Genomic DNA, 56941 nt, shown 5'->3' with positions numbered 1-56941 from the left:
AGGCCGAGCCGGGCGGCCTCCTCGTACACCGCGCGGAACTTCGCCGGCGGGTGCCCGGCCTCGGCCGAGTCGAGGCCGACGCCGGTGATCCGGTGGAGGTGGGGCTTCGCGGCCTCCAGGGTGGCGAGCGCCGACTCGGCGGACTCGTCGCGCAGGAAGCACAGGATGAGCCGGGTGGAGATCCCGTACCGCTCCTCGGCACGGTCGAGGGAGGCGGACAGGCCCTCGATCACCGCGCCGAGGGGGACGCCGCGGGCGGTGTGGGCCTGCGGGTCGAAGAAGATCTCGGCGTGCCGGACGCCCTGGGCGGCGGCCCGCTCCAGGTAGGCGTCGGCGAGGTCGGTGAAGTCCTCGGGGGTGCGCAGGACCGCCATGAGGGCGTAGTAGAGGTCCAGGAAGGACTGGAGGTCGCCGAAGCGGTAGGCGGCGCGCAGTTCCCCGGCGTCCGCGTAGGGCAGGGTGACGCCGTTGCGGGCGGCGAGGGCGAAGGCCAGCTCGGGTTCGAGGGTGCCTTCGATGTGGAGGTGCAGTTCGGCCTTGGGGACGGGCATGTTCACGTTCGTTTCGGTACGGGGACCCTCATGAGGTCCTGGGCAATGCTCAGTTCGCCCTCGAATCCGGCGGCCCTGGCCTGCCGTTCGAATTCCGACGGGTCGGAGTAGCGCTGCGAGAAGTGGGTGAGGACGAGGTGGCGGACGCCCGCGTCGCGGGCGACGGCGGCGGCCTGTCCGGCGGTCAGGTGGCCGTGGTCCTCGGCGAGCCGGACGTCCGCGTCGAGGAAGGTCGACTCGATGACGAGCATGTCGGCGCCCTCCGCGAGGGCGTGGACGCCGTCGCAGAGCCGGGTGTCCATGACGAAGGCGAAGCGCTGGCCGTGCCGGACCTCGCTCACCTCCTCCAGGGTGACGCCGCCGAGGGCGCCCTCGCGCTGGATCCGGCCCGCGTCGGGGCCCTTGATGCCGTGCGCGGCGAGGCGTTCGGGCAGCAGCCGGCGTCCGTCGGGCTCGGTCAGCCGGTAGCCGAAGGACTCGACGGGGTGGGAGAGCCGGCGGGCCTCCAGGGTGAAGGCGTCGGTGACGGCGAGGGTGCCGTCCTCCGCGACCGGCGCCTCGGTCAGCCGCACGGTCTCGCGGTAGGCGGTGGCGTACCGCAGCCGCTCGAAGAAGTGCTGCCCGCTCGCCGGGTAGTGGGCGGTGACGGGGTGCGGGACCTGGTCGAGGTTGATCCGCTGGATCACCCCGGCCAGGCCCAGCGAGTGGTCGCCGTGGAAGTGCGTGACGCAGATCCGGTCCAGGTCGTGCGCGGCGACCCCGGCCCGCAGCATCTGCCGCTGGGTGCCCTCCCCGGGGTCGAAGAGGAGGCCGTGGCCGTCCCAGCGGAGCAGGTACCCGTTGTGGTTGCGGTGGCGGGTCGGGACCTGGCTGGCGGTGCCGAGGACGACCAGTTCGCGGACGGACACGTGGCTATCCGGGGGGCCAGTTGAGACCGCGGCCGCCCAGCACGTGCGCGTGCGCGTGGAAGACGGTCTGGCCGGCGCCGGCGCCGGTGTTGAGCACGATCCGGTAGCCGCTGCCGTCGATCTTCTCCTGCTCGGCGACCTCGCCGGCCTCGCGCAGCACGTCGGCGGCGACGCTCGGCGCGGCGGCGGCGAGCGAGGCGGCGTCCGGGTAGTGGAGGCGCGGGATGACGAGCACGTGGGTGGGCGCCTGCGGGTTGATGTCGCGGAAGGCCAGCGTGGTCTCGGTCTCGCGGACGAGCGTCGCCGGCACCTCCCCCGCCACGATCTTGCAGAACAGGCAGTCGCTCTGCGGCTCTCCGGCCATGCTCCGGGCCTCCTCGCCCTCGGGTGGTCAGTACCTGCGCATGCTATCCGGCGGCCCCGGTCAGTCCTTGGGCATCCGCCGGTTGAGGACCGTGCGGCTCACCCAGTACGTGATGATCACGGCCCAGAAGAGCGCCGTGCCGAGGGCCGCGACCACCCCGGAGTCGAGGGACCACAGCGCCATGGTGGCGACCGAGTGCAGCCCGAGCAGGGCGACGGCGGCGGCCATCGCGAGGACCGGCCGGCAGGTCCGGGCGACGAGGAGCAGCGGGCGGCGCAGCCGGGGCGGCACCCGGCGTCCCATCCACACGGCCCAGCCGGCCCAGGAGCCGACGACCACGGCCGCGCCGAGGGCGAAGGGCACGACGGCGTCGGCTCCGGTCGCCCCGGTGCGGGCGGGGGCGGAGCCGACGGCGGAGGCGATGAAGCCGAGCAGGGCGACCCAGCGGGCGCCGGCGGCGGTTCCCCAGGCCATCGCCTCCAGGTTGAAGCGGGCCTTGCGGTCGGTGAGGTCGAGCGCGGCGGAGGCGACGAAGCCCTCGGCGGCCTGGGTCCAGGCCCCGCGCCGCAGCCATCGGCGGCGCAGCCGGATCAGGGAGAGGTTGTTGTGGGCCTCGCTGCTCTGCGGGTTGAGCCGCAGGGTCGTCTCGTAGGCCTGCCGGGCGGTGGCGTGGTCGCCCCGCCGCTGGGCGGTGAGGCCGACGAGGAAGTGGGCGGCGTCCTCCTCGGGGCCGAGGGCGACGGCGGTGCGGGCGGCCTCGTAGGCGGCGGCGGTCCTGGCCCGGTCGCGGCCGCGGCCCGCCTCGGCAGTGGTGGCGAGCGCGGTGCCCAGCGCGTAGTGGGTGCCCCAGAAGTGCGGGGCCAGCTCGACGGCGCGGTGGGCGGCGGCCTCGGCGTCCCCGTACCGCTTGAGGGCGAGCAGGATCTGGGTGCGCATCAGGTGCGCCATGACCAGCTCGGGCTCGGAGCGCAGGGCCTGCTCGACGGCGACGAGGGCGGTGGCGTGGTCGCCCGCCCGGTGCCGGCAGCGGGCGAGCAGGGTGAGGGCGTCGGCGTCCTCGGGGTCGCCGGCGAGGTGCCGGGCGGCGAGCTCCCCGGCCTGCTCGTACCGGCCGGCCTCGTAGAGCGCCTCGGCCCTGGCCAGTGCGGTGGGCGTGGTCACAGCTTGCGCTTCCGCTTCAGGTAGGCGAGGAGGTCGTCGTAGAGACCGCCCTCGTTGGCGAACATGGCGACGTTCCGGGCGGCGGCGAACCAGGGTTCGGTGGAGGGCCGGAGCTGCCGGGCGGCGCCGAGCAGGTCCTTGGTGGTGATGAGCCGGACGGAGCCGGTGCGGGCGGAGTCGAGGAGGGCGGTCTCGGCGGCGGTCTCGCACAGGTGGGCGAGGTCGGCGCCGGAGAAGTCCTCGGTGACCTTGACGAGCTTGCCGAGGTCGACGGCCTCGATGGGCCTCTCGCGCAGGTGGTAGCGGAGGATCGCCTCGCGGGCGGGCGCGTCCGGCGGCAGCACGAGCAGGGTGCGGTCGAGCCGGCCGGGGCGGCGGAGGGCGATGTCGACGTCCCAGGGGACGTTGGTGGCGGCGAGGACGAAGATCCCCTCGTTGCCGGCGCCGGAGGCGATGCCGTCGAGCTCGGTGAGGAGCTGGTTGACGACGTTGCGGAGCCCGTTGCTGTGGGTGCGGGAGCGCTTGCCGCCGAGGGCGTCCAGCTCGTCGAGGAAGACGACGCAGGGGGCCTGCCGGCGGGCGGTCTCGAAGATGTCGTGGATGTTCTTCTCGGAGGCCCCGATCCACATGTCGAGGACGTCGGAGAGCGAGACGGTGAGGAAGTTCGCGCCGAGTTCGCCGGCGACGGCCCGGGCGATGAAGGTCTTGCCGCAGCCGGGAGGGCCGTAGAGGAGGAGGCCGCCGCGGAGCGACTTGCCGTAGAGCCGGCGGAGTTCGGGGTTGCGCATGGGCGCGAGGAAGGCGGCCTCCAGGCGCTCCTTGACGTCCGTCATGCCGCCGACGTCGGCGAGGCGTACGGCTCCGGGGGCGTCCACGTCCCAGGCCGCGGCGTCCCCGGCGGGGCCGTCCCCGCCGTCGGCCTGCGGTTCGTCCAGGAAGCGCGGCCCGACCAGGTCCGACACCTGCTCCTCGGCGGCGGCCCAGTCGAACGGGTCCTTCGCCCCGGACCGTACGGGGGCGGGCGCGGGCGGCTCCGCGGCGGCCGGCGGCTCCGGCGCGGGGGCGGGCGGCTCCGGCGCGGGAGCGGGCGCAGGGGCGGGCGGGACCGGCGGCATCCCCATGGCGCGGACCATCAGGGCCCGGGCGTCCGCGTCCCCCGGCGCGTGCTGGAGGGCGGCGGCGGCCTCCGCGACGGCCTCGTCGTTCCGCCCCTGCGCGAGGAGGAGTTCGGCGAAGTGGAGGCGGAGGGGAACGTCGCCGGGCGCGGCGGCGACCGCGGCGCGCAGACTGCGGATCAGGGGGGACTCGTCGGCCATGGGGGTCAGCCTAGAAAAGCCTCCCGGTGCTCGGACAGCGGGTCCCCTCGTTCGCTCCCTCCCCCGGACGGGGGCCGGCCCGGAAGAGCCGCCCGGCGCTCGGACGGCGGGTCCCCCGCTCGTTCCCCTCCCCCGGGCGGGGTCAGCTCCAGCGGCCGGTGCGGGCGAGGACGAGCGCGGCGGCCGCCGTGCCGGCCGTGGAGGTGCGCAGGACGCTCCGGCCGAGCCGGTACGGCTTCGCGCCCGCCGCCTCGAAGACGGCCAGCTCCTCCGGGGAGACCCCGCCCTCGGGGCCGACGACCAGCACGATCGAGCCGGCGGCCGGGAGTCCGGCGGTGGCGAGGGCGCCGCTGGGGTGGTCGCGGTCCTCGTGCAGCACGGCCGCGAAGTCGGCGGTGGCGAGGAGGGCGGCCGCCTGCTTGGTGGTCACGAGCTCGGCGACCTCCGGGAAGCGGGTGCGGCGGGACTGCTTGCCGGCCTCGCGGGCGGTGGCGCGCCACTTGGCGAGCGCCTTGAGGCCGCGGTCGCCGCGCCACTGGGTGATGCAGCGGGAGGCGGCCCAGGGCACGATCGCGTCGACGCCGGTCTCGGTCATGGTCTCGACGGCGAGCTCGCCCCGGTCGCCCTTGGGCAGTGCCTGGACGACGGTGATCCGGGGCTCCTCCGCGGGGTCCTCGTGGTCGGCGGTCACCTCGACGGTCAGCCGGTCCTTGCCCTCGGCGGCCCGCACCACGCACTCCGCCCAGCGGCCCCGGCCGTCGGCGAGGACGAGCTCCTCGCCGGCCTGGAGCCGCTTCACGGAGACGGCGTGCCGCCCCTCGGGCCCCTCCAGGACGAAGGTGCCGGCGCCGGGGACGGCGTCGACGACGAAGACGGGGGCGGTCATGAGGCACTCCTGGGAGCCGGATCGGCGAGGTCGGTGAGGGCGGTGTCGAGTTCGGCGGCGAGCAGCGCGACGAGCTCCCCCGCGGGGAGCCCGCGGGCCAGACGGTGGCCCTGGCCCGCCCACAGGGCCATGCCCTGGGCGTCGCCCGCGTCGGCGGCGGCCTTCCGCAGCGGGGCGGTGAGGTGGTGGATCTCGGGGTAGCCGGCGGGGGCGTACGGCCCGTGCTCGCGCATGAAGCGGTTGACGAGCCCGCGGGCCGGGCGGCCGGAGAAGGCCCGGGTGAGGGCGGTGCGGGTGAAGAGCGGATCGGTCAGGGCCCGCTTGTGCAGGGGGTGGGCGCCGGACTCGGGGCAGCCGAGGAAGGCGGTGCCGAGCTGGGCGGCGGCGGCCCCGGCGGCGAGCACGGCGGCGATCTGCGCGCCGCGCATGAGGCCGCCGGCGGCGACCAGCGGCAGTCCGGTGGTCTCCCGCACCACGCCCAGCAGGGCGAGGAGGCCGGTGCCGGGCTGCTCGTCGGCCGGGTCGTCGCGGTGGGAACCCTGGTGGCCGCCCGCCTCGACCCCCTGCACGCAGAGCGCGTCGGCCCCGGCTGCCAGGGCGGTGCGGGCCTCCTCGGCGGAGGTGACGGTGACGATCGTGTACGTGCCGGCGCGGGCGAAGGCCTCGAAGGTCTCGGGTTTCGGGCAGCCGAAGGTGAAGGAGACGACGGGGACCGGGTCCTCCAGGAGGATCGCCAGCTTGGACTCGTACCCGTCGTCGCGGCCGTCGTCGGTCTCGCCGAGCGCGGTGTCGTACCAGCCGGCCTCCCCGGCGAGCTGGTGGCGGTAGACCTCGATGGCCGCCGGGTCGGCGCCGGGGCCGGTCCCGGGCATGAAGACGTTGACGCCGAAGGGCCGTCCGGTCAGCCCGCGGACCTGTTTGATCTCCTGGTACAGGCTGCCCGCCGTCTTGTACCCGGCCGCGAGGAAGCCGAGCGCGCCCGCCGCGGCGACGGCGCCGACGAGCGCGGGAGTGGAAGCGCCACCCGCCATGGGGGCCTGCACGATCGGGTACCGGAAGAGATCGTTCAGCGCGGTGGTGGACATATGGGCATCGTGTCATGCCCCCTCCCCGGCACGGGAAAGGGGCGGCACTCAGAGTGCCGCCCCTCTCACGCACCGGTCATGCGCGGGCTCGTGCGTCCGTCACGCGGTCCCGTCCGCTCAGCGCCCGTTGAAGGCGTCCTTCAGCCGGGAGAACAGCCCCTGCTGCCCCGGCTGGAACTGACCCGTGGGCCGCTCCTCGCCGCGCAGCTTGGCCAGTTCGCGCAGCAGGCGCTCCTGCTCGGGGTCGAGCTTGGTCGGGGTCTGGACCTCGACGTGGACGATCAGGTCGCCGCGCCCGTTGCCCCGCAGGTGGGTGATGCCGCGGCCGTGCAGCGGGACCGACTGGCCCGACTGCGTGCCCGGACGGATGTCGATCTCCTCCAGCCCGTCGAGCGTCTGCAGCTGCACCTTGGTGCCGAGCGCCGCCGCCGTCATCGGGAGGGTCACGGTGCAGTGCAGGTCGTCGCCGCGCCGCTGGAAGACCTCGTGCGGGGTCTCCTGGATCTCGACGTACAGGTCGCCGGCGGGGCCGCCGCCGGGGCCGACCTCGCCCTCGCCCGCGAGCTGGATCCGGGTGCCGTTGTCGACACCGGCCGGGATCTTGACCGTCAGGGTGCGGCGCGACCGGACCCGCCCGTCGCCCGCGCACTCGGGGCACGGGGTCGGGACGACGGTGCCGAAGCCCTGGCACTGGGGGCAGGGCCGGGAGGTCATGACCTGGCCGAGGAACGACCGGGTGACCTGCGAGACCTCGCCGCGGCCGCGGCACATGTCACAGGTCTGCGCGGAGGTGCCCGGCGCGGCGCCCTCACCCGAACAGGTGGTGCAGACGACGGCCGTGTCGACCTGGATGTCCTTGGTGGTGCCGAAGGCCGCCTCGTTGAGGTCGATCTCCAGACGGATCATGGCGTCCTGGCCGCGGCGGGTCCGCGAGCGCGGTCCGCGCTGCGAGGCCTGCCCGAAGAAGGCGTCCATGATGTCGGAGAAGTTGCCGAAGCCACCGGCCCCGAAGCCGCCCGCGCCACCGCCGCCGGAGGCGGAGAGGGGGTCGCCGCCGAGGTCGTAGACCTGCTTCTTCTGCGGGTCCGACAGCACCTCGTAGGCGGCGTTGATCTCCTTGAACCGCTCCTGCGTCTTCGGGTCCGGATTGACGTCCGGGTGAAGCTCACGGGCGAGGCGCCGGAAGGCCTTCTTGATCTCGTCCTGGGAAGCGTCGCGGCGCACGCCGAGCACGGCGTAGTAGTCCGTGGCCACTTACGACTCCGCCAGGATCTGTCCGACGTAACGTGCCACTGCGCGTACCGCTCCCATCGTTCCGGGGTAGTCCATGCGGGTCGGTCCGACCACGCCGAGTTTGGCGACTGCCTCGCCGCCCGAACCGTAGCCGACCGAGACGACGGACGTGGAGTTCAGCCCCTCGTAGGCGTTCTCGTGCCCGATGCGTACGGTCATGCCCGATTCCTTGACCTCGCCGAGCAGCTTGAGGAGCACGACCTGCTCCTCCAGAGCTTCCAGGACGGGCCTGATCGTCAGCGGGAAGTCGTGTCCGAAGCGGGTGAGATTGGCGGTGCCGCCGATCATCAGCCGCTCCTCATGCTCCTCCACGAGCGTTTCGAGGAGGGTCGCGAGCACGGTCGTGACCGTGGCGCGGTCCTCGGGCTCCTCGAAGGACTCGGGGAGGTCCTGCACCAGCTGCGGCACGTCGGCGAAGCGACGGCCGCCGACCCGGCCGTTGAGCCGGGCCCGCAGGTCGGCGAGGGAGGTCTCGCCGAAGGGCGCGGGGCAGTCGATCACCCGCTGCTCGACCCGTCCGGTGTCCGTGATGAGGACGAGCATCAGCCGGGCCGGGGCCAGCGACAGCAGCTCGACGTGACGGATGGAGGAGCGGGTGAGCGAGGGGTACTGGACGACGGCGACCTGACGGGTCAGCTGCGCGAGCAGCCGCACCGTCCGGCCCACGACGTCGTCCAGGTCGACGGCACCGTCGAGGAAGTTGTGGATGGCGCGCCGCTCCGGGGTCGACAGCGGCTTGACGCCGGCCAGCCGGTCCACGAAGAGGCGGTAGCCCTTGTCGGTGGGGATCCGCCCGGCGCTGGTGTGGGGCTGGGCGATGTACCCCTCCTCCTCCAGCACCGCCATGTCGTTGCGCACGGTGGCGGGCGACACGCCGAGCTTGTGGCGCTCGGTGAGCGCCTTGGAGCCGACCGGCTCCTCCGTCCCGACGTAGTCCTGGACGATGGCGCGCAGCACCTCGAGTCTGCGTTCGCTCAGCACGCGCACACCTCCCGCTCCAGCCGTTCCGGTTGCTCCGCTTTTGGCACTCGCCCTGCCCGAGTGCCAGGAAACCCCCGGCCAGTGTACGGCCGGGCCGGTCGCTCCTGGCAAGGAGGCGGACCCGCTAGCGTCGGGCACATGGACATCGAACAGGCGGTCTGGGCGGCTCAGGGGTGGGAACGACTGGCGGACGGGGTGGGCCGGCGACGGCTCCCCGGCTGGGACGCGACCACGGGACTGGTCGTGGGGGACAAGGCCGTTCTGCTCTACGACACCGGCGCCACGCTCGCCGAGGGAGCCGAGATCCGCGCCCAGGCGGAGGCGATCACCGGCGGCCGGCGCGTGACGCACATCGCACTCGGCCACCCCCACTTCGACCACGTCCTCGGCACCGCCGCCTTCGCGGGCGCGGAGGTCTTCGGCGCGGTCGGCATGGACGAGCTGCTCGCCTCCCCCCGGACCCGCGAGGAGCTCTGCACGGACGCGGTACGGCAGGGGGTGGAGGAGCGGGCGGCGGCCGAGGCAGCGGAGGCGCTGGTGGCCCCGCGCCACACCGTGACCGGCGAGCGGACCCTCGACCTGGGCGGCCGGCAGGTCCTCCTCGCCAACGTCGGCCCCGGCCACACCGGCCACGACCTGGTGCTCCTGGTGCCGGGCGAGCGCGAGACCGTCTTCTGCGGCGACCTGGTCGAGGAGTCCGGCGAGCCCCAGGCGGGACCCGACGCGATCGGCACCCGCTGGCCCGACGCCCTCGACCGCCTCCTCGCCCTCGGCGGCGAGGACGCCCTGTACGTCCCGGGCCACGGCGCCGTCGTCGACGCGGCTTTCGTCCGACGCCAGCGCGATGAACTGGCACGCCGCTTCCGGGTGTCGTAGCGTCCCCGGAATGCGCAGCTACAACCCGGACCTGACGCCGCCCTGGAAGAAGCAGGCCGCCGCCCCCGAGGTCCCGGCCGAGCCGGAGCTGGTCGTCGAGGAGGTCACGACGGGCTTCTGCGGGGCGGTGATCCGCTGCGAGGCCGGCACGGTGACCCTGGAGGACCGCTTCGGCAAGCACCGGGTCTTCCCGATGGAACCCCGCGGCTTCCTCCTGGAGGGGCGCGTGGTGACGCTGGTGCGCCCCGCCTCCGGCGGACCGGCCCGCCCGGCCCGTACGGCCTCCGGCTCGGTCGCCGTCCCCGGCGCGCGGGCCCGGGTGGCACGGGCGAGCCGCATCTACGTGGAGGGCCGGCACGACGCCGAGCTGGTCGAGCGGGTCTGGGGCGACGACCTGCGCGTCGAGGGCGTGGTGGTGGAGTACCTGGAGGGCGTCGACCACCTGCCGGAGATCGTCGCCGGCTTCGCCCCGGGCCCGGACGCCCGCCTCGGCGTCCTCGTCGACCACCTGGTCCCGGGCTCCAAGGAGTCCCGCATCGCCGCCGGGATCGCCTCCCCCGACGTCCTGGTGGTCGGCCACCCCTACATCGACGTCTGGCAGGCGGTGAAGCCGTCCGTCCTCGGCATCCCCGCCTGGCCGGAGGTCCCCCGCGGCCAGGACTGGAAGACCGGCACCTGCCGGGCCCTCGGCTGGCCCGCCGACAACACGGGCGCGGTCTGGCAGGCCATCCTGAAGCGCGTCACGTCCTACCGGGACCTGGAGCCGGAGCTGCTGGGCCGCGTGGAGGAGCTCATCGACTTCGTGACGGCGGGCCCGCCCCACTAGGCGGCTCCCTGCCGCCCGCCGGGCGGTGCCCCACCGGTCGGGCCGGGCGGCGTCCCGTCACCCGCCGGGCGGTGACCCGCCGGCCGGGCCGGGGTCGGCCGGCGGAACGGGGCACCGCCGGTCCCCTAGTCCACCAGGTCCCGCACCACCGCGTCGGCCAGCAGCCGCCCGCGCAGCGTCAGCACGGCCCGCCCGGCGGCGTACGGCTCCGCGTCGAGCAGCCCGTCGGCCAGCGCCTTCCGCGACGCGTCGAGCCCCGCGGGCTTCAGCAGCGCCAGCTCGACCCCTTCCCGGAGCCGCAGCTCCAGCAGGATCCGCTCGACCCTCCGGTCCTCCTCGGACAGCACCTCACGGCCGGCGCCCGGCGACTTCCCGGCCCCGAGCGCGGCGGCGTACGCACCGGGGTGCTTGACGTTCCACCACCGCACCCCGCCCACGTGCGAGTGGGCGCCGGGTCCGGCGCCCCACCAGTCGGCGCCGCGCCAGTACAGCTCGTTGTGCAGGCAGCGCCCGGCCTCGGAGGTGGCCCAGTTCGACACCTCGTACCAGGCGTACCCGGCCTTCTCGAAGGCCTCGTCGGCGATGAGGTACCGGTCGGCGTGCACGTCGTCGTCGGTCATCGGGACCTCGCCCCGGCGGATCCGCCGGGCGAGCTGCGTCCCCTCCTCGACGATCAGGGCGTAGGCGCTGACGTGGTCGGGACCGGCGCCGATGGCCGCGTCGAGGGAGGCCCGCCAGTCGTCGTCGGACTCGCCGGGGGTGCCGTAGATCAGGTCCAGGTTGACGTGGTCGAAGCCGGCGGCACGCGCCTCCTCGACGCACGCCTCGGGGCGGCCGGGGGTGTGGGTCCGGTCGAGGATCCGCAGCACGTGCGGCCGGGCGCTCTGCATCCCGAAGGAGATCCGGTTGAACCCGCCGGCCCGCAGCTCCTCCAGGTAGGCGGGGTCCACGGACTCCGGGTTCGCCTCGGTCGTCACCTCGGCGTCGTCGGCGAGCCCGAACTCGTCCCGGATCGCCCCCAGCATCCGGACGAGGTCGCCGGCGGCCAGCAGCGTCGGCGTGCCGCCGCCCACGAAGACGGTCCGCACCGGCCTCGGGTCGTCGCCGAGCACCTTGCGGGCGAGCCGGATCTCCTCGGCGACCTGCCCCGCGTAGTTGTCCCGCGAGGCGAGCACGCCGCCGGCACCGCGCAGCTCGCTCGCGGTGTACGTGTTGAAGTCGCAGTAGCCGCACCGCGTGGCGCAGTACGGCACGTGCAGATAGAACCCGAGCGGCCGGTCCCCGGCCCCCTCCAGGGCGCGCGCGGGCAGCGCCCCGTCCTCGGGCACGGGCTCACCATCGGGCAGTACGGAAGGCATGGGGTCCATTGTCCCGTACCGCCCGAGGTGTCGGGGGCCGCGCCCGGTCAGGCCTCGCGGGAGCCCGCGTACATCTCCTCGATGAGCTCCTTGTACTCGCGCTCCACGACCGGCCGCTTGAGCTTGAGCGAGGGGGTGAGCTCGCCGTGCTCGATGTCCAGGTCGCGGGGGAGCAGGCGGAACTTCTTGATCGTCTGCCAGCGCTGGAGGCCCTCGTTGAGCCGGTCCACGTAGCCCTGGATCAGCTTCTGGGTCTGCGGGGCGGCGACGACCTCGGCGTACGACTTGCCGGCGAGCTCGTGATCGGCGGCCCAGCCGAGGAGGGTGGGCTCGTCGAGGGCGATCAGCGCGGTGCAGTAGTTCCGGTCGGCGCCGTGGACCAGGATGTTGGAGACGAACGGGCAGACGGCCTTGAACTGGCCCTCGACCTCGGCCGGCGCGATGTACTTGCCGCCGGAGGTCTTGATCAGGTCCTTCTTGCGGTCCGTGATCTTGAGGTAGCCGTCGGCGGAGAGCTCGCCGATGTCGCCGGTGTGGAACCAGCCGTCCGCCTCCAGGACCTCGGCGGTCTTCTCGGGGAGGCCGTGGTAGCCCTGCATGATGCCGGGGCCGCGGAGCAGGATCTCGCCGTCGTCGGCGATGCGGACCTCGGTGCCGGGGAGCGGCTTGCCGACGGTGCCGGTGCGGTAGGCCTCGCCGGGGTTGACGAAGGAGGCGGCGGAGGACTCGGTGAGGCCGTACCCCTCCAGGATGTGGATGCCGGCGCCGGCGAAGAAGTAGCCGATCTCGGGGGCGAGGGCGGCGGAGCCGGAGATGCAGGCGCGCAGCCGGCCGCCGAAGGCCTCGCGGATCTTGGCGAAGACGAGGGTGTCGGCGATCTTGTGCTTGGCGGTGAGGCCGAAGGGCGCGGAGGCGGTGCCGGTGCGGCGGAAGTTGTCCTGGGTGGTCTTGGCGTACTCGCGGCCGACGCCGGCGGCCCACTGGAAGATCTTGTACTTGGCGCCGCCGCCGGCCCGGGCCTTGGCGGCGACCCCGTTGTAGACCTTCTCGAAGATGCGGGGGACGGCCGCCATGTAGGTCGGCTGGACCACCGGCAGGTTCTCGATGATCTTGTCGACGCGGCCGTCGACGGCGGTGACGTGGCCGACCTCGATCTGGCCGGAGGTGAGGACCTTGCCGAAGACGTGGGCGAGCGGCAGCCACAGGTACTGCACGTCGTCCCGGGTGACGAGGCCGGTGGCGGCGATCGCCTTGGCCATGTACGACCAGTTGTCGTGCGGCAGGCGGACGCCCTTGGGACGGCCGGTGGTGCCGGAGGTGTAGATGAGGGTGGCGAGCTGCTCCGCGGTGATCGCGGAGACCCGCTCCTTGACCGCCTCGGGGTGCTTCTCCAGGTACGCCGCTCCGCGCGCCTCCAGGTCGGCGAGGGTGAGGACCCACTCGTCGGAGGTGTCGGCGCCCTCGGCGTCGATGACGACGACGTGGTGGAGGCCGGGCAGGTCGGCGCGGCGCTCGACCGCCTTGGCCAGCTGGGCGGCGTCCTCCGCGATGAGGACCTTCGACTCGGAGTCCGAGAGGATGAAGGCGGACTCCTCGGCGTTGGTCTGCGGGTAGACCGTGGTGGTGGCGGCGCCGGCGCACATGACGCCGAGGTCGGCGAGGATCCACTCGACCCGGGTGGCGGAGGCGAGGGCGATCCGCTCCTCCGGCCGGACGCCGAGGTCGACGAGGCCGGCGGCGATGGCGAAGACCCGCTGTGCGGCCTGACCCCAGCTGAGCGACTTCCAGTCGTCCGGCCCGGTGCCGGAGGCGGCGGGGACCGGATAGCGGTACGCCTCGGCGTCGGGGGTGCGCTCGACCCGTTCGAGGAAGAGCGCCGCGACGGAGGGCGGCCGGTTGTCGATCTGGGTCTGGTTGTCGCTCACGTCGTCCTCCGGGCGGCGGCGGTGCCTGTTGGCGGTGCAACTACGGATGCGGGACGCACTCACGCGGGAATGCGTAACTAACTCACGAGTAACCTTCGGGGGGCTTCAGATTAGAGCGCCGACGTCCGGTACGTAAGGGCCTGTGGATAACGAACGGGTCCGCGCGCCGGTGGCACGCGGACCCGTTCGTGTCGGCCGGGACGGCTACTTCTTGCTCTTGCCGCCCGACTCGTCGCTCGACAGGACGGCGATGAAGGCCTCCTGCGGGACCTCCACCGAGCCGACCATCTTCATGCGCTTCTTGCCTTCCTTCTGCTTCTCCAGCAGCTTCCGCTTCCGGGAGATGTCACCGCCGTAGCACTTGGCGAGGACGTCCTTGCGGATGGCGCGGATGGTCTCGCGGGCGATGACCCGGGAGCCGATGGCGGCCTGGATCGGCACCTCGAAGGCCTGGCGCGGGATGAGCTCGCGCAGCTTGGCGACGAGCCGGACGCCGTAGGCGTAGGCGGCGTCCTTGTGGGTGACGGCGGAGAAGGCGTCGACCTTGTCGCCGTGCAGCAGGATGTCGACCTTGACCAGGCTGGAGGCCTGCTCGCCGGTGGGCTCGTAGTCGAGCGAGGCGTAGCCGCGCGTCTTCGACTTCAGCTGGTCGAAGAAGTCGAAGACGATCTCGGCCAGCGGCAGGGTGTAGCGGATCTCGACCCGGTCCTCGGAGAGGTAGTCCATGCCGATGAGCGTGCCGCGACGGGTCTGGCAGAGCTCCATGATGGCGCCGATGAACTCGCTGGGGGCGAGGATCGTGGCGCGCACGACGGGCTCGTACACGTCGTCGATCTTGCCCTCGGGGAACTCGCTCGGGTTGGTGACCGTGTGCTCGCTGCCGTCCTCCATGACCACGCGGTAGACCACGTTGGGGGCGGTGGCGATCAGGTCGAGTCCGAACTCGCGCTCCAGGCGCTCCCGGATCACGTCCAGGTGGAGCAGGCCGAGGAAGCCGACGCGGAAGCCGAAGCCGAGGGCGGCGGAGGTCTCCGGCTCGTAGACGAGCGCGGCGTCGTTGAGCTGGAGCTTGTCCAGGGCCTCGCGGAGGTCGGGGTACTCCGAGCCGTCCAGCGGGTAGAGGCCCGAGAAGACCATCGGCTTCGGGTCCTTGTAGCCGCCCAGCGCCTCGGTGGCGCCCTTGGACTGCGAGGTGATCGTGTCACCGACCTTGGACTGGCGGACGTCCTTCACGCCGGTGATGAGGTAGCCCACCTCGCCGACGCCGAGACCGTCGGACGACGTCATCTCGGGGGACGAGACGCCGATCTCCAGCAGCTCGTGGGTGGCGCCGGTCGACATCATCTTGATGCGCTCGCGCTTGTTGAGCTGCCCGTCGACCACACGGACGTAGGTCACGACGCCCCGGTACGAGTCGTACACGGAGTCGAAGATCATCGCGCGGGCGGGCGCGTCGGCGACGCCGACCGGCGCCGGCACGTCCTTGACGACCCGGTCGAGCAGCGCCTCGACGCCCAGGCCCGTCTTGGCGGAGACCTTGAGCACGTCCTCCGGCTGGCAGCCGATGAGGTTGGCCAGCTCCTCGGCGAACTTCTCCGGCTGCGCGGCCGGGAGGTCGATCTTGTTGAGGACCGGGACGATGGTGAGGTCGTTCTCCATCGCCAGGTAGAGGTTGGCGAGGGTCTGCGCCTCGATGCCCTGGGCGGCGTCGACCAGCAGGATCGTGCCCTCGCAGGCGGCCAGCGACCGGGAGACCTCGTAGGTGAAGTCGACGTGCCCGGGGGTGTCGATCATGTTGAGGATGTGCGTGCGCCCCTGCTCCGGCCCCTCGGTGGGGGCCCAGGGCAGCCGGACCGCCTGGGACTTGATCGTGATGCCGCGCTCACGCTCGATGTCCATCCGGTCGAGGTACTGGGCGCGCATCTGCCGCTGGTCGACCACACCGGTGAGCTGGAGCATCCGGTCGGCGAGCGTGGACTTGCCGTGGTCGATGTGCGCGATGATGCAGAAGTTGCGGATCAGAGCCGGGTCGGTACGGCTCGGCTCGGGCACGTTGGTAGGAGTCGCGGGCACGCAGGGTTCTCGTCTCGGGCGGTGTTCGGAACGGGTACGTAGCCCCCATCGTCCCATGCCCGCCGCCGGGCGTCCGGTTTCGGGCGGTCCCCGCCCCCGTTTGGGCCGCCACGAGGGCGCCTGATACCGTGGACAGCTGTGTCTCGTGTGCCCTCTCAGCTGCGTGGCACATACCTGAGGAAACATCGAACCTGTAAAGGCTCTTTCAGTGGCGAACATCAAGTCCCAGATCAAGCGGAACAAGACCAACGAGAAGGCGCGCCTGCGCAACAAGGCCGTCAAGTCGTCGCTCAAGACCGCGATCCGCAAGGCCCGTGAGGCTGTCGCCGCCGGCGACCTCGAGAAGGCCACCGTGGCCACCCGTGCCGCCTCGCGTCAGCTCGACAAGGCCGTCTCGAAGGGCGTCATCCACAAGAACGCCGCCGCCAACAAGAAGTCGGCGCTGGCGATCAAGGTTGCCTCCCTCCAGGGCTGAGTCCGGATCTCCTGATCTCAGGCCGTATCCGGCCGTACGGGACCCAGCGGACCCTCTCTACCGCTCCCGCCCGGCCACCCGGTCCGTACGCGAGACGCGTTCGCCACGCGTGTACGGGACCACAGAGCAGTGACGTCGAAGGCCCCGGCCGCTCCTTCCCCAGGAGCGGCCGGGGCCTTCGGCACACCCCCCACCGGACGCGCGGAACCCGTGCCCCGCCCGCCACCGAGCGTCCGGCGCCCCGTGCGGGGCCCCGCCCGAAGGCGGACGCCCGGCGGACGGCGGCCGGCGGATGGCAGGCGGCAGGCGGCAGGCGGCAGGCGGCAGGCGGCAGGCGGCGGAGACTTCGGGCCACGTCACCGTGCCCGGCGCCGGACGCCCGGTGGCGGGCAGGGCCGTGGCGCGCACGGCGTCCGGCGCGTCGGCCGATGCCTGTCCCACGCCGGAGGCGCCCGGCCTCGGCCGGCGCCCCGTGCCGGGCCTAGGATCACCGGCATGGCCGAGTTCCTGCCGCTGCTCGTGATGGGCGCCGCGATCGCCGGGGTCCTGGCGCTGCTGACCCGACTGGCCGTGGTGGCGCGCCGCCGCGGCGGCGCCGGTGCGGCCATGGCGGCGGCGATGGCCGCCCACGACGAGGCGTTCCGCGTCACCGCCCACGAGTCCTACGTGGAGATCCAGGCGCAGGTCACCCGCAAGGCGCCGCTCCTCTCCCCCGAGGGCGCCTGGCGCTCCCCGTACCCGGCCGGTCCTCGCCGCGACCGCACGGCCGTGCCCCGGACCCGCCGCCGCGGCTCCGGGCTCCGCTCGCTGCGGCGCCTGCGCCGAAGGCGCTGACGCGGCGCGCGGACCGACCCGGGATCGGTGACGAGGAGGGCCGCCCCGCACCGGCCGCCCCGACGGGAACGCCCGCGCGGGCCCCCGACCGCGACCCGCGCGTCCGGACCGCCCCGCGGGGGCGCGTCGTCAGTTCCGCCGCAGCCTCGCGGCCCGCGCCACGGCGACGACCGCCTTCTCCAGGGCGTACTCGGGGTCGTCCCCGCCGCCCTTCACCCCCGCGTCCGCCTCCGCGACGGCCCGCAGGGCCAGGGCGACGCCGTCCGGGGTCCAGCCCCGCATCTGCTGCCGCACCCGGTCGATCTTCCACGGCGGCATGCCCAGCTCGCGCGCGAGGTCGGCGGGCCGGCCGCCGCGCGCGGACGAGAGCTTGCCGATGGCCCGTACGCCCTGGGCGAGGGCGCTGGTGATGAGGACGGGCGCGACCCCGGTCGACAGCGACCAGCGGAGCGCCTCCAGCGCCTCCGCCGCCCGCCCCTCGACAGCCCGGTCGGCCACGTTGAAGGACGAGGCCTCGGCCCGCCCGGTGTAGTAGCGCCCGACGACCGCCTCGTCGATGGTCCCGTCGACGTCCGCCGTCAGCTGCGTCACCGCGGAGGCCAGCTCCCGCAGGTCGCTGCCGATGGAGTCGACGAGCGCCTGGCAGGCCTCGGGGGTGGCGGACCGTCCGAGCGTCCGGAACTCCTGCCGGACGAAGGCCAGCCGCTCCGCGGGCTTGGTGGTCTTGGGGCAGGCGACCTCCCGCGCCCCCGCCTTGCGCGCCGCGTCGAGCAGGCCCTTGCCCTTGGCGCCGCCGGCGTGGAGCAGGACGAGCGTGATGTCCTCGACGGGTGCGTCGAGGTAGCCCTTGACGTCCTTGACGCTGTCCGCCGAGAGGTCCTGCGCGTTCCGCACGATCAGCACCTTGCGCTCGGCGAAGAGCGAGGGGCTGGTGAGCTCGGCCAGGGAGCCGGGCTGGAGCTGGTCGGGGGTGAGGTCCCGCACGTCCGTGTCGGCGTCGGCGGCCCGTGCGGCCGCCACCACCTCCCGGACGGCACGGTCGAGGAGCAGGTCCTCCTGGCCCACGGCGAGCGTGACGGGGCCGAGGAGGTCGTCGCTGGAAGTCTTTCTGGTGGCCATCGCGCTCCAGCATCCCACGCCCCACCGACAGCGAACCCCGGCGAGGCCCCGACGGCGCCCCGGGCGAGAATGACCGGGTGAGTGAACGACACGTACTGGTGCTCCCCGACCGCGACGCCGCCGAGGAACTGGCCGAGGAGCTGTCCGGCCGCTTCGGGGTCGCCGAGGAGCCGCAGCTGGTCCGGGACGCGCTGGCCGGCGAGGACGACGCCGAGGACGCGCAGTGGCTGGTGGTGGTCGAGGACCCGGAGGGCCGGCTCGACCCGGCGGCGCTGGACGACTTCGCCGCCGAGTACGAGGGCTGGCTGGAGGCCCCGTAGCGGGGGCGCCCCGGTCAGACAGGCCCTAGCGGCCGGCGGCCTTCGGCACGATCTGGACGTCGAGGTCGATGGAGATGCTGGAGCCGACCGCCGCGATGCCCCGCGCGAGCAGGGTCTGCCAGGTGAGGGTGAAGTCCTCGCGGTGGAGCTCGGTGGTCGCCCGGCAGGCGCCGCGGGTCTCGCCCTCCAGGCCGCTGCCGAGGCCGAGGTACTGGGTGTCGAGGGTGACCGTGCGGCTCACTCCGTGCAGGCTGAGCGCCCCGGTGACGTTCCAGCGCGCGCCGCCGCGGTGGGTGAAGCGCTCGCTGAAGAACTCGATGGTCGGATGGACGCCGACGTCGAGGAAGTCCCCGGACCTCAGGTGGTCGTCGCGCATCTGGACGCCCGTGTCGATCGAGGCCGCGTCGATCACGACGTGCATCGCGGAGTGCTCCATGCGGTCGGCGATCCGTATCGCCCCGGCGAAGCTGTTGAAGCGCCCGTGGATCCGCGCCAGGCCGATGTGCCGGGCGGTGAAGCCGATCTGGGAGTGGGTGGGGTCGATCTCCCAGTCCCCCGCATCGGGCAGCGGCGGCTGCGGGGCGACCTGGAGCAGGACGTCGCCGAGGTCGGCGTGGGCCCCCTGCTCGACCACGGCGGTGGCGTGGTGCGGCGTGTAGCCGTCGGAGGTGACGGCGAGCCGGTACTCGCCGGCCGGGACGGTGGCGAGGAGGCTGCCGTACGGGTCGGTCTCACCGCCCAGCACCTTGCGCCCCGCCGTGTCGGTGAGCGCGAACTCGGCCTGCCGGACCGGCTCGTGCACGGGGTCGAGCACCCGGCAGGTCAGCACGCCCGCCGAGGCCGGCACGGCGATCCCGGCGAGGGCGCCGCCCCGGCCGCCGCCGGCGCTCCCGCGCTTCCCGAAGAGACCACCGAACATCCTTCACGCACCCCCGTGCGACTCGTTCACCATGCAACGAGTTCGCATTCGATCACCCCTGGGGCGTTCGAGGCAAACGCGGCCTTATTGCCGACGAGTCCGAATTATGGATTCCGCTTGTCTCCTCCGGGCGAGGCCGGCAACGCGTCGAGCACGATCCCGAAGTGCTCCCGGTACGCCTCCCGCAGTTCCTCGTCCGTGCCGAGCTCCCGCTCGGTGCGCTCGCCCCCCACCGTCCGGTACAGCTTCCGGCCGCCGATCGAGATCCGGCCGTCCTCGGTGAGCAGGGAGCAGATCACCCCCCGGGTGAAGTGCGAGTCCGGCGAGGTCCGGTGGTACCAGGCGCCGGCCGTGAAGTCCGCGAGCAGCCGGGGCCGGAGCTCCAGCCGGTACTGCGGCTTGCCGTCCCGCACCACTTCGAGGTCGCCCTCCGCCCCCGGGACCTCCCGGATCACGAAGACGCCCGAGGGGTCGGCCTGTTCGCCGCGCTCGTCGAAGGCGAGCGGATGGTGGCTGTGGTCCCCGAATCCCACGTCGGCGAGCCACCGCCCGCCGTCCTCGGTCTCCACCAGCAGCGCCATGTGGTCGTACGGGATCCCCACCCGCCCGTCCGGGCCGACGACCCTCGCCTGGAGCAGCTCGACCCGGTGGCCGAGGGCCCGGAGCAGTACGGCGAACGCGGTGTTCAGCTCGTAACAGAACCCGCCCCGCCGGGCCGCGGTCACCTTGTCGACCAGCGCCTTCTCGTCGAGGACGATGTCCTGCCCGAGGTGGATGGACAGGTTCTCGAAGGGCACGGTCAGCAGGTGGCGCAGGTGCAGTTCCCGCAGCGCCCCGGCGTCCGCCCGCTCGGGCCGCGCGGCGCCGATGCGCTCCAGGTACCGCTCCACGTCGGCGTCCGACAGCCCCTCGGACTTCTCGCGATCGTTCATGGGTGCAGTCTGCCCGCTCGCCGCTCGTCACGGAGTGGCGGCGGTCTTCTCCCGCTCCCGGGTGGGGAGTTCGCGCATGCGCGGGAGCGGCGAGGGCAGCAGCCACAGAACCGCGAAGACGGCACCCACGGTGGCGACCCACAGGGTGGGGCGGGTGCCGATCGCGGTGCCCAGCAGACCGCCGACGAGGGCGCCGATCGGACGGAAGCCGTGGTTGAGGGTGCGGAAGGCCCCATGACACGGGCCCGCATGGCGTCGGGGATGAGCGCCATCTGGAAGGATCCGGCGGCCACGTCGACGATCATCACTCCGGCACAGGACAGGAACTCGGCGGCGAAGAGGACGCCCACCACGAGCGGCAGCGGTCCGTCCGCGGCGGGGATGAGCACCAACGGCAGGGTGAAGCCGAGGAAGCCGGCGACGAGGGAGCCGCCGATGCCGATCCGGCGGACGACCGCGCCGCTGCACGCCGCTCCGAGCAGACCGCCGACGGCGCCGGCGCCCAGCACCAGACCGAGCAGGCCGGCGCCGAGACCGAGGTCCTTGGTGACGTAGAGGACGAAGAGGGTGTGGAACATGTAGTTGAAGAACTGGACGGTGCCGGAGGCGGCGAACAGCGCCCGCATCGACGGCTCGCGCAGCACCCAGCGCATCCCCTCGGTGAAGTGCCCCTTGGCGGGCGGCGCGGGGGCGGGCTCGACCGGCCGGATCTTCGCCAGGTAGCCGGCCGAGGCCAGGTAGGTGAGGGCGTCGGCCAGCAGCGCCAGCGGGGCGGTGAGCACCTGCACCAGGACGCCGCCGATGCCGGGCCCGGCGAGCCAGGCCATCGAACGGCTGCCGTTCACCAGCGAGTTGGCCTGGACGAAGCGCTCGGTGGGGACGAGGGCGGCGAAGAGCGTGGAGTTGCAGGCCTCGAAGAGCACCGAGAGGGCGCCCACCCCGAAGGCGACGGCATAGAGCTGGCCGAGCGTCAGCAGGTCGAGGACGTACGCCACGGGCAGGGTGAGCAGAAGTGCGGCCCGCCCCAGGTCCGTGGCGATCATGATCCGGCGGCGGTTCGCCCGGCGGTCCACCCAGGCGCCGAAGGGCAGGTTGAGCAGCAGGGCCGGGAGGAGTTCGAGGGTCTTGAGCCAGCCCATCTGGGCCGCGTCGGCGCCGAGCACGAGCACGGCGGCGAGCGGCAGCGCCATCAGGGATATCTGGTCGCCGACGAGGGAGACGGTCTGCCCCGTCCAGTAGCGGCGGAAGGTCCGCTCGCGCAGCAGCGCCGGAACCCGTGCGGTGAGGGCCATCCCGTCACTCCTCCTCGTCGTCGGCATCCGGACCGGTGCCCGCGTCGGTGCCCGGGGCAGTGCCCGGGTCGATGTCCGGGTCCAGGTAGGCGATCTTCATGAAGCTGACGGGCTGCGCGCCCGCCGGGCGGAGCGCCGGGTCGTCCTGACGGGCCTCGTAGGGCCGGAACAGTTCGTCGATCCGCTCCTTGACCGCGGTGAGCTCATCGGGGGTGAGGTACACCAGGACGTCCCCGAACGCCTCGGCCTCCCGCCACTCCTTCGGCACGTCGGTCCGGTGGGCGAGGGCGTTCACGAACCGGGTGAAGTAGAGCTCGGCGGCGGCCGCGCTGAGCGCGTCGGTCGCCTGCGCGACCGCGGGGTCCTCGCTGTGGTTGGGCCACTCGGTGTAGCGCGCGGTGGCCTGCCAGGGCTTCTCCCGGCCGCGCCCGCCCGGCGCCTCCTCCACGAGCCCGTACTTGGCGAGTATCCGCAGGTGGTACGAGCAGCTGGCCACCGATTCGCCGGTCAGCTCGGCGGCCCGGGTGGCCGTGAAGGGCCCGTGCCGGCGCAGCAGGCCGACGAGGGTCATCCGCAGGGGGTGGGCGTAGGCCCGCAGGGCCCGGGGATCGGTGAGCTCGACACTGTGGGCCTGCTCGCCCCCGGCCTGCGGTGCGCTGTTCTCCGGCATGATGTAAAGCTATCTATAGAAAGACTTCTTTACAAGCATTCCTTTACACGCTTCTCCCGGAGACCCTCCCCGCCACGCCCTCCCGAACGCGCCCTCCCTGACGTGCCCTCCCTGACGTGCCCTCTCTGACGTGCCCTCTCTGACGTGCCCTCTCTGCCGCGCCCTTTCTGGCGTGCCCTCTCTGACGTGCCCTCCCGAACGCTTCAGGCCCGCGCCCCCAGGACGCACGTGGCACCGCCCCGCGAAGAACGCCACCTCCTCCCCGGGGCCCTCCCCTCCCCTCCCACCCCACCCCCTTCCCACCCCCTCTCCCCCGCCGCCCCTCCCCCGGCCGCTCACCACCCCCTCGCCACGGCCATGAGCCCTCTCCCCGCACCCGCCACCGCGATCGCCCCGTCCCGGTCGGTCCGCAGCACCCGCGCCCCGCCGGCCCGCAGCGCCGCCAGCGTCCGGGGCGAGGGATGGCCGTAATCGTTGTCCCGTCCTGCGGAGATCAGCGCCAGCCGAGGCCGCACCGCCGCGGTCAGCACCGGGTCCTGGTGCGCGGACCCGTGGTGGGCCACCTTCAGCACGTCCACCGCTCGCAGCTCCGGATGGGCCCGCCACAGGGCCCGCTGCGCCGGCGGCTCCAGGTCCCCGAGCAGCAGGACGCTCACCCCGCCCGGGCCGCGGACCAGCAGCGTGACGCTGGCGTCGTTCGGCCCGCCCTCCGGGGGCCCCGGCCCCGCCCGCGGCCACAGGACCCGCCACTCCAGCTCCCCGACCCGCCGCCGCTCCCCCTCCTGCGCCCGCACGACCGGCACCCCCGCCGCGCCCGCGACGCGCCGCACGAACTCCGCCTGCCCGGGCGGCTCGTCGAGCCCGGTGACCTGGACCGCCCCCACCGACCGTCCCCTCAACACCCCCGGCAGACCTGCCACATGATCGGCGTGGAAGTGGGTCAGCACCAGCAACGGCACCCGCCTCACACCCAGTTCGCGCAGGCAGCGGTCCACCGCCACCGGGTCGGGCCCCGCGTCCACCACCACCCCCGCCCCCTCGCCCGCCGCGAGCACCGTGGCGTCGCCCTGCCCCACCTGGCACATCGCGAACACCCACCCGGGCGGCGGCCATCCGGTGACCCAGCGCACCAGCGGCACCGGCCGCACCACCACGAGCACCAGCAGCACGACCACCCCGACCACCGGCCAGGTCCGGTGCCGCAGCCGCCGTATCCCGGCCACCGCCCCGGCGGTGACCAGCGCCAGCGCCGCCCCGCCCCACCAGCCGCCCGGCCACGCCACCTCCGCACCCGGCAGCGCCGCGCCCGCCCGGGCCACCCCGGCGATCCACCCGGCCGGCCACCCGGCCACCCACGCCAGGCCGCCCGCGCCCTCCGCCCACACCGGCGCCACCGCGAGCGCGGCGAACCCGAACACCGTCGCGGGTGCCACCCCGGGCTCCACGAGGAGGTTGGCCGGAATCGCCACCAGGCTCATCCGGCCGGCGAAGACCGCCACCACCGGGGCGCTCACCGCCTGCGCCGCCAGCGCCGCGGCCAGCGCCTCCGCGAGCCGGCCCGGCACCCCGCGGCGCCGCAGCGCCTCGCTCCACCCCGGCGCCACCACCAGCAGCGCCCCGGTGGCCAGCACGGACAGCAGGAACCCGTAGCTCCGCGCCAGCCAGGGGTCGTACAGCACCAGGACCAGGACCACCGCGGCCAGCGCCGGGATCAGCGACCTCCTGCGGCCGGTGGCCACGGCCAGCAGCACGACCAGCCCGCATGCCGCCGCCCGCAGCACGCTCGGCTCCGGCCGGCACACGCACACGAACGCCAGCGTGAGCCCCGCCCCCGCCAGCGCGGTCCCCCGCAGCGAGAGTCCGATCCGGGGAGCGAGCCCGCCCCGCTCCGCCTGCCGTGCCCGCCCCGGCGGCCCCACGAGCAGCAGCAACACCACCGAGAGGTTGCTCCCGGACACGGCCAGCAGGTGCGAGAGGTCGGTGGCCTCGAAGGCGTCCCTCAGCTCGGTGCCGATCCGGGAGGTGTCCCCGACGACCAGACCGGGGAGGAGCGCCCGCGCGTCCGGCGCGAGCCCGTCGGTCGCCGCGCGCAGCCCGGCCCGCAGCTCTCCGGCGCCCCGCTGGATCGCGCTCGGCGCCCCCACGACCGCCGGCGGCCCCGTTCCGGCCCTGATCACGGCCGCGTACGGATCCCCGGGTGCCCGGGGCGGCGCGAACCGGGCGCCGATCCGCAGCCGGGTGGACGGCAGCAGCCGCAGCCACGCGTCCCGCTCCTCCCCGGGCGGCACGACGAGCAGCACCGGCGCCCTGGTCCGCACGGCCGCGCCGCCCGCCCGCTCCACCCGGACCACCTCGGCGTCCATCACCACCGACACCGGTACCGCCGCCCGCCCGCTCACCCTGGGCCTGGTGAGCCGCGGATCCGACGTCACCGCCACCTCCACCCACGCCCTCCCGTGCTCCCGGGCCAGCACCGGCACCGGCCCCCGCCGCAGGTCCGCCGCGTGCAGCCCCGCCGACGCCGCCCCCGCCGCGGCGCACAACAGCACCCCGCCCCAGACGGTCGTCCGCATCAGCCGGCCCGGCACCCCCGCACCGGAACCAGGACTCCGCCCCGGGCCGGATCCCCCGGTCGGCCGGCCACTCCCTGCGGGCCCCCGGAACAACCCGCGCGCCACGCCCGGCGTCAGCAGCACCGCCGCTCCGGCCAGGCAGAGGGCCACACCGGCGACCGTCCACCAGCCCGTCACGCCCAGCGCGACCGCGGCGGCGGCCCACGCCGCCAGCGCGGGCGGAACGAGCCGCAGATCGGCCGCTCCCTCCCGTCGCGCCTCCCCGACCCCGGCCCCGTCGGGCACCGCGACCGCCCCGTCGGGCACCGCGACCGCCGGCTCGACCCGGGTCACGGCCGCACCAGCGCCTGGAGGTCCGCGTAGCGCCGCTCGCCGATCCCGTCGACCTCGCGCAGCTCCTCGACCGCACGGAAGCCGCCGTGCTCCGTGCGGTGGTCGACGATCCGCCGGGCGAGCACCGGCCCCACCCCGGGCAGCCCGTCGAACTGCTCGGCGGTCGCCGTGTTGAGGCTCAGCGGCACCCCGCCCCCGGCCGGCCCCGCACCCTGCGCCCCGCTGCCCGCCCCGCCCCCGACCGGTGCCCCGGGCACCCCGACGAGCACCTGCTCGCCGTCGAAGAGCACCCGGGCCCGGTTGAGCCCCGTCAGATCGGCCCCGGCCCGCGCGCCTCCGGCGGCTCGCAGCGCGTCGGCGACCCGCGACCCGGCCGGCAGCGTCAGCACCCCCGGCCTGCGGACCTTCCCGCCCATGTCCACGACGACCTTCGCCGTACCGCCCCCGCCCGCCCCACCGACGGTTCCCGAACCACCGACACCGCCAGCCGCACCCACACCCGCACCGATTCCGGCACCATCGGCCGACGTGGCCAACGCCGGAGGCAGCGCCGCGACCGGGGCCGCCCGGACGACGTCCGGCGCCCGCACCGCCTCCGGCCTTCCCGCCCAGAAGAAGCCTCCGGCCGCGCAGGCGGCCACCACCAGCACCACGGCGAGCGCCGCCAGCGACCGCGGCTCCAGCCCGCACCGCGTCTGCACCCACAGAGGCAACCGCTCCCGCACCGCCGCCCGCCACCGCCGCTCCCCCGCGAGGACGGGCCTCCCGCCGACCGGCATCTCCCCGTCCGGCACCTCCCCATCCGACACATCCGCGACCGGCTCGTCACCGGCCACCCCCACCGCGCCGGGAGCAGCCGACGGGAACAACGCGTCCCTCCGCGCCCGGACGACACCCGGCGGAGCGCCCGGTGAAGCACTCGGTGAAGGCCTCGGCGGAGCACCCCGTCGAGGCCCCGTGGAACCCGGCCCGCTCCGAGTCGGACGCGAGGAACCCGACGGACGCGAGGAACCCGAGGGGCGTGAAGAACCCGAGAAGCGTGAGGAACCCGAAGGACGCGAGGAACCCGAAGGACGCGAGGAACCCGAAGGACGCGAGGAACCCGAAGGACGCGAGGAACCCGAAGGACGCGAGGAACCCGAAGGACGCGACGAGCGCGAGAGAACCGAGGAACGAGGACGAAGATCCATGCCTGCGACGCTAGGACCCGACGAGTCCCCGTGCCGTCACCCGTCCACTTCCGTGGAGAGCACCGCCCCTGTGGACAACTCCCTCACCCACACGAGCGAGAGAGTCGTCTCAGCGCGGTGAGACGACCACCGCGAGCAGCCCGGGGCCCGTGTGCGCGCCGATGACCGCGCCGACCTCGCTGACGTGCAACTCGGCGATGCCCGTCACCCGCTCCCGGAGCCGTTCGGCCAGCGCCTCGGCCCGCTCGGGCGCCGAGAGGTGGTGGACGGCGATGTCGACGGGACCGGAGCCGGCCCGCTCGACGGCCAGCTCCTCCAGCCGGGCGATCGCCTTCGAGGCGGTCCGCACCTTCTCCCGCAGCTCGATGCGTCCGCCGTCGAGTTGGAGGAGGGGCTTCACGGCGAGCGCGGAACCGAAAAGCGCCTGCGCGGTCCCGATCCGGCCGCCCCGGCGCAGGTAGTCCAGGGTGTCGACGTAGAAGTAGGCGGAGGTGGCCCCGGCGCGCTTCTCGGCCGCCGCGACCGCCTCGTCGAGCGAGCCGCCGGCCTCCACGACCTCCGCCGCCGCGAGGGCGCAGAAGCCGAGGGCCATGCCGATCATGCGGGTGTCCACGACCCGTACCGGCACGGGGGCGTCCTTCGCGGCGAGGACGGCTGCGTCGTAGGTGCCGGAGACCTCGGCGGAGAGGTGGAGGGAGACGATCCCGCTCGCGCCCGCCTCCGCGGCCTCGCGGTAGGTCGCGGCGAAGACCTCGGGGCTGGGCCGGGAGGTGGTGACGGGCCGACGTTTCTGCAGCGCCTCGGCGAGCGATCTGGCCGAGATCTCGGTGCCCTCCAGGAGGGCGCGGTCGCCGATGACGACGGTCAGCGGGACCGCGGTGATGGCGTGCCGCTCCATCGTCTGGGGTGGCAGGTAGGCCGTTGAATCGGTGACGATCGCGACATGCCGGGACATGAGCGGGAGGTTACCCGCCGCGGCCGCCGCTCGGCAGCCCGGCCCCGGTCACGACCCTTCCGGCTGCCCGCCGGTCAGCCGGAACCCCCACCCCTGCCCACCCCCGCCCCCGCTCCCGCTCCCACCCCCGCTCCCGCGAACGGACAGCTCGCGAACGGGCAGCTCGCGAACGGTCAGCCCGCGGACTCCGGGCGGGCGGTCTTCTCCCACGGGTAGGTGGTGGCCCGGGGATCCGGGGCGGTGATCGCCTGCGGCGCCTCCCCGGCCTGCGGCTGTTCCTGCGGCTGGGGGGTCGACTCGTACCAGGCGGCCTGCCCGGTCTCCGGCGCTGCCGTGTCCCGGTCGGTGGTGGTCCAGTGGCGCAGCGCGCCGGTCTCGACGTCGATCTGGGCGCTCAGCGTGTCCAGGTCGTCCTCGGCGAACCGCCGGGCGCGGTCCCGCGCGGCCCGCCGCAGCGCCTCGGCGGAGCCGGTGATCCGCTCGGTCCGCTCGGTGAGGTCGGGCAGCTGTCCGGCCACGTACGCCTTGTCCGGCTCGCGCTCCAGGCGCTTGAGGTCCTCGTCCAGCTCGCGGCCGTGGGCGCTGAGCCGGGCGAAGAGGCCGAGCGACTCGCGCAGCGAGGCGTCCTCGACGGCGCCCGCCTGGAGGGCGTCCTGGGTGGCGCGCATCGAGGTGCGCAGGGAGAGCCTCAGCCTCGCCAGTTCGGCGGCGGCGCCGGCCTGGCCGAAGCTCTTGGCCCGCAGCGTGGTGTCCTCCACCGTGCGGCGGGCCTGGTCGAGGGTGCGGTCGACGCCGCGCTTGGCCGCCTTGGCGACCTTCACCGTGGCGTAGACCCCGAGCGCCACGAACGCGAGGAAGAGCAGCGCCAGGATCGTGACAATCGTGGCTTCCATGTGGGCGGCTCCTCAGTCTCCGTCGGCGTCCCACGGCTGTGGTTCTTCCACGGTAAACGGAAGGGGCAGGCCGGAGGTTCCATCGGAACCCCCAACCTGCCCGTAGGGGAAACCCCTAGTCCCGCCGTGGCACTCAGGCCACGATGTTCACCAGCTTCGGCGCGCGGACGATCACCTTGCGGATCTCGGCGCCGCCGAGGGCCCCGACGACGTGCGGGTCGGCCAGGGCCAGTGCCTCCAGGTCGGCGTCGGAGATCGACGGGGAGACCTCCAGGCGGGCCTTGACCTTGCCCTTGATCTGCACGACGCAGGTCACCGTCTCGTCGACCACGTACGCCGGGTCGGCGACCGGGAAGTCCTGGTGGACGACCGAGTCGGCGTGGCCCAGGCGGTGCCACAGCTCCTCCGCGATGTGCGGGGCGAGCGGGGCGACCAGCAGCACCAGCTGCTCGGCGACGGTGCGGGAGAGCGCGCCGCCGGCCTTGGTCAGGTGGTTGTTCAGCTCGGTGATCTTGGCGATGGCCGTGTTGAAGCGCATCCCGGCCATGTCGCCGGAGACCCCGTCGATCGCCTTGTGCAGGGCGCGCAGCGTGTCCTCGTCGGGCGCGGCGTCGACGACGGTGACCTCGCCGGTCGCCTCGTCGACGATGTTGCGCCACAGCCGCTGGAGCAGCCGGTACTGACCGACGACGGCACGGGTGTCCCACGGGCGGGAGACGTCCAGCGGGCCCATCGCCATCTCGTACAGGCGCAGGGTGTCGGCGCCGTACTCGACGCAGATCTCGTCCGGCGTCACGGCGTTCTTCAGGGACTTGCCCATCTTGCCGAGGACGCGGCTGACCTTCTCGCCCTCGTACCAGAACGCGCCGTCGCGCTCCTCGACCTCGGCGGCCGGCACCGCGATGCCACGGGCGTCGCGGTAGACGAAGGCCTGGATCATGCCCTGGTTGTAGAGCTTGTGGAAGGGCTCGGCCGAGGAGATGTGGCCCAGGTCGAAGAGGATCTTGGACCAGAAACGGGCGTACAGCAGGTGGAGCACGGCGTGCTCGGCGCCGCCGACGTACAGGTCGACACCGCCGGTGGGCATGCCGTCGCGCGGACCCATCCAGTACTGCTCGATGGCCGGGTCGACGAGCTTCTCGTCGTTGTGCGGGTCCAGGTAGCGCAGCTCGTACCAGCAGGAACCCGCCCAGTTGGGCATGGTGTTGGTCTCGCGGCGGTACTTCTTCGGTCCGTCGCCCAGGTCGAGGGTGACGTTGACCCACTCCTCGTTGCGGGAGAGCGGGGTCTCGGGCTGGGTGTCGGCGTCGTCCGGGTCGAAGGTCCGCGGCGAGTAGTCCTCGACCTCGGGCAGCTCCAGCGGGAGCATCGACTCCGGCAGCGCGTGGGCGACGCCGTCCTCGTCGTAGACGATCGGGAAGGGCTCGCCCCAGTACCGCTGGCGGCTGAACAGCCAGTCGCGGAGGCGGAAGTTGACGGTGCCCTCGCCGATGCCGCGGTCGGCCAGCCAGTCGGTGATCTTCGCCTTGGCCTCGACGACGCCCAGGCCGTCCAGGGAGATCTCGTCGTTGGCGGAGTTGACCAGCTTCGCCTCGTACGAGCCGAAGGCGTCGTCCCAGGTCGACGGGTCGGTGCCGCGGTCGTCGCTCGGCTCGACGACGCAGCGCATCGGCAGCTCGAAGGCGCGCGCGAAGGCGAAGTCGCGCCCGTCGTGGGCGGGGACGGCCATGATGGCGCCGGTGCCGTAGCCCATGAGGACGTAGTCGGCGATGAAGACGGGGACCTGCTCGCCGCTGACCGGGTTGGTCGCGTACGCGCCGGTGAAGACGCCGGTCTTCTCCTTGGCGTCGGCCTGGCGCTCGACGTCGGACTTGGAGGCGGCCTGCTTGCGGTAGGCGTCGACGGCCTCGCCGGGGGTGGCGTGCCCGCCGGTCCACACCGCGTGGGTGCCCTCGGGCCACTCGGCCGGGACGATCTTGTCGACCAGGTCGTGCTCGGGCGCCAGGACCATGTAGGTGGCGCCGAACAGGGTGTCCTGGCGGGTGGTGAAGACGGTGATGGCACCGGTGTCGCCGACCTGGAAGTCGACGCGGGCGCCCTCGGAGCGGCCGATCCAGTTGCGCTGCTGCAGCTTGATGGCCTCGGGCCAGTCCAGGCCGTCGAGGTCGTCCAGCAGGCGGTCCGCGTAGGCGGTGATCCGCATGTTCCACTGGCGCAGCTTGGCCTTGAAGACGGGGAAGTTGCCGCGCTCGGAGCGGCCGTCGGCGGTGACCTCCTCGTTGGCGAGGACGGTGCCCAGGCCGGGACACCAGTTGACCGGCGCCTCGGAGGCGTACGCCAGGCGGTACTCGCCCAGGACCTCGGTGCGCTCGGCGGCGGAGAGCTCGGCCCACGCGCGCGTGGTGCCGGGGATCTCGCGGGTGCCGTTCTCGAACTGCTCGATCAGCTCGGCGATCGGGCGGGCCTTGGCGGCGTCGGTGTCGTACCAGGAGTTGTAGATCTGGAGGAAGATCCACTGGGTCCACTTGTAGTAGTCCGCGTCGATCGTGGCGAACGACCGGCGCTTGTCGTGGCCCAGACCCAGCCGGCGCAGCTGGGCCTTCATGTTCTCCATGTTGGCCTCGGTGGACACGCGCGGGTGCGTGCCGGTCTGCACCGCGTACTGCTCGGCGGGCAGGCCGAAGGCGTCGAAGCCGAGGGTGTGCAGCACGTTGTGGCCGCTCATGCGCGCGTGGCGGGCGAAGACGTCGGTGGCGATGTAGCCGAGCGGGTGGCCGACGTGGAGGCCCGCACCCGAGGGGTACGGGAACATGTCCATGATGAACTTCTTGGGACGGGCGGCGACCTCGGGGTCGCCCGCCAGGTCACCGGAGGGGTTCGGCGCCTCGTAGGTGCCCTCGGCGTCCCAGACGTCCTGCCAGCGTGCCTCGATGTCGGCGGCCATGGCCGCCGTGTAGCGATGCGGGGCCGCCGTCTCGGCGGCCGTGTTGATCTCGGTCATGGTCCTAGAAGCTCCATCGATCGTCTCTGCCCACTGCCACGAACTGCCACGAAATGAAAAATCCCCTCGCACAGGAGGGGACGCCGCGCCGACTCCGACGGGGACTCTTCCGCCCGTCGGGACTGGTCAGCGCGGCTCGATAAGCAGGAGGCGTACGGCACGCATGGCGCCAGGGTACCGCAGGGCCCGCGCGGGCCGCATCGGTGTTCACCTGCGGCGGGAACGACGAAGCGGGTCATCCGGTGTGGATGACCCGCTTCTCTTCTGTGGAGCTAAGGAGAATTGAACTCCTGACCTCCTGCATGCCATGCAGGCGCTCTACCAACTGAGCTATAGCCCCTTGTGAAGTTGTGCGGCGATCAGTTTACCGCAGAAGCGCGGAGAGCCATCCGATGCGGATGGCCCGTCTGCCCTTCTGTGGAGCTAAGGAGAATTGAACTCCTGACCTCCTGCATGCCATGCAGGCGCTCTACCAACTGAGCTATAGCCCCTCAAGATCGTCTCCGCCCGGCTCCCTCTCGGGTCCTCCTCGCGGCGACGGACAGAACACTAACCGGCCGCCGGGCAGAACTCCAAATCCGTTTCTCCGGCCCCGTCGGAGGCTCCGGGTAGGGTCGCCCCCTGTGTCCCCCTCCGCACCTTCCCCGTCCCGCGCCCGGCCGTGGCCCCTGGTCGCCGCCGCGGCCGCCTGCCTGGTCTCGTTCGCGGCCTTCTGGGTGGCGCAGCGCGTCGCCCACGTGAACATGCTCGACGTGATGGTCTACCGGGCCGAGGCCGAGACGCTCCGCGCCGGCGGCGACCTGTACGCGATGCGCGCCACCTCGGCGAACCTGGCGATGACCTATCCGCCGCTCGCCGCCGTGCTGTTCCTGCCGCTGACGCTGGTGGACGTCCCCCTGATGCGGACGCTCTCCACGGCGGGGAACCTGCTGCTCGTGGTGGCGCTGGTGCGGCTCTCGCTCCGGCTGGTCCGCCCGGTCCTCGCCTCGCCCGCCCGGCGGGCCGACCTGTGGCGTACGACACTGTGGGTCGCCGCGGTCGTGGTCTGGTGCGAGCCGGTGTGGACGACGCTGCGGTACGGGCAGATCAACCTGCTGGTCGCGGTGGCCGTGCTGTGGGACTTCACGCGCCGCGAGGGCAGCCGGTGGGCGGGGCTCGGCATCGGCCTGGCGACCGCGGTGAAACTCACACCGGGGCTCTTCGTGGTGCTGCTCCTCGCCGCGGGGCTGCTGCTGTGGCGGCGCGACCGCTCGATGAACCAGTGGCTGCGCACCGCGCTCACCGCGACCGGGGTCTTCCTGGTCACGACGCTGGCCATGGTGGTGGCACTGCCGGCGGACTCACGGACCTTCTGGACGCGGACGCTGTTCGAGACCGGCCGGGTCGGGCACAAGGAGGAGACCGCCAACCAGTCCCTCAGCGGGGTCCTCGCGCGGCTGATGCACACGGACGCGCCCGGCCTGTGGTGGCTGGCGGCGGCGGTCCTGCTGGGCGGCGCGGCGATGGCGCTCGCGGTGCGGGCGGCGGTGCGCGGCGACAAGGCGGTGGCCGTGGTCGTCACCGCGTTCACGGCGCTGATGGTCTCGCCGATCTCCTGGTCGCACCACTGGGTCTGGTGCGTCCCGCTGCTGATCCTGCTGTACGACCGCTCCACGCGCGCGTGGGCGGTGACGGGCGCGGTGGGCCTGGCCTTCGCCTCGTTCGCGCTGTGGTGGGTGCCCCACGACCCGGGCCGTCCCGAACTCGACCAGAACGCGGGGCAGATGCTGCTGTCGGCGGTCTACCCGCTCACGGCGACGGCGGTCCTCGCCGGCTACGCGCTGGCGGTGCGCCGGACGCGCCTCCCGGCGGTCCCCGAGGCCACCCGGGAGGCCTTCGCGACCCGGGAGCCTCAGGCGGTGGCGAAGGAGTAGAACCGCTTGAGGGTGCAGTGCTCGTCGAGGAGCCGGCCGTAGATCGGCTCCCCCTCGAGCTCGCGGTAGGTCTCGATCGGGTCGCCCTTTATGATCAGCGCCCGCGCGCACTCCTCGCACCAGTACTGGTAGTCGGGGTTGACGGGGTCCATGTCCCGCACGATGGGCGTGCCGCTGCCGCACCAGTCGCACTTCCGCCTGTGCGCACCCAAAGGCCACCCTCCCGTCCGGACCTGGTCCCCCTCCGGCCGTCCGATTCTGCCATGGCCGGGCGGCGGCCCAGAAGTGACAAAACAACAGATCCCGCCCCCCTTGGCAGGGAGACGGGATCCGGTGACTGTGGAGCTAAGGAGAATTGAACTCCTGACCTCCTGCATGCCATGCAGGCGCTCTACCAACTGAGCTATAGCCCCTCGTGTTCTTCGCGCTCGGCGCTGCGAACAAGAAGAACTTTAGCCGGTGACCTGCCGGAAAGTGAAATCCGGGCCCCGGGGGCCCGGACGCCCGGGGTGTGTCAGGTGTCGTCGCCGAGGACCGGCTCGGGGAGCGAGCCGGCGTTGTGCTCCATGAGGCGCCAGCCGCGCGCGCCCTCGCCGAGCACGGACCAGGAGCAGTTCGAGAGGCCGCCGAGGCCCTCCCAGTGGTGCGGCTCCAGCCCGAGGAGGCGGCCGATGGCGGTACGGATGGTGCCGCCGTGGCTGACCACGACCAGGGTTCCGTCCGTCGGGAGCTTGTCGGCGTGCTCCAGGATCACCGGGGCGGCCCGGTCGGCCACCTCGGTCTCCAGCTCGCCGCCGCCCCGGCGCACCGGCTCGCCGCGCTTCCAGGCGGCGTACTGCTCGCCGAACCGCGCGACGATCTCGTCGTGCGTGAGCCCCTGCCACTCCCCCGCGTACGTCTCGCGCAGCGCGGCGTCGTGGTCGACGTCGAGCCCGGTGAGCGCGGCCAGCTCGGCGGCCGTGGCCGCCGTCCGCTTCAGGTCGGAGGCGACGATCGCGTCGGGGCCGAGGGCGGCGAGCAGCCGGGCGGCACGGCGTGCCTGGTGGACGCCCGCCTCCGTGAGCTCGATGTCGGTCGAGCCCTGGAAGCGGCGCTCCAGGTTCCAGGAGGTCTGGCCGTGGCGCCACAGGACGATACGGCGGCCGGTGCCGCCCTTGGCGGCGCTCAGCTCAGCTCACCGTCCGCCCTGTCGGCGCCGGTCAGCTCGGCGTGCTCGGCCGCCTTGCCTCGGGTCTTGACGGCGTCCTCGGGCAGCGAGATCTCGGGGCAGTCCTTCCAGAGGCGCTCCAGCGCGTAGAAGACCCGCTCCTCGCTGTGCTGCACGTGGACGACGATGTCGACGTAGTCCAGGAGGATCCAGCGGGCGTCCCGGTCGCCCTCGCGGCGCACCGGCTTGGCGCCGAGCTCCTTCTGGAGCCGCTCCTCGATCTCGTCGACGATCGACTTGACCTGGCGGTCGTTGGGCGCGGAGGCGAGCAGGAAGGCGTCGGTGATCGACAGCACGTCGCTGACGTCGTACGCGATGATGTCGTGAGCGAGCCGGTCGGCCGCCGCCTGGGCGGCGGCGTTGACGAGCTCGATGGAGCGATCCGTGGCGGTCACAAGCAGGCTTTCGTCGGCGGTCCAGTACCCCTCCAGGGTCTCACGGACCGCCGACGACCCCGTCAACGTCTACGGAGCGCCCGGAATCTCGTAGTCCCGGCCGAGGACGACGGTCACCGTGGCGGTGCCGGCGGGCTTGCCCTTGGTGACCGCTCCCTCGGGCAGGCCGAGGGTCTTGGCGACCTCGACGGCGGTGGCCTTCTGGGCGTCGTCACCGTAGATGACCTGGGACTTCGCCCGGCCGTCGGCCTTCGTGCCGCCGACGAAGGAGTAGCCGCCGTTGATCAGGACGATCTTGGCCGCCTCGACGGCGTCCTCGCCGGTCCCGTCCTTGATCGAGACCCGCGGGACCCCGCCGGCGTCGACGGCGGTGACCTTGCCGCCGAGGATGTCCTCGACCACGCTGTCGCCGGCGCCCTCGCCGAGCGAACCGTCCTGGCCGACCGGGAGGAGCGCCGTCTTGTGGGCGCCGGTCTTGGCGTGCTCGGCGAGCTTGGCCAGGGAGGCGCCGAGGTCCTTCTCGGGAAGGGACGGGTCGGCGATCTGCTCGAGGTACTCGACGGCGGTGGTGGCGTTCGCCGCGTCGCTGGGCATCTTGCGCAGCACTCCGGTCACGACCTGGCCGAAGCGCTGGAGCTGCTTGGCCTCGGCCTCGCCGGAGGCCCGGTAGGTGGCGTAGGCGACGGCGGCGCGGCCGTTGAGGCTCTGCTTCTCGCCGGGGACGACGAGCGGGTCGGCGCCCTTCTTGGCCTTGGGGTCGGGGACGGTGGCGTCGGTGTCGGTCTCGATGCCGCCGAGGTACTCGACGAGGTTCTCCAGGTACGGCGTGTCCAGGCGCCAGGTGCCGGCGATCCTGGCGCCGAGGAGGTTGCCGAGGGCTTCGCGGGTGCCGCTGGAGCCGTCCTCCTCGACGGACTTGCCGAGGGTGGTGGCGGTGCCCTCGCTGTCGGCGACCGCGAGGGCGTTGGGCAGGAGGACGACGGTGCCCTGCCGGGTGGTGGCGTTGTCCACGAGGAGGGCGGTGGAGGTGCCGCCGCCCGCGGTGTCGTGGAGGTGGAGGACGATCGTGTCCCGGCGCTGCGGGCCGGAGGCGGTGCCCTGCTGCTTCTGCTCGCTGTCGCCGGTGCCGGGGAGCAGTCCGGCCGACCAGAGGTAGCCGACGCCGCCGACGGCGGCCAGGACCAGGACGACGACGAGGGCGACGATCCGGTTGCGGCCGCGCCGGCGGGCCTCCTCGCGGCGCTCCGAGCGGCTCTCGGTGAACTTGAGCCAGTCGATGACGTCCTCGGAGTCCTCGTCGGGCTCCTCGATGAAGGAGAACTGCTCCGTGCGGTAGTCCCGGTCTGCCTCGGCGTCCGCCGCGCGGGGGGCGGCCGGCGGCTCGGGGGCGGGCGGCTCGGGGGCGGGCCGCTGGCCGGGGACCCCGGCCGGGGCGGCGACGGGCGCGGCGGGCTCGGGGGCCTGCCACTGCTGCCCGGCGCCCCCGTAGGGGTCGTACGGGTCGTAGGCGGGCTGGGCGTAGCCCCCCTGCTCCTGCCGCCCGTGACCGGCGTAGGCGTCGTAGGAGGGCTGCGAGGGGGCCTGGGGGTGCTGCGGGGCCTGGGGGTGCTGCGGGGTCCGGGGCTGGGCGTAGGGGTCGTACCCGTACGTCTGCTGCTGTCCCGCGTACGGGTCGTACGCGGCCTGCTGCGGGGCCTGCGCCTGCTGCTCGTAGACCGGCTGCCCGTACGCGTCGTAACCGATGACGCGCGGCTGCTGCGGGTAGTACGGGTCGTACGGGTTCTGCTGATCGTTCACCGGTGCCCCTCCCCGGGACTCACTCGCCGCGGTACAGCTGGCGCTTGTCGATGTAGCGGACCACGCCGTCCGGGACGAGATACCAGACGGGGTCGCCCTTCGCGACCCGTGCGCGGCAGTCGGTGGACGAGATGGCGAGGGCCGGGACCTCGACGAGGGAGACTCCGCCCTCGGGCAGGCCGTCGTCGGTGAGGTCGTGACCCGGCCGGGTGACGCCGATGAAGTGGGAGAGGGCGAAGAGCTCCTCCGCGTCGCGCCAGCTGAGGATCTGCCCGAGCGCGTCGGCCCCGGTGATGAAGAAGAGGTCGGCGTCGCTGTTGAGGGAGCGCAGTTCCCGCAGGGTGTCGATGGTGTAGGTGGCGCCGCCGCGGTCGATGTCGATGCGGCTGACCGAGAACTGCGGGTTGGAGGCCGTGGCGATGACCGTCATCAGATAGCGGTCCTCGGCGGGTGACACGGCCTTGTGGCTCTTCTGCCACGGCTCACCGGTCGGGACGAACACCACCTCGTCCAGGTGGAACAGGGCGGCGACCTCGCTGGCCGCCACCAGGTGTCCGTGGTGGATCGGGTCGAACGTCCCGCCCATCACGCCGAGGCGGCGCTTGCCGCGGCCGCCAGTAGGCACTTCCTGCTCTCCCATGCGTGCAGAGCCTACTGGCACGGCGGCGGACGCCGGCTCAGCGGCCTCCCGGTCGGCGTCCGGCTCAGCGGTCGCGGTTGAAGCGGGTGGTGATCCAGAGGAGGAGCATCAGCGCGATGAAGGCGCCGCCGCCCGTGACGTACGGGTTGAGGCTGTCGTGGTTGCCACCGTGCTCGGCGCCCTCGGAGGCAAGCGTGACGAGGTTGGCGGCGGTGCTGTGGAGGCTCATCTTCGGCAGACCTATCCGATCGGGGGTGGGAGCGGAGACTTCGCGCACATCGTATGCGGGTGGTCCGCGCTGTCTCACGCCGACTCAGGCGTTGGCGTCCTCGGCGTCCCCGGACGCCGCCCGGGCGGAGGTGCCGGCGGACTTGCCCCCGGTGTCGCGGGGGGAGTCGCCGGGGGTCTCGCCGTCCGTCTCGTCCCGGCCGTAGCCGCGGAGCAGGAACCAGGCGAGGAGGGCTCCGCCGACCATGGAGATCAACAGGACGACGCGGAGCGTGTCGCCCGGTCCCTGCTGCGCCGCTGCGGCGATCCGGGTGAGGGCGGTGGTGGCCGCGGCGGTGTCCGGCATGCGGGGCGTGCTCCCTCGTTGTCCACAGGGCCCGAGTTGTCCACAGGTCCTCCGCCCACGGTAGCGCCCTCGCCTAGGGTGGGTCGTGTCAGGGGGACGAGTACCGACTCGTACGGATGGACAGGGGGCGTTCATGACCGACAACCACGGCGGGAACCACCAGGGGAGCGAGCCGAGCAGGCGCCGCAAGCGGTTCCCCGGCATCTCCTCGCGGGCCTACGAGCACCCGGCGGACCGTTCGGCGCTGGTGGCGCTGCGGAAGCTGAGCGGTTTCGACACGGTGTTCAAGACGCTGAGCGGCTTGCTGCCCGAGCGCAGTCTCCGGCTGCTCTACCTCTCCGACTCCGTCCGGGTGAGCGACGCGCAGTTCTCCCACCTCAACGACATGCTGCGGGACGCCTGTTACATCCTCGACCTGGAGAAGGTCCCGCCGATGTACGTCACGCAGGACCCGGTGCCGAACGCGATGTGCGTGGGCCTGGACGAGCCGGTGATCGTGCTGACGACGGGCCTCGTCGAGCTGCTCGACGAGGAGGAGATGCGGGCGGTGGTGGGCCACGAGGTCGGCCACGCCCTGTCGGGGCACGCGGTCTACCGGACGGTGCTGCTCTTCCTGACGAACGTGGCGCTGAAGGTCGCCTGGATCCCGCTGGGGAACGTGGCGGTGATGGCCCTCGTGACCGCGCTGCGCGAGTGGTTCCGCAAGTCGGAGCTGTCGGCCGACCGGGCGGGACTCCTGGTCGGGCAGGACCTGCAGGCCTCGATGCGGGGCCTGATGAAGATCGCCGGCGGCAACCACCTGCACGAGATGAACGTGGACGCGTTCCTCGCCCAGGCGGACGAGTACGAGAAGGCCGGTGACCTGCGGGACTCGGTCCTGAAGATCCTCAACGTGCTGCCGCGCTCGCACCCCTTCACCACCGTGCGCGCGGCGGAGCTGAAGAAGTGGTCGGAGAGCCGTGACCACCAGCGGCTGATGGACGGCCACTACCCGAAGCGCGCGGAGGACAAGGACGCCTCGGTCACGGACTCCTTCCGGGAGTCCGCCGGGCACTACGCGCAGACGGTGAAGGACAGCAAGGATCCACTGGTCAAGCTCGTCGGTGACATAGCCGGCGGGGCGGGTGACCTCGCGGGCGACCTGGGCGGCCGGCTGCGGACCGTCTTCGGTGGCGGCGCCCCCAAGCGGCAGCCCGAGCAGGGCACCGACAAGGGCACCGGCAAGGACTCCGGGGAGTAGCGGGCGGGGTCAGGGCCTGGGCTGGGCGGCGGGGGCGAGGGCTCCGCAGAGGGCCGGGGCCGCGGGGCGGGCGGTGGCGTAGGGATCGGTGAGGGCCGGTCCGGCCTCCGCCGGGGCCTCGGCTCCGGCCAGCAGCGGCCGGAGCCCGCCGCCGGTGTCGGCGCCGCAGGCCTGCGGTCCGGCCTCGACGGTGCTGGTCAGCAGCTCGGCCCGGTGCATGCGCAGGTCCTCGCGGTCGAAGCGGAGGTGCAGGGTGCGGTGGACCGTGAAGAGGGAGGCGGCGGCGACGGCGCCCGGGGTCTGGACGGCGGGGCGCAGCGCGTAGGTGAAGGTGTGGTCGGCGGTGACGTCGAGGGTGTCGGGGGTGGTCTCGGCGAAGCGGAGGGTGCCCTGGACCCGGGGCGCTGGTTCGACGACGGCGATCTGCCGGGGGTCGAAGCGGACCACCCAGGCGGCGAGGGCGTGCCGGCCGTCGTCGGCGGGTGACTCGACGCTGCGGTCGAACTGGGCGAGCTGGTCGGGGTCGAGCAGCAGCCGGGCGGGCCGGACGGTCCGGCCCGCGAGGACGTCGGGCTCCAGGGAGGAGGCGACGAGGTAGTCCTTGGCGATGCTGAGGGCGGTGACGACCTGGCCCTCGGAGAAGTGGAGGGTGCGGGCGGCGACGGGGATGTTGATGCCGGCGGCGCCGGTGCGGTACTCGGCGGCGGGGCTGCGGGCGAGGAGCCGGGCGGGGTCGCCGCCGGGGACGGGGCCCTGCGGGGCGAGCGGGACGACGGTGGTCCGCAGCGGTTCGGCGCGCTGGTCGGGCGGCGGCTGGTAGGGGTTGCGCAGGCCGAGGTAGACGGCCGTGCCGAAGGCGAGGAGGATCAGCAGGACCAGCAGGAGGGCCTGGCCGGAGCCGCGGCGGCCGGTGGGGCCGGGGCGGTTGCGGACGGCGAGCGCGTGCTCGCCCATCCGCTCGCGGGCGGAGAACTCCTGGAGGTGGGCAGCCCGGACGAACGCCTCGTCGAAGACGACGGCCCGGTACTCGTCGTCACCGCCGGGGAGCCCCTCGGGGGTCCCCTCAGGCGGGTCGCCACGCCCTGCCATACCTTCAGGGTAGGTCGGCGGGGGCTTCGGTAAACGCCCAGGTACACGACAAGTTCGGAAGTTTTCCGCCGTCGGGGTGATGCCCGTGCGGGCGGTGCGGCCGTCCGGGTGACGTCAGGGTGTGCGGGGCGCGGCGGAGGCCGGCGAGGGCGTCCGGCCGGTGACCGCCGGGTCTCCGGCGACCGGGCGCGCGGAGGGCGGCGGGGCGGCGGCGGTGGCCGGGGTGCCGGTGAGCACCGGGACCGGGGGCGCGGCGGCCGGGGAGGCGGCGGGCGGGGCCGGGTTGGGCTGGTCGACGCCGGTGGAGGCCGGGGGGACCTGGTCCTGCCGGTTGGCGGCGGCTCCGCGGTAGACGGCGGTGAAGGCCAGGGCCACCATGCCGATGCCCATGAGCAGGGCGAGGAGCCAGGCGACGGGCCGGTGCCAGCGGGCGCTGCCCCGGTAGGGGCGCAGGGCGCCGCCGTGGCGGCCGTAGGGGCTGGCGTCGTCGCCGATGTCGTCGGGTTCGTAGAGGGGGCCGACGGGGTCGCGTCCCTCGTCGTAGAGGTCCTCGTCGCCGGCGCCCCTGAGCGCGCGGGCGCGGGCGGACTCGGCTTCGGCGCGGGCCTGGGCGGAGGCGAGGAGGCGTTCGACGGCCGTCGGCTCGTGGACGGTGGCGGCCCGGACGAAGTCCTCGTCCAGGACCACGTCCCAGCGGCCCTCGGCGGCGCCTCCGCGCTCGTCGTCGGGCTCCCAGCCGTTCGGGGACGGCCTGCCCCCCACGTCGTCCGGCACGGATTCAGAGTAGACCGGGGAAGGGGTTTTTGGGCAGGGAGAGTGCGAAGTCTCCCCGCCCGTACCGAAAGGAGGTGTGCGGGGTGTTGTTACCGGATGTGACCGTCGCCGGTCACGATGTACTTGGTGGAGGTGAGCTCCGGAAGGCCCATGGGGCCGCGGGCGTGGAGCTTCTGGGTGGAGATGCCGATCTCCGCGCCGAAGCCGAACTGTCCACCGTCCGTGAAGCGGGTGGAGGCGTTCACGGCCACCGTGGTGGAGTCGACCAGCTGGGTGAAGCGGCGGGCCGCGGCCTGCGAGGTGGTGACGATGGCCTCGGTGTGGCCGGAGGTCCACATGCGGATGTGTTCGACGGCCTTGTCGAGGGAGTCGACGACGGCGGCGGCGATGTCGTGGGAGAGGTACTCGGTCTCCCAGTCCTCGGTGGTGGCCGGGACGACGGTGGCCTTGGTGCCCTCGGCGTGGGCGAGGACCCGCTCGTCGGCGTGGACGGTGACGCCGGCCTCGGCGAGCGCGTCGAGGGCGCGGGGCAGGAAGGCGGCGGCGACGTCCTGGTGGACGAGGAGGGTCTCGGCGGCGTTGCAGACGCTGACCCGCTGGGCCTTGGAGTTGATCAGGATGTCGACGGCCATGTCGAGGTCGGCCTGGGCGTCGACGTAGACGTGGCAGTTGCCGGTGCCGGTCTCGATCACCGGGACCGTGGACTCCTCCACGACCGTGCGGATGAGGGAGGCGCCGCCGCGCGGGATGAGGACGTCCACGAGGCCTCGGGCGCGCATCAGCTCGCGGACCGAGTCGCGGGACTCGCCGGGGACGAGCTGGATCGCGTCGGCGGGCAGGCCGGCGCCGCCGACGGCGTCGCGGAGGACCCGGACGAGGGCGGTGTTGGAGGCGTAGGCGGAGGAGGAGCCGCGGAGGAGGACGGCGTTGCCGGCCTTGAGGCAGAGGGCGGCGGCGTCCACGGTGACGTTGGGCCGGGCCTCGTAGATGATGCCGACGACGCCGAGGGGGACGCGGACCTGGCGGAGGTCGAGGCCGTTGGGGAGGGTCGAGCCCCGGACGACCTCGCCGACCGGGTCGGGCAGGGCGGCGACGTGGCGGACGTCGGCGGCGATGGCGCGGACCCGCTCGGGGGTGAGGGTGAGCCGGTCGATGATCGACTCGCTGGTGCCGGCCTCGCGGGCCTTGGCGATGTCCTCGGCGTTGGCCTCGACGATCTCGGCGGTGCGGACTTCGAGGGCGTCCGCGATGGCGAGGAGGGCTTCGTCCTTGGCCGAGCGCGGCAGTGGCGCGATCTGTGCGGCGGCGCCACGGGCCTGGTAGGCGGCCCGGGTGACCGGGGTCAGGTTGTCGAGGGGCGTCAGCGAGGTCATGCCCGCAGGGTACTGGCACGGACGGGTCCGTCCGGCACGTACGACGGGCGCATCCCGCAGTGCGAGACGCGCCCGGGCCACCGTACGGACGGCGGGGGTCCGGCCCGTCAGGACCAGGGCCCCCGTCCGCTCAGTAGGGGTGGACCCCGACGGGGGCGGCGGGCGGCGGGCCGTAGCCCTCCGCGATCCGCTGGTGGTAGGTCTCCCGGTCGATGACCTCCAGGCCGACGATCTCCCACGGAGGGAGCTTCGCGGTCTGCCGGTGCTCGCCCCAGAGCCGGAGGGCGACGGCGGCCGCGTCGTGCAGGTCGCGGGCCTCCTCCCAGTACCGGATCTCGGCGTGGTCGTTGGCGTAGCGGCTGGTCAGCAGGAAGGGGTGGTCGTGGGCCAGCTGTTCGAGCCCGCGGCGTACCTCCTGCAGCGATGACTCGACGCCGGACACGCTGAGGGTGACGTGCCACAGCTTGGACAGCGGGCGCTCCCCCGCGCCGCCGTCCCGTGTGCCCGTCTCGGCTGCTGTGCTCTCGCCTCCCGAGGCACTGTCCTGTGCCGCGTCGAAGTCGGCTCCGGCCCCGACACTCGTCAGGGCGCGTTCGGCCGTCCCGCGGGGCAGTGCCCCTGGGCGCGCTCGTCTCACCGGCGGCCTCCTGTGTGATGCGTGTGGTGCTGTACCCCGCGTTGCTCGTTACCCCCGAGACAAAGTTGACCAGTCCGAGCCGCCGCATGGGGCGGTTTTGGTAAAGGTCCCTTCCGGATGGCAGGAGTTTCAGCCGTTTCGGCGGGGGTTTCGCAAGGGCTTCCGCACGGGGGCGCGGCGGGGCCCGCGGCCGGGTCTCAGCCGAGGACCACGAGGTCGTCGCGGTGGACGACCTCGCGCTCGTACTCGGGGCCGAGCTCCCGGGCGAGCTCGTGCGTCGAACGGCCCAGCATCCGGGGGAGCTCCTTGGCGTCGAAGTTGACGAGGCCGCGGGCGACGGGGCGGCCGGAGCCGTCGCGGAGCTCGACCGGGTCCCCGGCGACGAAGTCGCCCTCGACGGCGGCGATGCCGGCGGCGAGCAGCGACTTCTTGCCCTCGACGACGGCGCGCACGGCCCCGTCGTCGAGTCCGAGGGAGCCCTGGGGGGTGGAGGCGTGGGCGAGCCAGAGGAGCCGGTCGGCGGAGCGGCGGCCGGTGCGCTGGAAGTACGTACCGGTGTCGCGGCCGGCGAGGGCGTCGGCGGCGCGGCTGGCGGAGGTGAGGACGACGGGGATGCCAGCGGCGGCGGCGATCCGGGCGGCCTCGACCTTGGTGACCATGCCGCCGGTGCCGACGCCGGCCTTGCCGGCGGAGCCGATCTCGACGTGGGCGATGTCCTGCGGGCCGCCGACCTCGGCGATCCGGGAGGTGCCGGGCTTGGCGGGGTCGCCGTCGTAGAGGCCGTCGACGTCGGAGAGGAGGACGAGGAGGTCGGCGCGGACGAGGTGGGCGACGAGCGCGGCGAGGCGGTCGTTGTCGCCGAAGCGGATCTCGTCGGTGGCGACGGTGTCGTTCTCGTTGACGACCGGCAGCGCGCCCATGGCGAGGAGCTGGTCGAGGGTGCGGTAGGCGTTGCGGTAGTGGGCGCGACGGCTGGTGTCGTCGGTGGTGAGCAGCACCTGGCCGACGCGGACGCCGTAGCGGGCGAAGGAGGCGGTGTAGCGGGCGACGAGGAGGCCCTGGCCGACGCTGGCGGCGGCCTGCTGGCGGGCCAGGTCCTTGGGGCGGCGGGTGAGGCCGAGCGGGGCGAGTCCGGCGGCGATGGCGCCGGAGGAGACCAGCACGATCTCCTTCTCGCCGCCGCTGCGGACCTTGGCGAGGACGTCGACGAGGGCGTCGACCCGGTCGGCGTCGAGGCCGCCGGCGGCGGTGGTGAGCGAGGAGGAGCCGACCTTGACGACGATGCGGCGCGCCTCGGTGACGAAGGGGCGGGTCACGGGCGGGGTCGTCGGCTGCGGGGTCGTCGGCTGCGGAGTCGCGTCCTGTCGGTTCATGTCCTGCTGCACCGTCGCCATCTCCGTCGCCACCTGCGCCGTCCTCGTTCGCTGTCTCTGGCGCCGTCCGCTCCCGGCACGGTCGCGAGGGGCAATCTACGCGAGCCGGGACGGCCGCCGCTCCTCCATTCCGCTCTCCGGACCGCCGTCCCCGGGACCGCCGGCCCCGGGACCGGTGCCGTCCGGACCGCGGCTGACGAGGATCCGGCGGGAGATCACGTAGGTGAAGGGGATGGCGACGACGGCGGCCACGAGTGGCGCGATCCTGTCGTCCATTCCGGCCCAGGTGACGAGCGCGTACAGGCCGGCGCTCTGCACGACGTAGTTGGTGACGTTGGTGAGGGGGAAGAGGGCGAACTTCTTCCAGGTGGGACGGGTGCGGTAGGTGAAGTAGGTGTTGAGGAAGAAGGAGCCCACCATGCTGAGCAGGAAGGCGAGGGTGTACGCGGCGAAGTACGGCATCCAGGGGTGGAGCAGCAGGTAGCAGCCGAAGAAGGTGCCGGTGTTGATCCCGCCCACCACGCCGAAGCGGATGATCTGGCCGAGCTGGTCTCGCATGGGGCCCATCAGATCGCCGCGAGATGAACGGGACGTGCCGTGGGGGCGACGCGCGCACGGCGAACGCCCCCTCGCGTCCCGCGTACGGCCGCGCGAAGGGGCCGGGCCGTCCGGCGGCGCAGCGACCCGCGCCACGGACGCCCCCCGGCCCGGACGGTCACGCCTCACGCGTCCCCCGGCCCGGGCGCCCGCGCCTCAGACGGTCGCGTCCCGGGCGGTCGCGTCCCGGGCGGTCGCGTCCCGGGCGGTCGCGTCCCGGGCGTCCGCGTCTCAGACGTCCCCTGGCCCGGACCGGTCGCGTCTCAGACGGTCGCGCCGTGGCGGGCCGTCCAGCCGGCCCAGGCGGAGGCGACCATGTCGCGGACGTCGCGCCGGGCCTTCCAGCCCAGCTCGGCGGCGATCAGGTCGGCGGAGGCGACGACGCCGGCCGGGTCGCCGGGGCGGCGCGGGGTGACGACGGGCTCGGTCGTGCGCCCGGTGACCTCGCCGATGAGGGCGACCATCTCCGCGACGGAGACGCCCTCGCCCCGTCCGATGTTGACGGTGAGGTCGCGCGGCTCGCCGCTCCCCGCCCACGCGGCGAGCTTGTGGGCGGCGGCCAGGTGCGCGTCGGCGACGTCCTCGACGTGGATGTAGTCGCGGACGCAGGTGCCGTCGGGGGTGGCGTAGTCGTCGCCGAAGATCCGGGGCGCCTCGCCGGCGTCGAGCCGCTCGAAGACCATCGGCACCAGGTTGAAGACGCCGGTGTCGGCGAGCTCGGGGCCGGCCGCGCCGGCCACGTTGAAGTAGCGCAGGCAGGCGGTGGCGATGCCGTGGGCCCGGCCGGCCGCGCGGACCAGCCACTCGCCGGCGAGCTTGGTCTCGCCGTACGGGCTCATCGGCCGGCAGGGGGTCGCCTCGGTGACGAGGTCGACGTCCGGCATGCCGTACACGGAGGCGGAGGAGGAGAAGAGGAAGCTGCGCACCCCGGCCGCGGCGACGGCCTCCAGGAGGACGGTGAGGCCGCCGATGTTCTCGCCGTAGTAGTGCAGCGGCAGCTCGACGGACTCGCCGACCTGCTTCTTTCCGGCGAGGTGGACGACGCCGGTGACGGCGTGCCCGGCGAGCGTCCGGTCGAGCAGTTCGCGGTCGAGGACGGAGCCGACGACCAGCGGTACGCCCTCGGGGACACGGTGCGCGTGCCCGGTGGACAGGTCGTCGAGGACGACGACCCGCTCGCCCGCCGCCGTCATGGCCCGGACCACGTGCGCGCCGATGTAGCCGGCACCGCCGGTGATCAGGTACGTCATGCTGAACCACACCCCTCGTCCGCCCCCGGTGCCCGTGCACCGGTACTCCACCGTACCGACCGGACCCCCTCCGGCGGGCCGGACCGCTCCGGAAGGGGCGGTGGCCAGGCGTCATACTGGACGGGTTCACCCTTCCGTTGGGTCACGTTCAAGGAGTCGACCGCAGTGCGAAATCCCGAGGCACCCAGGCTGCTTGGGGTCTACCGCCGAGCCGTGCCGGAACGCGTGAGGCGGGCCATCGTCTCGCAGGTCGACGCCGACATGCGCCGACGGGTGAAGATGCGCATCGCCAGTGGCACCGCGGCCGCCGAGCGGCGGCGCGGCGGACGGCTCGCCAAGCGTTACGGGACCTACACCGCCGGTGCCGACCGCGCCGTGATCAACATCGGCCGGGAGCCGAAGGTGGCGCTCGTCACCGAGGGGATCACCCCGCTCGCGGCCCGCCGGGCCAACCTGGACGCGGTCCTGGCGGCGCTGGCCTCGGCGGGCGTCGAGCACTTCTGCGTCCGCGGCCAGTCGGACACCGCGGCCGCCGTCGCGGTCCGCGCGGAGGACCGCGCCGCCGTCCTCGCCGCCCTCGCCGAGGCCTGCAAGCGGCTGCCCGGGTACGTGACGCCGGTCAACGGCAACAACCCGGTCACCCGCGAGTCCCAGCCCGGCTTCGAACCGGCGACCTGGCAGCGGCTGGGAACCTCCGCCGTGCTGCGCCTCACCTGGTACCACACGGACCCGACCCACCAGCTGGCCCTCGGCGACCTGTACGGCTGCGACGTCGAGTTCTGGACGCTGGAGGAGGGCGAGCTGACCGCGCCCCGGGCCGGCCGGATCGCCACGGTCCTGCCGCCCGCCGGCGAGATCGTCCCGCTGGCGGAGCCGTACTTCACCAGCCTCGCGCCCCGCGACCCGGAGGGCGCCCCGCTCGTCCCCGCCCGCGCGGAGACCGCCGTGGTCCCCACCACCGAGGTCACCTTCCCGGTCGACGTCGTCTACACCTGGGTGGACGGCGCGGACCCGGCCTGGCTGCGCCGCCGCGCCGAGTTCTCCGGCGAGGGCTACCACGCGGAGGCGGCCAACGCCGCCCGCTACCTCAGCCGCGACGAGCTGCGCTACTCGCTGCGCTCGCTCCACATGTACGCGCCCTGGGTGCGGAACATCTACCTGGTGACCGACGACCAGACGCCGGAGTGGCTGGACACCGGCGCGCCGGGCCTGAAGGTCGTCCCGCACCGGGACGTCTTCCGCTCCCCCGAGCTGCTGCCGACCTTCAACTCGCACGCGATCGAGTCGCAGCTGCACCACATCGAGGGGCTCTCCGAGCACTTCCTCTACTTCAACGACGACGTGATGCTCGGCAACGAGGTGACGCCGGGCGACTTCTTCCTCGCCAACGGCCTCACGAAGTTCTTCCCGTCGTCGGCGCTGGTGCCGCTCGGCGAGCGGACCGTCGACGACCCGCCGGTGGCCGCCGCCGGCAAGAACAACCGCCGCCTGATCCAGGAGCGGTACGGCGCCGTCCTCGTCCAGAAGATGAAGCACATGCCGCACCCGCTGCGCCGCAGCGTGCTGACGGAGATCGAGACGGAGTTCGCCGAGGAGTACCGCCTGACGGAGGCGAACCGCTTCCGCAGCATCGACGACATCTCGATCTCGTCCTCGCTGCACCACTACTACGCCTTCCACACCGGGCGCGCGGTCCCCTCCCAGCTGCCGTACTCCTACCTGGACCTGACCCACCCGTGGACCGAGACCCGGCTCGGCCGGCTCCTCGCCGCCAGGGACAGGACGGTCTTCTGCGTCAACGACACCGTCTCGACGGAGCAGGAGGTGGGCGAGCAGAAGGACCTGATCACCCCCTTCCTGGAGGCCTACTTCCCGGTCCCGAGCCCGTACGAGAAGTAGCCGCCGTCACGGCACGGAGAAAGGGGGCGCCCGGACCGGATCGGTCCGGGCGCCCCCTCCGTGTCGACGGCGCCGCGCGCGTCAGTCGCGCTCGTACGGGGAGCGGACCGGGAAGTACGCCTCCAGGAACGCCCGCAGCACGCGGTCCTGCTCGTCCAGCGGGACCTCGGCCTCGGCGGACTCGCCGATGCAGAGGACGTCCCGGTGGCGCGCGGCCAGCAGACGGCTCAGCGCCACGTGGTGCTTGTAGTCGCCGATGTTGACGTAGGCCGAGGAGATGCTGCCCTGCGCCGCCTTCGCCGTGAGGTAGGCGAAGTGGTGGTGGAGCGACGAGGTGATCGACAGGTCGGTCCGGCCGCGGAACGGGGTGGCCGCCGTGCGGGAGGTCTCCTCGGGCCAGCGCTCGGCGATCGCCTCCAGGACGCTGCGGCGCAGCGGGTGCGGCGTGTGGAGGAAGCCGTGGGTGGCGATCCGGCCGAACTCCTCCTCCAGGAGCGCCTGGTTGTTCTTGGCCGCGACGAAGTAGCCCTCGGTCTCCTCGGTGACCTCGCCCGGCGGGACGGCCGTCGGCGAGCGGAAGAAGTACGAGGTGCCGTTCGACTGGAAGAACTTGCTCGGGGCCAGCGGACGCGCGAAGAAGACGTCGTCGTTGACGTAGAGGAAGTGCTCCGAGAGCCCCTCGATGCGGTGCAGCTGCGACTCGATCGCGTGCGAGTTGAAGGTCGGCAGCCACTCCGGGTCGCCGAAGATCTCGCGGTGGCTGACCACCTGGATGTCCGGGTGCTCGGTGTTCAGCCAGGACGGCACCTGGTCGTCCGTCACCAGGAAGACCTTGCGGATCCAGGGGGCGTGCGTGGCGAGCGAGCGGAGCGAGTAGCGCAGCTCGTCGCGGTTGCGGAAGCGGACGTCGCCGGACTGGGCGTCGTCGGTGGCGAGCCCGGCCGCCTGCCGGGCGGCGTCGCGCTTCGCGCGCCACGCCGGGTCGGTGTCGTCGACCCAGGTGTAGACGGCGTCGATCGGGAAGTCGACGTCCCACATGAGGCGCTTCGTCAGGACGTCGACCGTCGGGTAGTCGCGGTCGCCGACGGTGATCCGGGCGCCGCCGTCGAGCGAGGGCAGGCGCGGGCCGACCAGCGTGGTGCCGCGGGGCGCGGTGAACCAGCGGGGCTCCGCCTCCTCCTGGGGCCAGAACTCGACGCTGCAGCCGTAGACCGGGCCGTACCGGAGGATGCGGCTGTCGCTCACCATCGGCTTGAAGACGCGTACGGCGGCGACCTCGGGCGCGGCGGTCAGCGTCTCCGCGAGGCGGGCGCCCGGCGCGGCGGTCCGGGGCGCGACCAGCTCGGCGTAGACCGGCTTGCCGTGCAGCTCCGTGCCGAGGGCGCGCAGCGCCCGCTCGCGGTCGGTCTCCTTGACGGCGATGCGGTGGCTGACGGTCGACGGGTCGTGCAGCAGCACGTACGGGACGTCGTGCCGCTCCAGCGCCTCGGCGCTGATCTCCAGGTTGATCTGGCCCATGCGCCAGGCCGGGATGTCGTTTCGCACCTCGGCGAGGCGGCCGGCGGAGCGCACCAGGGTCTTGCGGTCCTGGGCCTGGAGGATGACCTCGCGGGCCTTCTGCTCGTCGTCGGAGGGCGCGAGCTTGCTGATCGGGGCGGAGACGGCGAAGGTCCGGCTCCCGCCGCCGGCGATGCGGCGGGCGGTGCGGTCGGCGCGGGCCGCGGCGCGGGCGGCGTCCGGCTCGGAGCGCAGCGCGGTGAAGAGCTCGTCCCACCGGGCGTTGACGACCTCGGGGGCGAAACGCTCCCGCGCGCCTTCCCGGGCGGCCGCGCCGTAGGCGGCGCGGAGCTCGTCGTCGCCCATCAGGCGGGCCATCGCCGCGCCCAGGGAGGCGACGTCGTCGGCGGGCACCAGCAGGCCGTCGACCTCGTGGCGGACGATCTGGGAGGGGCCGGTCAGCGCGTCGTACGCGACGACGGGGACGCCGGCCGTGAACGCCTCCAGCATGACGAGGCCGAAGGACTCGACGCGGGACGGCATCAGGCAGATGGCGGCCTTCGCCCACTCCTCGGCCATCTGCTGGCTGCGGCCGACGAGCTCGACGCGGTCGTGCATGCCGAGGCTCTCGACGAGGCGGCGCAGGTTGACCAGCTGGGGGCCGTCGCCGAAGAGGCGCAGCCGCCACTCCGGGAAGTCCTCGGCGAGCTCGGAGAAGGCCTGCACCGCGTGGTCGAGCTGCTTCTCCGGCACCATGCGGCCGGCCACGACGATGGTCTTGCCGCCGAGGTCGGAGCGCGGGCGGTACCCCTCGGGCATCGCGTTCGGGATGGTGGCGAGGAGGGGCGCGGAGTCGCCGAGGGACTCGGCGAACCAGTCGGTGGTCAGCTCGGTGAGCGAGACCAGCGCGTCGAGCCGCGGGGCGTGGGTGAGCAGCGGCTCGCCGGTGGCGCCGCGCAGCTGGGAGACGCGGTGCTCCTGGTGGACGGTGGCCACCGAGGAGGGGACGAGCCTGACGGCCGCGGCCATGAGGGCCGGCGTGGTCGTCACCAGGACATCGGTGTCGAGGCCCGAGAGCGCGGCCGTCATCTCGATGTCGGAGAGGCGGTCGAAGGTGGACTCCCAGACCGGCTCGATGAGCTCGCTGGGCAGCTTGGCGAGGGCCGCGCACTCCTCCGGCGTGAGGGAGGTCTCGCGGACCGGGCGAGGGGTGCGGCCCGTGCGGTCCACGAGGTAGCGGACCGGCAGGCTCTTCGCCTCCTGGAGGAAGGGCTCCTCGGCGGTCTTGAAGACGCTGAGGATCTCTACCTCGTGACGCGACAGGAGCTGGGTGGCCTGCGTGTAGGCAGCCATCTCGGTGCCGCCCATCGCATCGCCCCAGGTGAGCAGGATGGTGATCTTCATGCGACTTCCTCTGCGCCGTGGGGGGCGCCTTCGAACGCGACGCAGGAAACGGCGAGCGCTCCGGCCGACGTGATGTAGGCATGCGCTCGGAGGAGCGTGCCGTCTTCCAGGGCGATGATCCTGAACGTGGTGCGGATCACCTGGTGGCGCCGCCTCACGTCCGTGAGCCTGCGGCCGATCTTGAGACCGGTCCGTCCGTGCTGGAGCTGCATGTCCCAGCGGTACGAGCGTCCGCCGGCCACCATCTCGGCCAGGGGCACCTCGAAGGTGAACGCGTCGCCGTCCCACTCCAGGGGGGTCGGCACCACGGTACCGCCGCCGCGGCGGACGGCCTGGGCGGTGTAGCCGGAGACCGGCCCCTGACGGGCGATGAGCCGGCCGTGGACCACGATGCGGTCCCAGCGGAGGTCGAAGCGGTCGAGCTCGGCCTGGTGGACGGGGGCGCGCACCTTCAGGACCGCGAAGCCGTCGACCGACCGCATGATCCGGAAGTGGGCGCCGCTGTCCGGCGACGGGGAGACGGGGGCCGTCGGGCCGTCCGTCGTGGGGAGCGCCACGGCGCCGACCCCGGCCCGGAGCTCCTTGCCGTCGGCGCCGGTGAGGACGACGCCGATGCGCCAGAGACCGGAGAAGAGGGCCACGCCGGCCCGCCCGGGGCCGTGCTCCTCGGGGTGGTCCGCGAGGTCGGTGCGGTCCGTGTACCGGAGGGCGGTGGTGGCGGTGAGCAGGCGGCTGCCGTCGCTCTGGGGCTCGACCTCCAGGTCGAGCCGGAGGTGCCGGCCGCCGCGGGTGAGCTCCAGGTGGGCGGAGGTGACGTCGACGGCCGCGGGGGCGGTGAGGGCGACGTTCAGGGTCCGTCCGCCGAGGACGGAGAGGTGGACGGCGTGGAGGGCCGGACGCGGGCGGATGCCGGACGCGAAGGCGGGGGCCGTCTGCAGCCGCTCGACCCGGCGGCGCATCCTGACGGCAGCCTGGCGGGCTCGCTTGGCGGCACCCACCGCATAGGGCAGCAGTGAGTCACTCACGACGAATCCCGCGCTTCCACTCTGGACTGACAGTCAGCGCCACATAGTGTCAAGGGGGCAGAAGCATTGGCAAGTCACCCCCGAACGATCACGGCGTGACCGCAATCACGTCATCAGATGAACCCCGCGTGGCCTTTTCCCCCTCTCTCTCAAGGGATCCTTGCCATGACCACACAGGAAAGTCACGGGGAGAAATGGGACACTGGAGATCGTTCGCCGACATCGCGCTGTCACGGCGGACTCTGCTGGCCTCGGCTGCCGCGGCCACGGTGGCGGGAGCCGTCAGCGGTTGTGGTTCCACGGCGAACTCGACCGTATCGATACCGGCCCAGGCCACCGGACCCGCGGGCAGTACGCCGGTCCACCGCCTGGCCGCCACGGACACGCGGGCCGGATTCGCCGCGGCGGGGGCGCCCGCGGTGCTGCAGATCGTGGCCCACCCCGACGACGACCTGTTCTTCATGAACCCGGACCTCGTCCAGAACCTCTCCGCGGGCATACCCGTGACGTCCGTCTACGTGACGGACGGCGGCTCCTTCGGACTGAACACGATCCCCGGGCAGCCGGACCCCGAGCCCAACGTGCCGGCCTACGTCTCCTCCCGCCAGCAGGGGCTCCGCCAGGCGTACGCCATGATGCTGGGCGCCCGGCTCTTCACCCCGTGGGAGCGCACCGTCCTCCCGCTGCCCGGCGGCCGGACGGCCGAGGTCAACCGGCTGGAGCACAACGGCAAGTCGGCCGAGCTCATCTTCCTGAACCTGCGGATGCACGCGAAGAACGGCATCCGGACCGTCAACCTGACCCGGCTGTGGCACACCCCGGGCGTGACGCTCCCCACCCAGCCGGCTCCCGAGTCGCCGGTGCAGGAGAAGTACACGTACACGCGTCAGGACCTCGTGGAGACGCTGGTCTTCCTGCTCTCCCGGCGCAAGCCCACGCTGGTCCGCACGCTCGACCCGGACCCGGACACGCAGGTCCACGACGAGCTGCACCCGATCGGCAGCGACCAGCACGGCTTCTCCGACCACCCGGACCACACCGCCGCGGCGCTCTTCGCCTGGCGGGCGCTGGCCGAGTGGGGCGGGCGGACCGGCCGCGGCACGCAGGCGCCCGTCTTCCAGACGGAGTCCTTCCGCGGCTACTACAACCAGCGCTGGCCGAAGAACCTGCCGGAGAAGACCTTCGAGCAGAAGGCCCTCTACCTCAACGCCTACGGCGGCGGCCCCGACTGGCAGTGCGGCAACGCCTCCGGCTGCGGCGACTACGCCTTCGGCCAGGACTCGGTCGTCAAGTCGCCCAAGGGCTGGGCGCGTTCCACCCACCGCCGCTACCCGAACGCCGGCCCCAAGGCGGTCGCCGGGGCGAACGGCGCGCTGACCGTGTACGCGGTCCTCGGCACCCGGCTCGCCCGCTGGACCACCGACGCCGCGGGGCGGCCCGGCCCGCCCGAGGACCTCGGCGGCGGTCCGCTCGCCCCCTCCATATCCGTGGTGCGGCTGAAGGACGGCCGCCACCTCGTCTTCGCCCTGCGCTTCTCCTCCCTGGAGGGCACCCCCGGCCGGAACCGGCGCGAGATAGTGATGCTGCGTCAGCAGTCGGCGGGCGGGGCCTTCGAGAGCTCGTGGACCAGCCTCGGCTCCCCCGAGACCAGGACGTGGCGGACCCGGCTGACCGGCGCGCCGACGGCGGTGCTCGGCGCCGACGGGCGCGTCCACGTCTTCTCCCGCAACGGCGCCAAGGGCGTCAGCACCCGGGTGCTCGGCGGCAACGGCAAGTGGACCGGCTGGGAGCCGCTGCCCACCGGACGCATACAGGACGGGCTCACGGCGACGGTCGACGGCCACGGGCTCATCCACCTCTTCGGCACCTCCGCCAACTGGGTCGAGCACTGGACCCAGCGCACCCCCGGCGGCGAACTGCTCCGCGGCACCCGGCGCCTCGCCCACCTGCCCGGTGACGTGCCGGACGCCATCACCGCCGCGGACGGGGCGGTGCTCCTCGGCTACCGCGCCGTCGCCAGCGACGAGGTGTTCATCGAGCGGATGGCCGCGGGCCGCGCCAAGCGGTGGACCACCGTGGCCAAGCCGCGGCTGTCCGGCTACGGCCGGGTGAGCCTGACCGCCGGCCGCGGGGCGAGCGCGGGCAACGGCGTCGTCGCCGTCCCGGCCGGGGCGACCGACGTGCTGGCGTACGACATCAGCGGCGGGCGCGCCTCCGCCGTGGGCTCCCCCGCCCTGCTGACGGTCGGCACCCCGTCCGCGCTGACCCTCGCGGGCGGCGCCCCGGTCTCCGTGGCGCTGGGCATCGACGGGGCTCCCCGCATCACCCAGCTGCGCGACATCCGCACCAGCTGACCCCGTACGACGACGGGATCCCGGTACGACGAAAGGACCCCCACCCGGCCGAGCCGGGTGGGGGTCCTTTCGTCGTACGGCTCCCGCTTAGAACGGGTTGAAGTCGTCGTACTCCCGCTCCGCGTCGTCCCGCTCCGCGTCACGGTCGCGACGGCGCTGCGCCGCGGGACGCGGGGCGTCGAAGCGGTGGTCCTCGCCGCGGCGGCCGAGCATCTCGGCACCGGCCATGAGGGTGGGCTCCCAGTCGAAGACGACCGCGTTCTCCTCGGCGCCGATGGCGACGCCGTCGCCGGCGCGGGCGCCGGCCTTCATCAGCGCGTCCTCGACACCGAGGCGGTTGAGGCGGTCGGCCAGGTAGCCGACGGCCTCGTCGTTGTTGAAGTCGGTCTGGCGGACCCAGCGCTCCGGCTTCTCGCCGCGCACCCGGTAGACGTCCTCGTGCTCCTCGTACGTGACGGTGAAGCCGGCGTCGTCGACGGCCTTCGGGCGGATGACGATCCGGGTCGCCTCCTCCTTCGGCTTCGCGGCGCGCGCCTGCGCGACGATCTCGGCGAGGGCGAAGGAGAGCTCCTTCAGGCCCGTGCGGGCGACCGCGGAGACCTCGAAGACGCGGTAGCCGCGCTCCTCCAGGTCCGGGCGGATCATGTCGGCGAGGTCCTGGCCGTCCGGGATGTCGATCTTGTTGAGGACGACGATGCGCGGACGGTCCTCGAGGCCGCCGTACTGCTTCAGCTCCTCCTCGATGACGTCGAGGTCGCTGACCGGGTCGCGGTCGGACTCCAGCGTCGCCGTGTCGAGGACGTGGACGAGGACCGAGCAGCGCTCGACGTGGCGCAGGAACTCCAGGCCGAGACCGCGGCCCTGGCTCGCGCCGGGGATGAGACCGGGGACGTCGGCGATGGTGTAGACGGTCGAACCGGCCGTCACCACGCCGAGGTTCGGGACCAGGGTGGTGAAGGGGTAGTCCGCGATCTTCGGCTTGGCGGCCGAGAGGACGGAGATCAGCGAGGACTTGCCGGCGCTGGGGTAGCCGACGAGCGCCACGTCGGCGACGGTCTTCAGCTCCAGGACGATGTCCTGGAGGTCGCCGGGCACGCCGAGCAGGGCGAAGCCGGGGGCCTTGCGGCGGGCGGAGGAGAGCGCCGCGTTGCCGAGGCCGCCGCGGCCGCCCTCGGCGGCGACGTACGTCGTGCCGTGGCCGACGAGGTCCGCGAGGACCTCGCCCTTCTTGTCGAGGACGACGGTGCCGTCGGGCACGTACAGGACGAGGTCCTGGCCGTCCTTGCCCGCGCGGTTGCCGCCCTCGCCGGGCTTGCCGTTGGTGGCCTTGCGGTGCGGCGAGTGGTGGTACTCCAGCAGGGTGGTGACCGACTGGTCGACGACCAGGATCACGTCGCCGCCGCGGCCGCCGTTGCCGCCGTCGGGGCCGCCGAGCGGCTTGAACTTCTCGCGATGGACGGAGGCGCAGCCGTGGCCCCCGTTACCCGCGGCGACGTGCAGCTCGACGCGGTCCACGAAGGTGGTCATGGTTCTGTGCCTCCAGAAGAGCGAACGGAAAAGCTATGTACGGGAATGTCTATCTAGTAACACGCGAAAGGCGGACCCTCTTCCCGGCAGGGAAGTGAGGTCCGCCTCCGCAATGCGTCCGATCAGGCGACCGGAACGATGTTCACGACCTTGCGGCCACGGAAGGTGCCGAACTGCACCGAACCGGCCTGCAGGGCGAACAGCGTGTCGTCGCCACCGCGACCGACACCCGAGCCCGGGTGGAAGTGGGTGCCGCGCTGGCGGACCAGGATCTCACCCGCGTTGACGACCTGACCGCCGAAGCGCTTCACGCCGAGCCGCTGGGCGTTGGAATCGCGACCGTTCCGGGTGGACGATGCGCCCTTCTTGTGTGCCATTGCTCAGTCCCTCTTTACTTCGCGGCCGTCGGGATGGACGTGACCTTGATCGCCGTGTACTGCTGACGGTGACCCTGGCGACGGCGGTAGCCGGTCTTGTTCTTGTAGCGCAGGATGTCGATCTTGGCGCCCTTGGTGTGGTCCACGACCTCGGCCTGGACCTTGATGCCCGCCAGGACCCACGGGTCGCTGGTCACGGCGTCGCCGTCGACGACGAGCAGGGTCGAGAGCTCGACCGTGTCGCCGGGCTTGGCGGTGGAAATCTTGTCAACCTCAACGATGTCGCCGACAGCAACCTTGTGCTGGCGACCACCGCTGCGCACGATGGCGTACACGCGGATCTCTCTCTCACTCGGTAATGGGGACCTCTGACGCCAGCCGCCCAAGCGCGGGCCCGGGGGCCCACGGCGATCCGGATCGGACGAGCGGCCTCTCCCGTCGAGCGGGAGGGGGGTGCTCAGAGGCGCGGCGCGCCATAGACACGCCGACGGTCTAGGTTACGGGCGCCTGCCACAGAGGGTCAAATTCGCCCGTGCGGGTGCGGACCGCCCCGGCGGGCCCCCTCACGGGGCCCGCCGGGGCGGTTCCGGCTCAGTCCTGGGCCGGGGCCGCGGTCTTCTCCGCGGCCTTCTTGGCCGGGGCCTTCTTCGCGGTGGTCTTCTTCGCCACCGTCTTCTTGGCCGCCGTCTTCTTGGTGGCGGCCTTCTTGGCGGTGGCCTTCTTCGCCGCCGTCTTCCGCGCGGTCTTCTTGGCCGCCGGGGCGGCCTCGGTCTCCTCCGCGGCCGGGGCGGCGTCCGCCTGCGGCTCCTCGGCCGGGGCGGCCGCGGCCACCACGATCTCGGCGGCCTCGGCACCGGCGGGGGCGCCGGCCGGGGCGGTGGCCTTGCGGA

Annotated in this window: 51 protein-coding genes and 3 tRNA genes (2 of these 54 cut by a window edge); 9 read left to right on the top strand and 45 right to left on the bottom strand. The window is 73.3% G+C overall.

Going from position 1 to position 56941, the window contains the following annotated elements; genetic code table 11:
• The 9 genes from IE287_RS05210 to hrcA all read right to left on the bottom strand — a co-directional run.
• On the bottom strand, nt 1-551 hold the 5' portion of the coding sequence (locus IE287_RS05210; protein WP_189847771.1) for an adenosine deaminase. Its footprint begins 439 nt before the window's first position; 551 of the gene's 990 nt are visible here — the first part of the coding sequence; its start codon is at nt 549-551; its stop codon lies beyond the left edge, outside the window.
• Between the two features lie 2 nt (nt 552-553).
• Complete coding sequence (locus IE287_RS05205) at nt 554-1459, bottom strand: ribonuclease Z (RefSeq protein ID WP_189847662.1); 906 nt, start codon at nt 1457-1459, stop codon at nt 554-556.
• Nucleotides 1460-1463: 4 nt separating this feature from the next.
• Nucleotides 1464-1823, bottom strand: a complete 360-nt coding sequence (locus IE287_RS05200) for a histidine triad nucleotide-binding protein (protein WP_189847661.1) — start codon at nt 1821-1823, stop codon at nt 1464-1466.
• A gap of 60 nt (nt 1824-1883) precedes the next feature.
• On the bottom strand, nt 1884-2984 hold the full coding sequence (locus tag IE287_RS05195) for a tetratricopeptide repeat protein (RefSeq protein ID WP_189847660.1): 1101 nt from the start codon (nt 2982-2984) through the stop codon (nt 1884-1886).
• The gene (locus tag IE287_RS05190) at nt 2981-4300 is read right to left on the bottom strand and encodes an ATP-binding protein (RefSeq protein WP_189847659.1); all 1320 of its coding nucleotides are present in this window, start codon (nt 4298-4300) and stop codon (nt 2981-2983) included. The genes IE287_RS05195 and IE287_RS05190 overlap by 4 nt, the downstream gene beginning before the upstream one ends.
• 142 nt (nt 4301-4442) lie before the next feature.
• The gene (locus IE287_RS05185; RefSeq protein WP_189847658.1) at nt 4443-5186 is read right to left on the bottom strand and encodes a 16S rRNA (uracil(1498)-N(3))-methyltransferase; all 744 of its coding nucleotides are present in this window, start codon (nt 5184-5186) and stop codon (nt 4443-4445) included.
• Nucleotides 5183-6271 (bottom strand): nitronate monooxygenase, encoded by a 1089-nt coding sequence (locus IE287_RS05180; protein WP_189847657.1) that lies wholly within the window; start codon nt 6269-6271, stop codon nt 5183-5185. Before IE287_RS05180 ends, IE287_RS05185 begins: the two co-directional genes overlap by 4 nt.
• Before the next feature lie 117 nt (nt 6272-6388).
• A complete protein-coding gene (gene dnaJ / locus IE287_RS05175) occupies nt 6389-7525 on the bottom strand; it encodes a molecular chaperone DnaJ (protein ID WP_189847656.1) in 1137 nt (378 codons plus the stop codon).
• Complete coding sequence (gene hrcA, locus IE287_RS05170) at nt 7526-8545, bottom strand: heat-inducible transcriptional repressor HrcA (RefSeq protein ID WP_189847655.1); 1020 nt, start codon at nt 8543-8545, stop codon at nt 7526-7528.
• Nucleotides 8546-8683: 138 nt separating this feature from the next.
• Here hrcA and IE287_RS05165 point away from each other — a divergent pair, with 138 nt between their 5' ends.
• Together IE287_RS05165 and IE287_RS05160 are read left to right on the top strand one after the other, a co-directional pair.
• Complete coding sequence (locus tag IE287_RS05165) at nt 8684-9421, top strand: MBL fold metallo-hydrolase (protein ID WP_189847654.1); 738 nt, start codon at nt 8684-8686, stop codon at nt 9419-9421.
• A 10-nt stretch (nt 9422-9431) separates the two neighbouring features.
• Nucleotides 9432-10247: a DUF3097 domain-containing protein gene (locus tag IE287_RS05160; RefSeq protein WP_189847653.1), complete on the top strand. Its 816-nt coding sequence runs from the start codon at nt 9432-9434 to the stop codon at nt 10245-10247.
• Nucleotides 10248-10372: 125 nt separating this feature from the next.
• Here IE287_RS05160 and hemW read toward each other — a convergent pair whose 3' ends face one another.
• The 3 genes from hemW to lepA form a co-directional block, all read right to left on the bottom strand.
• Nucleotides 10373-11614: a radical SAM family heme chaperone HemW gene (gene hemW, locus IE287_RS05155; protein WP_189847652.1), complete on the bottom strand. Its 1242-nt coding sequence runs from the start codon at nt 11612-11614 to the stop codon at nt 10373-10375.
• 38 nt (nt 11615-11652) lie between these two features.
• A complete protein-coding gene (locus IE287_RS05150; RefSeq protein ID WP_189847651.1) occupies nt 11653-13530 on the bottom strand; it encodes an AMP-dependent synthetase/ligase in 1878 nt (625 codons plus the stop codon).
• Between the two features lie 204 nt (nt 13531-13734).
• Entirely contained in the window at nt 13735-15603 is a 1869-nt protein-coding gene (gene lepA, locus IE287_RS05145) for a translation elongation factor 4 (RefSeq protein ID WP_189847650.1), read from the bottom strand.
• Between the two features lie 208 nt (nt 15604-15811).
• Between lepA and rpsT the strand changes: the two genes are divergently transcribed.
• Together rpsT and IE287_RS05135 are read left to right on the top strand one after the other, a co-directional pair.
• The gene (rpsT, locus tag IE287_RS05140) at nt 15812-16078 is read left to right on the top strand and encodes a 30S ribosomal protein S20 (protein ID WP_093876150.1); all 267 of its coding nucleotides are present in this window, start codon (nt 15812-15814) and stop codon (nt 16076-16078) included.
• A 495-nt stretch (nt 16079-16573) separates the two neighbouring features.
• Nucleotides 16574-16912 (top strand): hypothetical protein, encoded by a 339-nt coding sequence (locus tag IE287_RS05135; RefSeq protein ID WP_189847649.1) that lies wholly within the window; start codon nt 16574-16576, stop codon nt 16910-16912.
• Nucleotides 16913-17041: 129 nt separating this feature from the next.
• On the opposite strand, the gene holA is transcribed toward IE287_RS05135, so the two are convergent.
• Nucleotides 17042-18031 (bottom strand): DNA polymerase III subunit delta, encoded by a 990-nt coding sequence (gene holA, locus IE287_RS05130; RefSeq protein WP_189847648.1) that lies wholly within the window; start codon nt 18029-18031, stop codon nt 17042-17044.
• 77 nt (nt 18032-18108) lie between these two features.
• On the opposite strand from holA, the gene IE287_RS05125 reads away from it, so the two are divergent.
• Nucleotides 18109-18351, top strand: a complete 243-nt coding sequence (locus IE287_RS05125) for a hypothetical protein (RefSeq protein ID WP_189847647.1) — start codon at nt 18109-18111, stop codon at nt 18349-18351.
• A 25-nt stretch (nt 18352-18376) separates the two neighbouring features.
• On the opposite strand, the gene IE287_RS05120 is transcribed toward IE287_RS05125, so the two are convergent.
• The 11 genes from IE287_RS05120 to IE287_RS05070 all read right to left on the bottom strand — a co-directional run bounded on the left by IE287_RS05120 (nt 18377) and on the right by IE287_RS05070 (nt 31600).
• Complete coding sequence (locus tag IE287_RS05120; protein WP_189847646.1) at nt 18377-19270, bottom strand: YceI family protein; 894 nt, start codon at nt 19268-19270, stop codon at nt 18377-18379.
• A 104-nt stretch (nt 19271-19374) separates the two neighbouring features.
• Nucleotides 19375-20202, bottom strand: a complete 828-nt coding sequence (locus IE287_RS05115; protein WP_189847645.1) for an arylamine N-acetyltransferase family protein — start codon at nt 20200-20202, stop codon at nt 19375-19377.
• On the bottom strand, nt 20199-21494 hold the full coding sequence (locus IE287_RS05110; RefSeq protein ID WP_308436850.1) for an MFS transporter: 1296 nt from the start codon (nt 21492-21494) through the stop codon (nt 20199-20201). Before IE287_RS05110 ends, IE287_RS05115 begins: the two co-directional genes overlap by 4 nt.
• A 4-nt stretch (nt 21495-21498) precedes the next feature.
• On the bottom strand, nt 21499-22164 hold the full coding sequence (locus tag IE287_RS05105) for a winged helix-turn-helix domain-containing protein (RefSeq protein WP_189847644.1): 666 nt from the start codon (nt 22162-22164) through the stop codon (nt 21499-21501).
• Between the two features lie 335 nt (nt 22165-22499).
• Nucleotides 22500-25070: a ComEC/Rec2 family competence protein gene (locus IE287_RS05100; RefSeq protein ID WP_189847643.1), complete on the bottom strand. Its 2571-nt coding sequence runs from the start codon at nt 25068-25070 to the stop codon at nt 22500-22502.
• On the bottom strand, nt 25067-25864 hold the full coding sequence (locus IE287_RS05095; protein WP_373307805.1) for a ComEA family DNA-binding protein: 798 nt from the start codon (nt 25862-25864) through the stop codon (nt 25067-25069). The genes IE287_RS05100 and IE287_RS05095 overlap by 4 nt, the downstream gene beginning before the upstream one ends.
• 505 nt (nt 25865-26369) lie before the next feature.
• Nucleotides 26370-27215, bottom strand: a complete 846-nt coding sequence (locus IE287_RS05090; RefSeq protein ID WP_189847641.1) for a DegV family protein — start codon at nt 27213-27215, stop codon at nt 26370-26372.
• Nucleotides 27216-27388: 173 nt separating this feature from the next.
• Nucleotides 27389-28108 (bottom strand): hypothetical protein, encoded by a 720-nt coding sequence (locus tag IE287_RS05085; RefSeq protein ID WP_189847640.1) that lies wholly within the window; start codon nt 28106-28108, stop codon nt 27389-27391.
• A gap of 133 nt (nt 28109-28241) precedes the next feature.
• Nucleotides 28242-31109, bottom strand: coding sequence for a leucine--tRNA ligase (gene leuS / locus IE287_RS05080; protein ID WP_189847639.1), 2868 nt, complete (start codon nt 31107-31109; stop codon nt 28242-28244).
• 267 nt (nt 31110-31376) lie between these two features.
• Nucleotides 31377-31449, bottom strand: a tRNA-Ala gene (locus IE287_RS05075).
• Between the two features lie 78 nt (nt 31450-31527).
• Nucleotides 31528-31600, bottom strand: a tRNA-Ala gene (locus tag IE287_RS05070).
• Between the two features lie 132 nt (nt 31601-31732).
• Here IE287_RS05070 and IE287_RS05065 point away from each other — a divergent pair.
• Nucleotides 31733-33022: a glycosyltransferase 87 family protein gene (locus IE287_RS05065; RefSeq protein WP_189847638.1), complete on the top strand. Its 1290-nt coding sequence runs from the start codon at nt 31733-31735 to the stop codon at nt 33020-33022.
• On the opposite strand, the gene IE287_RS05060 is transcribed toward IE287_RS05065, so the two are convergent.
• The 8 genes from IE287_RS05060 to IE287_RS05025 form a co-directional block, all read right to left on the bottom strand.
• The gene (locus IE287_RS05060; protein ID WP_158718759.1) at nt 33001-33174 is read right to left on the bottom strand and encodes a hypothetical protein; all 174 of its coding nucleotides are present in this window, start codon (nt 33172-33174) and stop codon (nt 33001-33003) included. The two genes, IE287_RS05065 and IE287_RS05060, sit on opposite strands and share 22 nt — an antisense overlap.
• Before the next feature lie 188 nt (nt 33175-33362).
• Nucleotides 33363-33435: transfer RNA gene (locus tag IE287_RS05055), tRNA-Ala, on the bottom strand.
• A 101-nt stretch (nt 33436-33536) separates the two neighbouring features.
• On the bottom strand, nt 33537-34190 hold the full coding sequence (locus IE287_RS05050; RefSeq protein WP_189847770.1) for a histidine phosphatase family protein: 654 nt from the start codon (nt 34188-34190) through the stop codon (nt 33537-33539).
• Nucleotides 34187-34624 carry a ribosome silencing factor gene (gene rsfS, locus IE287_RS05045; protein ID WP_189847637.1) on the bottom strand — a complete coding sequence of 146 codons (438 nt, stop codon included), beginning with the start codon at nt 34622-34624 and terminating at the stop codon, nt 34187-34189. The genes IE287_RS05050 and rsfS overlap by 4 nt, the downstream gene beginning before the upstream one ends.
• A 69-nt stretch (nt 34625-34693) precedes the next feature.
• Nucleotides 34694-36421 carry an LCP family protein gene (locus IE287_RS05040; RefSeq protein ID WP_189847636.1) on the bottom strand — a complete coding sequence of 576 codons (1728 nt, stop codon included), beginning with the start codon at nt 36419-36421 and terminating at the stop codon, nt 34694-34696.
• A gap of 19 nt (nt 36422-36440) precedes the next feature.
• Complete coding sequence (nadD, locus tag IE287_RS05035; protein WP_189847635.1) at nt 36441-37061, bottom strand: nicotinate-nucleotide adenylyltransferase; 621 nt, start codon at nt 37059-37061, stop codon at nt 36441-36443.
• A 64-nt stretch (nt 37062-37125) separates the two neighbouring features.
• Nucleotides 37126-37290 carry a hypothetical protein gene (locus tag IE287_RS05030; protein ID WP_189847634.1) on the bottom strand — a complete coding sequence of 55 codons (165 nt, stop codon included), beginning with the start codon at nt 37288-37290 and terminating at the stop codon, nt 37126-37128.
• An 84-nt stretch (nt 37291-37374) separates the two neighbouring features.
• Nucleotides 37375-37635, bottom strand: coding sequence for a hypothetical protein (locus tag IE287_RS05025; protein ID WP_189847782.1), 261 nt, complete (start codon nt 37633-37635; stop codon nt 37375-37377).
• Nucleotides 37636-37768: 133 nt separating this feature from the next.
• On the opposite strand from IE287_RS05025, the gene IE287_RS05020 reads away from it, so the two are divergent.
• A complete protein-coding gene (locus IE287_RS05020) occupies nt 37769-38875 on the top strand; it encodes a M48 family metallopeptidase (protein WP_189847633.1) in 1107 nt (368 codons plus the stop codon).
• Nucleotides 38876-38884: 9 nt separating this feature from the next.
• Here IE287_RS05020 and IE287_RS05015 read toward each other — a convergent pair whose 3' ends face one another.
• From IE287_RS05015 to galE, 7 genes are all read right to left on the bottom strand, one after another.
• The gene (locus IE287_RS05015; RefSeq protein WP_189847632.1) at nt 38885-39964 is read right to left on the bottom strand and encodes an SCO2583 family membrane protein; all 1080 of its coding nucleotides are present in this window, start codon (nt 39962-39964) and stop codon (nt 38885-38887) included.
• A gap of 114 nt (nt 39965-40078) precedes the next feature.
• Nucleotides 40079-40738: an SCO2584 family spore wall biosynthesis protein gene (locus IE287_RS05010; protein ID WP_229883279.1), complete on the bottom strand. Its 660-nt coding sequence runs from the start codon at nt 40736-40738 to the stop codon at nt 40079-40081.
• A gap of 89 nt (nt 40739-40827) precedes the next feature.
• Nucleotides 40828-42111: a glutamate-5-semialdehyde dehydrogenase gene (locus IE287_RS05005; RefSeq protein ID WP_189847631.1), complete on the bottom strand. Its 1284-nt coding sequence runs from the start codon at nt 42109-42111 to the stop codon at nt 40828-40830.
• 130 nt (nt 42112-42241) lie between these two features.
• Nucleotides 42242-42748, bottom strand: a complete 507-nt coding sequence (locus tag IE287_RS05000) for a DUF8830 family protein (protein WP_189847630.1) — start codon at nt 42746-42748, stop codon at nt 42242-42244.
• 197 nt (nt 42749-42945) lie between these two features.
• Nucleotides 42946-44154, bottom strand: coding sequence for a glutamate 5-kinase (gene proB, locus IE287_RS04995; RefSeq protein ID WP_229883278.1), 1209 nt, complete (start codon nt 44152-44154; stop codon nt 42946-42948).
• A 63-nt stretch (nt 44155-44217) separates the two neighbouring features.
• The gene (locus tag IE287_RS04990) at nt 44218-44679 is read right to left on the bottom strand and encodes a GtrA family protein (protein ID WP_189847629.1); all 462 of its coding nucleotides are present in this window, start codon (nt 44677-44679) and stop codon (nt 44218-44220) included.
• 302 nt (nt 44680-44981) lie between these two features.
• Nucleotides 44982-45968, bottom strand: coding sequence for a UDP-glucose 4-epimerase GalE (galE, locus tag IE287_RS04985; RefSeq protein WP_189847628.1), 987 nt, complete (start codon nt 45966-45968; stop codon nt 44982-44984).
• Between the two features lie 165 nt (nt 45969-46133).
• Here galE and IE287_RS04980 point away from each other — a divergent pair, with 165 nt between their 5' ends.
• Nucleotides 46134-47867: a stealth family protein gene (locus tag IE287_RS04980; RefSeq protein ID WP_189847627.1), complete on the top strand. Its 1734-nt coding sequence runs from the start codon at nt 46134-46136 to the stop codon at nt 47865-47867.
• An 81-nt stretch (nt 47868-47948) separates the two neighbouring features.
• Here IE287_RS04980 and IE287_RS04975 read toward each other — a convergent pair whose 3' ends face one another.
• Together IE287_RS04975 and IE287_RS04970 are read right to left on the bottom strand one after the other, a co-directional pair.
• Entirely contained in the window at nt 47949-50768 is a 2820-nt protein-coding gene (locus IE287_RS04975) for a stealth family protein (RefSeq protein ID WP_189847626.1), read from the bottom strand.
• Nucleotides 50765-51793: a hypothetical protein gene (locus IE287_RS04970; protein WP_229883276.1), complete on the bottom strand. Its 1029-nt coding sequence runs from the start codon at nt 51791-51793 to the stop codon at nt 50765-50767. Before IE287_RS04970 ends, IE287_RS04975 begins: the two co-directional genes overlap by 4 nt.
• 419 nt (nt 51794-52212) lie before the next feature.
• On the opposite strand from IE287_RS04970, the gene IE287_RS04965 reads away from it, so the two are divergent.
• Nucleotides 52213-54147, top strand: coding sequence for a PIG-L family deacetylase (locus tag IE287_RS04965; RefSeq protein ID WP_189847625.1), 1935 nt, complete (start codon nt 52213-52215; stop codon nt 54145-54147).
• Between the two features lie 87 nt (nt 54148-54234).
• Here IE287_RS04965 and obgE read toward each other — a convergent pair whose 3' ends face one another.
• The 4 genes from obgE to IE287_RS04945 all read right to left on the bottom strand — a co-directional run.
• Nucleotides 54235-55674, bottom strand: a complete 1440-nt coding sequence (obgE, locus tag IE287_RS04960) for a GTPase ObgE (RefSeq protein ID WP_189847624.1) — start codon at nt 55672-55674, stop codon at nt 54235-54237.
• A 122-nt stretch (nt 55675-55796) separates the two neighbouring features.
• Nucleotides 55797-56051: a 50S ribosomal protein L27 gene (rpmA, locus tag IE287_RS04955; protein WP_030494090.1), complete on the bottom strand. Its 255-nt coding sequence runs from the start codon at nt 56049-56051 to the stop codon at nt 55797-55799.
• 14 nt (nt 56052-56065) lie between these two features.
• A complete protein-coding gene (gene rplU / locus IE287_RS04950; RefSeq protein ID WP_030494089.1) occupies nt 56066-56386 on the bottom strand; it encodes a 50S ribosomal protein L21 in 321 nt (106 codons plus the stop codon).
• Between the two features lie 256 nt (nt 56387-56642).
• A protein-coding gene (locus IE287_RS04945; RefSeq protein ID WP_189847623.1) for an Rne/Rng family ribonuclease crosses the window boundary here: on the bottom strand, nt 56643-56941 show its final stretch. The gene runs 3538 nt beyond the window's last position; 299 of the gene's 3837 nt are visible here — the last part of the coding sequence; its start codon lies beyond the right edge, outside the window — the gene reads right to left on this strand; its stop codon occupies nt 56643-56645.

Source organism: Streptomyces omiyaensis (genome assembly GCF_014650895.1).
In the GTDB taxonomy this organism is placed as follows: Bacteria; Actinomycetota; Actinomycetes; order Streptomycetales; family Streptomycetaceae; genus Streptomyces; species Streptomyces omiyaensis.
Note: the sequence above shows the minus strand (reverse complement) of the source record. Positions and strands in the feature narration are given on the sequence as shown.

Excerpts from the sequence above, each read along its gene's own strand:
- leuS (WP_189847639.1), bottom strand. The coding sequence starts at position 31,109 with ATGACCGAGATCAACACGGCCGCCGAGACGGCGGCCCCGCATCGCTAC.
- IE287_RS05030 (WP_189847634.1), bottom strand. The coding sequence starts at position 37,290 with ATGAGCCTCCACAGCACCGCCGCCAACCTCGTCACGCTTGCCTCCGAG.
- galE (WP_189847628.1), bottom strand. The coding sequence starts at position 45,968 with ATGACGTACCTGATCACCGGCGGTGCCGGCTACATCGGCGCGCACGTG.
- IE287_RS05015 (WP_189847632.1), bottom strand. The coding sequence starts at position 39,964 with ATGGCAGGGCGTGGCGACCCGCCTGAGGGGACCCCCGAGGGGCTCCCC.
- IE287_RS05135 (WP_189847649.1), top strand. The coding sequence starts at position 16,574 with ATGGCCGAGTTCCTGCCGCTGCTCGTGATGGGCGCCGCGATCGCCGGG.
- IE287_RS05200 (WP_189847661.1), bottom strand. The coding sequence starts at position 1,823 with ATGGCCGGAGAGCCGCAGAGCGACTGCCTGTTCTGCAAGATCGTGGCG.
- IE287_RS05085 (WP_189847640.1), bottom strand. The coding sequence starts at position 28,108 with ATGGAAGCCACGATTGTCACGATCCTGGCGCTGCTCTTCCTCGCGTTC.
- IE287_RS05110 (WP_308436850.1), bottom strand. The coding sequence starts at position 21,494 with ATGGCCCTCACCGCACGGGTTCCGGCGCTGCTGCGCGAGCGGACCTTC.
- IE287_RS05115 (WP_189847645.1), bottom strand. The coding sequence starts at position 20,202 with ATGAACGATCGCGAGAAGTCCGAGGGGCTGTCGGACGCCGACGTGGAG.
- IE287_RS05025 (WP_189847782.1), bottom strand. The coding sequence starts at position 37,635 with ATGCCGGACACCGCCGCGGCCACCACCGCCCTCACCCGGATCGCCGCA.
- IE287_RS05020 (WP_189847633.1), top strand. The coding sequence starts at position 37,769 with ATGACCGACAACCACGGCGGGAACCACCAGGGGAGCGAGCCGAGCAGG.
- IE287_RS05165 (WP_189847654.1), top strand. The coding sequence starts at position 8,684 with ATGGACATCGAACAGGCGGTCTGGGCGGCTCAGGGGTGGGAACGACTG.
- IE287_RS05160 (WP_189847653.1), top strand. The coding sequence starts at position 9,432 with ATGCGCAGCTACAACCCGGACCTGACGCCGCCCTGGAAGAAGCAGGCC.
- IE287_RS05185 (WP_189847658.1), bottom strand. The coding sequence starts at position 5,186 with ATGACCGCCCCCGTCTTCGTCGTCGACGCCGTCCCCGGCGCCGGCACC.
- IE287_RS05180 (WP_189847657.1), bottom strand. The coding sequence starts at position 6,271 with ATGTCCACCACCGCGCTGAACGATCTCTTCCGGTACCCGATCGTGCAG.
- hemW (WP_189847652.1), bottom strand. The coding sequence starts at position 11,614 with ATGGACCCCATGCCTTCCGTACTGCCCGATGGTGAGCCCGTGCCCGAG.
- IE287_RS04975 (WP_189847626.1), bottom strand. The coding sequence starts at position 50,768 with ATGAAGATCACCATCCTGCTCACCTGGGGCGATGCGATGGGCGGCACC.
- nadD (WP_189847635.1), bottom strand. The coding sequence starts at position 37,061 with ATGGGAGAGCAGGAAGTGCCTACTGGCGGCCGCGGCAAGCGCCGCCTC.
- IE287_RS04990 (WP_189847629.1), bottom strand. The coding sequence starts at position 44,679 with ATGCGAGACCAGCTCGGCCAGATCATCCGCTTCGGCGTGGTGGGCGGG.
- IE287_RS05105 (WP_189847644.1), bottom strand. The coding sequence starts at position 22,164 with ATGCCGGAGAACAGCGCACCGCAGGCCGGGGGCGAGCAGGCCCACAGT.
- rpmA (WP_030494090.1), bottom strand. The coding sequence starts at position 56,051 with ATGGCACACAAGAAGGGCGCATCGTCCACCCGGAACGGTCGCGATTCC.
- holA (WP_189847648.1), bottom strand. The coding sequence starts at position 18,031 with ATGGCCACCAGAAAGACTTCCAGCGACGACCTCCTCGGCCCCGTCACG.
- IE287_RS05090 (WP_189847641.1), bottom strand. The coding sequence starts at position 27,215 with ATGTCCCGGCATGTCGCGATCGTCACCGATTCAACGGCCTACCTGCCA.
- IE287_RS05190 (WP_189847659.1), bottom strand. The coding sequence starts at position 4,300 with ATGGCCGACGAGTCCCCCCTGATCCGCAGTCTGCGCGCCGCGGTCGCC.
- IE287_RS05005 (WP_189847631.1), bottom strand. The coding sequence starts at position 42,111 with ATGACCTCGCTGACGCCCCTCGACAACCTGACCCCGGTCACCCGGGCC.
- obgE (WP_189847624.1), bottom strand. The coding sequence starts at position 55,674 with ATGACCACCTTCGTGGACCGCGTCGAGCTGCACGTCGCCGCGGGTAAC.
- IE287_RS05060 (WP_158718759.1), bottom strand. The coding sequence starts at position 33,174 with ATGGACCCCGTCAACCCCGACTACCAGTACTGGTGCGAGGAGTGCGCG.
- IE287_RS05120 (WP_189847646.1), bottom strand. The coding sequence starts at position 19,270 with ATGTTCGGTGGTCTCTTCGGGAAGCGCGGGAGCGCCGGCGGCGGCCGG.